Origin of the sequence: Caballeronia sp. DA-9, from assembly GCF_051615025.1 — a bacterium.
Lineage (GTDB): Bacteria > Pseudomonadota > Gammaproteobacteria > Burkholderiales > Burkholderiaceae > Caballeronia > Caballeronia sordidicola.
Genome location: NZ_CP195132.1, coordinates 57,672 through 115,342 on the forward strand (window position 1 = coordinate 57,672; position 57,671 = coordinate 115,342).

At 59.2% G+C, this 57,671-nt stretch carries 48 protein-coding genes and 2 pseudogenes (2 of these 50 cut by a window edge); 26 read left to right on the forward strand and 24 right to left on the reverse strand.

Translation table 11 applies throughout. The annotated features are described in order from the left end of the window. The 6 genes from mhpA to ACRWA7_RS06555 all read left to right on the forward strand — a co-directional run. Window positions 1-141, forward strand: partial view of a bifunctional 3-(3-hydroxy-phenyl)propionate/3-hydroxycinnamic acid hydroxylase MhpA gene (gene mhpA / locus ACRWA7_RS06530; protein WP_438391959.1) — the 3' end only. It extends 1,470 nt beyond the left edge of the window; only the last 141 of its 1,611 coding nucleotides appear in the window; its start codon lies off the left edge, out of view; its stop codon occupies window positions 139-141. A 15-nt stretch (window positions 142-156) separates the two neighbouring features. After that, window positions 157-1,215, forward strand: a complete 1,059-nt coding sequence (locus tag ACRWA7_RS06535; RefSeq protein WP_438391961.1) for a maleylacetate reductase — start codon at window positions 157-159, stop codon at window positions 1,213-1,215. Window positions 1,216-1,263: 48 nt separating this feature from the next. Then, window positions 1,264-2,127, forward strand: coding sequence for an intradiol ring-cleavage dioxygenase (locus tag ACRWA7_RS06540; RefSeq protein WP_438391962.1), 864 nt, complete (start codon window positions 1,264-1,266; stop codon window positions 2,125-2,127). A 145-nt stretch (window positions 2,128-2,272) separates the two neighbouring features. Further along, complete coding sequence (locus tag ACRWA7_RS06545) at window positions 2,273-2,521, forward strand: YciI family protein (protein ID WP_438391963.1); 249 nt, start codon at window positions 2,273-2,275, stop codon at window positions 2,519-2,521. Between the two features lie 122 nt (window positions 2,522-2,643). Then, complete coding sequence (locus ACRWA7_RS06550) at window positions 2,644-3,906, forward strand: MFS transporter (RefSeq protein WP_438391964.1); 1,263 nt, start codon at window positions 2,644-2,646, stop codon at window positions 3,904-3,906. Window positions 3,907-4,019: 113 nt separating this feature from the next. Continuing rightward, window positions 4,020-5,087, forward strand: a complete 1,068-nt coding sequence (locus tag ACRWA7_RS06555) for a porin (RefSeq protein ID WP_438391965.1) — start codon at window positions 4,020-4,022, stop codon at window positions 5,085-5,087. Window positions 5,088-5,179: 92 nt separating this feature from the next. Here the strand turns inward: ACRWA7_RS06555 and tnpC are convergent, their stop codons facing one another. The 9 genes from tnpC to ACRWA7_RS06600 all read right to left on the reverse strand — a co-directional run bounded on the left by tnpC (window position 5,180) and on the right by ACRWA7_RS06600 (window position 14,822). Next, complete coding sequence (gene tnpC, locus ACRWA7_RS06560; protein ID WP_438391966.1) at window positions 5,180-6,763, reverse strand: IS66 family transposase; 1,584 nt, start codon at window positions 6,761-6,763, stop codon at window positions 5,180-5,182. Window positions 6,764-6,798: 35 nt separating this feature from the next. After that, window positions 6,799-7,176, reverse strand: a complete 378-nt coding sequence (gene tnpB, locus ACRWA7_RS06565) for an IS66 family insertion sequence element accessory protein TnpB (RefSeq protein WP_438391967.1) — start codon at window positions 7,174-7,176, stop codon at window positions 6,799-6,801. Continuing rightward, complete coding sequence (tnpA, locus tag ACRWA7_RS06570; protein WP_438391968.1) at window positions 7,176-7,532, reverse strand: IS66 family insertion sequence element accessory protein TnpA; 357 nt, start codon at window positions 7,530-7,532, stop codon at window positions 7,176-7,178. Before tnpA ends, tnpB begins: the two co-directional genes overlap by 1 nt. A gap of 218 nt (window positions 7,533-7,750) precedes the next feature. After that, window positions 7,751-8,146, reverse strand: coding sequence for a hypothetical protein (locus ACRWA7_RS06575; protein ID WP_438391969.1), 396 nt, complete (start codon window positions 8,144-8,146; stop codon window positions 7,751-7,753). A gap of 774 nt (window positions 8,147-8,920) precedes the next feature. Beyond that, window positions 8,921-9,847: an AEC family transporter gene (locus ACRWA7_RS06580; RefSeq protein ID WP_438391970.1), complete on the reverse strand. Its 927-nt coding sequence runs from the start codon at window positions 9,845-9,847 to the stop codon at window positions 8,921-8,923. A 138-nt stretch (window positions 9,848-9,985) separates the two neighbouring features. Continuing rightward, window positions 9,986-11,605 carry a benzoylformate decarboxylase gene (mdlC, locus tag ACRWA7_RS06585; protein WP_438391971.1) on the reverse strand — a complete coding sequence of 540 codons (1,620 nt, stop codon included), beginning with the start codon at window positions 11,603-11,605 and terminating at the stop codon, window positions 9,986-9,988. Window positions 11,606-12,787: 1,182 nt separating this feature from the next. Then, window positions 12,788-13,423 (reverse strand): FMN-binding negative transcriptional regulator, encoded by a 636-nt coding sequence (locus tag ACRWA7_RS06590; RefSeq protein WP_438391972.1) that lies wholly within the window; start codon window positions 13,421-13,423, stop codon window positions 12,788-12,790. A gap of 67 nt (window positions 13,424-13,490) precedes the next feature. After that, the gene (locus ACRWA7_RS06595; protein WP_438391973.1) at window positions 13,491-14,111 is read right to left on the reverse strand and encodes a LysE family translocator; all 621 of its coding nucleotides are present in this window, start codon (window positions 14,109-14,111) and stop codon (window positions 13,491-13,493) included. A gap of 15 nt (window positions 14,112-14,126) precedes the next feature. Next, a complete protein-coding gene (locus ACRWA7_RS06600; RefSeq protein WP_438391974.1) occupies window positions 14,127-14,822 on the reverse strand; it encodes a B3/B4 domain-containing protein in 696 nt (231 codons plus the stop codon). 42 nt (window positions 14,823-14,864) lie between these two features. Here ACRWA7_RS06600 and ACRWA7_RS06605 point away from each other — a divergent pair, with 42 nt between their 5' ends. Continuing rightward, window positions 14,865-15,464: an XRE family transcriptional regulator gene (locus ACRWA7_RS06605; protein WP_438391975.1), complete on the forward strand. Its 600-nt coding sequence runs from the start codon at window positions 14,865-14,867 to the stop codon at window positions 15,462-15,464. 277 nt (window positions 15,465-15,741) lie between these two features. On the opposite strand, the pseudogene ACRWA7_RS06610 reads toward ACRWA7_RS06605, so the two are convergent. Both ACRWA7_RS06610 and ACRWA7_RS06615 read right to left on the reverse strand, forming a co-directional pair. Then, window positions 15,742-16,131 (reverse strand): annotated as a pseudogene (locus ACRWA7_RS06610) (dihydroxy-acid dehydratase domain-containing protein); the annotation flags it as partial. A gap of 271 nt (window positions 16,132-16,402) precedes the next feature. Next, window positions 16,403-16,891 (reverse strand): MarR family winged helix-turn-helix transcriptional regulator, encoded by a 489-nt coding sequence (locus ACRWA7_RS06615; protein WP_438391976.1) that lies wholly within the window; start codon window positions 16,889-16,891, stop codon window positions 16,403-16,405. Between the two features lie 46 nt (window positions 16,892-16,937). On the opposite strand from ACRWA7_RS06615, the gene ACRWA7_RS06620 reads away from it, so the two are divergent. Beyond that, the gene (locus ACRWA7_RS06620) at window positions 16,938-18,452 is read left to right on the forward strand and encodes an FAD-dependent oxidoreductase (RefSeq protein ID WP_438391977.1); all 1,515 of its coding nucleotides are present in this window, start codon (window positions 16,938-16,940) and stop codon (window positions 18,450-18,452) included. A 673-nt stretch (window positions 18,453-19,125) separates the two neighbouring features. On the opposite strand, the gene ACRWA7_RS06625 is transcribed toward ACRWA7_RS06620, so the two are convergent. Continuing rightward, window positions 19,126-19,647 (reverse strand): hypothetical protein, encoded by a 522-nt coding sequence (locus ACRWA7_RS06625; RefSeq protein ID WP_438391978.1) that lies wholly within the window; start codon window positions 19,645-19,647, stop codon window positions 19,126-19,128. Window positions 19,648-20,716: 1,069 nt separating this feature from the next. Between ACRWA7_RS06625 and ACRWA7_RS06630 the strand changes: the two genes are divergently transcribed. The 3 genes from ACRWA7_RS06630 to ACRWA7_RS06640 all read left to right on the forward strand — a co-directional run bounded on the left by ACRWA7_RS06630 (window position 20,717) and on the right by ACRWA7_RS06640 (window position 24,046). Continuing rightward, window positions 20,717-20,860 (forward strand): hypothetical protein, encoded by a 144-nt coding sequence (locus ACRWA7_RS06630; protein WP_438391979.1) that lies wholly within the window; start codon window positions 20,717-20,719, stop codon window positions 20,858-20,860. A gap of 267 nt (window positions 20,861-21,127) precedes the next feature. Continuing rightward, window positions 21,128-23,038 (forward strand): EAL domain-containing protein, encoded by a 1,911-nt coding sequence (locus tag ACRWA7_RS06635; RefSeq protein ID WP_438391980.1) that lies wholly within the window; start codon window positions 21,128-21,130, stop codon window positions 23,036-23,038. A gap of 471 nt (window positions 23,039-23,509) precedes the next feature. Beyond that, on the forward strand, window positions 23,510-24,046 hold the full coding sequence (locus tag ACRWA7_RS06640; RefSeq protein ID WP_438391981.1) for a hypothetical protein: 537 nt from the start codon (window positions 23,510-23,512) through the stop codon (window positions 24,044-24,046). Between the two features lie 54 nt (window positions 24,047-24,100). Here the strand turns inward: ACRWA7_RS06640 and ACRWA7_RS06645 are convergent, their stop codons facing one another. From ACRWA7_RS06645 to ACRWA7_RS06685, 9 genes are all read right to left on the reverse strand, one after another. Beyond that, window positions 24,101-24,517 (reverse strand): ribonucleotide reductase subunit alpha, encoded by a 417-nt coding sequence (locus ACRWA7_RS06645; protein ID WP_438391982.1) that lies wholly within the window; start codon window positions 24,515-24,517, stop codon window positions 24,101-24,103. A 56-nt stretch (window positions 24,518-24,573) separates the two neighbouring features. After that, a complete protein-coding gene (locus tag ACRWA7_RS06650; protein WP_438391983.1) occupies window positions 24,574-25,812 on the reverse strand; it encodes an MFS transporter in 1,239 nt (412 codons plus the stop codon). A gap of 99 nt (window positions 25,813-25,911) precedes the next feature. Further along, the gene (locus tag ACRWA7_RS06655) at window positions 25,912-26,709 is read right to left on the reverse strand and encodes a peptidylprolyl isomerase (protein WP_438391984.1); all 798 of its coding nucleotides are present in this window, start codon (window positions 26,707-26,709) and stop codon (window positions 25,912-25,914) included. A 15-nt stretch (window positions 26,710-26,724) separates the two neighbouring features. Next, on the reverse strand, window positions 26,725-27,408 hold the full coding sequence (gene narI / locus ACRWA7_RS06660) for a respiratory nitrate reductase subunit gamma (RefSeq protein ID WP_438391986.1): 684 nt from the start codon (window positions 27,406-27,408) through the stop codon (window positions 26,725-26,727). A 52-nt stretch (window positions 27,409-27,460) separates the two neighbouring features. Further along, window positions 27,461-28,141, reverse strand: a complete 681-nt coding sequence (gene narJ / locus ACRWA7_RS06665; RefSeq protein WP_438391987.1) for a nitrate reductase molybdenum cofactor assembly chaperone — start codon at window positions 28,139-28,141, stop codon at window positions 27,461-27,463. Beyond that, window positions 28,141-29,682: a nitrate reductase subunit beta gene (gene narH, locus ACRWA7_RS06670; RefSeq protein ID WP_438391988.1), complete on the reverse strand. Its 1,542-nt coding sequence runs from the start codon at window positions 29,680-29,682 to the stop codon at window positions 28,141-28,143. Before narH ends, narJ begins: the two co-directional genes overlap by 1 nt. Then, window positions 29,679-33,515, reverse strand: coding sequence for a nitrate reductase subunit alpha (locus ACRWA7_RS06675; RefSeq protein ID WP_438391989.1), 3,837 nt, complete (start codon window positions 33,513-33,515; stop codon window positions 29,679-29,681). Before ACRWA7_RS06675 ends, narH begins: the two co-directional genes overlap by 4 nt. Window positions 33,516-33,702: 187 nt before the next feature. Further along, window positions 33,703-34,206: a pyridoxamine 5'-phosphate oxidase family protein gene (locus ACRWA7_RS06680; RefSeq protein WP_438391990.1), complete on the reverse strand. Its 504-nt coding sequence runs from the start codon at window positions 34,204-34,206 to the stop codon at window positions 33,703-33,705. A 573-nt stretch (window positions 34,207-34,779) separates the two neighbouring features. Then, window positions 34,780-35,979 carry an NnrS family protein gene (locus tag ACRWA7_RS06685; protein ID WP_438391991.1) on the reverse strand — a complete coding sequence of 400 codons (1,200 nt, stop codon included), beginning with the start codon at window positions 35,977-35,979 and terminating at the stop codon, window positions 34,780-34,782. A gap of 1,022 nt (window positions 35,980-37,001) precedes the next feature. Between ACRWA7_RS06685 and ACRWA7_RS06690 the strand changes: the two genes are divergently transcribed. The 3 genes from ACRWA7_RS06690 to ACRWA7_RS06700 all read left to right on the forward strand — a co-directional run bounded on the left by ACRWA7_RS06690 (window position 37,002) and on the right by ACRWA7_RS06700 (window position 39,684). Then, window positions 37,002-37,286 carry an HU family DNA-binding protein gene (locus ACRWA7_RS06690; RefSeq protein WP_438391992.1) on the forward strand — a complete coding sequence of 95 codons (285 nt, stop codon included), beginning with the start codon at window positions 37,002-37,004 and terminating at the stop codon, window positions 37,284-37,286. A 1,038-nt stretch (window positions 37,287-38,324) separates the two neighbouring features. Continuing rightward, window positions 38,325-39,146, forward strand: coding sequence for a class I SAM-dependent methyltransferase (locus tag ACRWA7_RS06695; protein ID WP_438391993.1), 822 nt, complete (start codon window positions 38,325-38,327; stop codon window positions 39,144-39,146). 127 nt (window positions 39,147-39,273) lie between these two features. Further along, the gene (locus ACRWA7_RS06700) at window positions 39,274-39,684 is read left to right on the forward strand and encodes an ExbD/TolR family protein (RefSeq protein ID WP_438391994.1); all 411 of its coding nucleotides are present in this window, start codon (window positions 39,274-39,276) and stop codon (window positions 39,682-39,684) included. Between the two features lie 281 nt (window positions 39,685-39,965). Here ACRWA7_RS06700 and ACRWA7_RS06705 read toward each other — a convergent pair whose 3' ends face one another. The 3 genes from ACRWA7_RS06705 to ACRWA7_RS06715 form a co-directional block, all read right to left on the reverse strand. After that, a complete protein-coding gene (locus ACRWA7_RS06705) occupies window positions 39,966-41,081 on the reverse strand; it encodes a sigma-54 interaction domain-containing protein (protein ID WP_438391995.1) in 1,116 nt (371 codons plus the stop codon). A gap of 266 nt (window positions 41,082-41,347) precedes the next feature. Beyond that, entirely contained in the window at window positions 41,348-42,067 is a 720-nt protein-coding gene (locus ACRWA7_RS06710; RefSeq protein ID WP_438391996.1) for a MotA/TolQ/ExbB proton channel family protein, read from the reverse strand. A 16-nt stretch (window positions 42,068-42,083) separates the two neighbouring features. After that, the gene (locus tag ACRWA7_RS06715; protein WP_438391997.1) at window positions 42,084-42,920 is read right to left on the reverse strand and encodes an energy transducer TonB; all 837 of its coding nucleotides are present in this window, start codon (window positions 42,918-42,920) and stop codon (window positions 42,084-42,086) included. Window positions 42,921-43,249: 329 nt separating this feature from the next. Between ACRWA7_RS06715 and ACRWA7_RS06720 the strand changes: the two genes are divergently transcribed. From ACRWA7_RS06720 to ACRWA7_RS06775, 12 genes and pseudogenes are all read left to right on the forward strand, one after another. Beyond that, entirely contained in the window at window positions 43,250-44,266 is a 1,017-nt protein-coding gene (locus ACRWA7_RS06720) for an ABC transporter substrate-binding protein (RefSeq protein ID WP_414970034.1), read from the forward strand. Between the two features lie 62 nt (window positions 44,267-44,328). Beyond that, window positions 44,329-46,239: an ABC transporter ATP-binding protein gene (locus tag ACRWA7_RS06725; protein ID WP_438391998.1), complete on the forward strand. Its 1,911-nt coding sequence runs from the start codon at window positions 44,329-44,331 to the stop codon at window positions 46,237-46,239. Next, the gene (locus ACRWA7_RS06730) at window positions 46,236-48,074 is read left to right on the forward strand and encodes an ABC transporter ATP-binding protein (RefSeq protein ID WP_438391999.1); all 1,839 of its coding nucleotides are present in this window, start codon (window positions 46,236-46,238) and stop codon (window positions 48,072-48,074) included. Before ACRWA7_RS06725 ends, ACRWA7_RS06730 begins: the two co-directional genes overlap by 4 nt. Window positions 48,075-48,121: 47 nt before the next feature. Beyond that, window positions 48,122-48,715 carry a nitroreductase family protein gene (locus ACRWA7_RS06735; RefSeq protein ID WP_438392000.1) on the forward strand — a complete coding sequence of 198 codons (594 nt, stop codon included), beginning with the start codon at window positions 48,122-48,124 and terminating at the stop codon, window positions 48,713-48,715. Window positions 48,716-49,022: 307 nt separating this feature from the next. Beyond that, window positions 49,023-51,779, forward strand: a complete 2,757-nt coding sequence (locus tag ACRWA7_RS06740; protein WP_438392001.1) for a TonB-dependent receptor — start codon at window positions 49,023-49,025, stop codon at window positions 51,777-51,779. Window positions 51,780-51,800: 21 nt separating this feature from the next. Beyond that, on the forward strand, window positions 51,801-52,610 hold the full coding sequence (gene folE2, locus ACRWA7_RS06745; protein ID WP_438392002.1) for a GTP cyclohydrolase FolE2: 810 nt from the start codon (window positions 51,801-51,803) through the stop codon (window positions 52,608-52,610). A gap of 38 nt (window positions 52,611-52,648) precedes the next feature. Further along, window positions 52,649-54,325 (forward strand): FAD-binding protein, encoded by a 1,677-nt coding sequence (locus ACRWA7_RS06750; RefSeq protein WP_438392003.1) that lies wholly within the window; start codon window positions 52,649-52,651, stop codon window positions 54,323-54,325. A 239-nt stretch (window positions 54,326-54,564) separates the two neighbouring features. Next, complete coding sequence (locus tag ACRWA7_RS06755) at window positions 54,565-56,220, forward strand: FAD-binding protein (protein WP_438392004.1); 1,656 nt, start codon at window positions 54,565-54,567, stop codon at window positions 56,218-56,220. Then, window positions 56,217-56,267 (forward strand): annotated as a pseudogene (locus tag ACRWA7_RS06760) (hypothetical protein); the annotation flags it as partial. The gene ACRWA7_RS06755 and the pseudogene ACRWA7_RS06760, both read left to right, overlap by 4 nt. Window positions 56,268-56,285: 18 nt before the next feature. Further along, complete coding sequence (locus tag ACRWA7_RS06765) at window positions 56,286-56,618, forward strand: hypothetical protein (protein WP_438392826.1); 333 nt, start codon at window positions 56,286-56,288, stop codon at window positions 56,616-56,618. A gap of 134 nt (window positions 56,619-56,752) precedes the next feature. Next, a complete protein-coding gene (locus tag ACRWA7_RS06770) occupies window positions 56,753-57,628 on the forward strand; it encodes an ABC transporter ATP-binding protein (protein WP_438392005.1) in 876 nt (291 codons plus the stop codon). Continuing rightward, on the forward strand, window positions 57,618-57,671 hold the start of the coding sequence (locus ACRWA7_RS06775) for an ABC transporter permease (protein ID WP_438392006.1). It continues 747 nt past the right edge of the window; 54 of the gene's 801 nt are visible here — the first part of the coding sequence; the start codon lies at window positions 57,618-57,620; the stop codon falls past the right edge of the window. Before ACRWA7_RS06770 ends, ACRWA7_RS06775 begins: the two co-directional genes overlap by 11 nt.

Genomic DNA, 57,671 nt, shown 5'->3' on the forward strand with positions numbered 1-57,671 from the left:
CTGACTGGCATTGATGCGAAGTACGTCATCCTGCGGCCAGATTTCTATGTTGCAGCCACCGCGAACAACCCGCAAACACTGCGGCGCTGTTTTGACGAGGTCATGTCGAAGCTTCATCTCCATGTCCGTGAAATCGCCTGAGTCTGGAGTGCATCGATGATCCCGAGTTTTGCTTTCGATATCAACCCTGGCCGCATCCTGTTTGGGTCGGGGACGATCGACGCCGTCGCGGACGAGATCGGGCGACTGGGCGCGAAGCGCGCGCTGATCTTGTCCACGCCGTTCCAGCGCGCCGATGCGCAGAAACTGGCCGAGCGAATCGGCCCGCTGGCGGGCGGCATCTTCAGTGAAGCGGCCATGCACACACCGGTCGCCGTCACGCTCAAGGCCATGGCAGCCTTCGAAGCGCTGGGTGCGGACTGCGTGGTCGCGCTCGGTGGCGGCTCGACCATCGGGCTGGGCAAGGCCATCGCATGGCGCAACGATGCACCGCAGATCGTGGTAGCGACGACCTACGCGGGCTCGGAGGTCACCCCGATCCTCGGGCAAACCGAGAACGGCATCAAGACCACCGTCCGGGATGCGAAGATTCTTCCCAAGGTCGTGATCTACGACCCGACGCTGACCATCGAACTGCCGGTGGCGATGAGCGTGACCAGCGGTCTGAACGCGATGGCGCATGCAGTCGAAGGGGTCTACGCACGCGATCGCAATCCGGTTTCGTCGCTGATGGCAGTGGAGGGTGTGCGTGCGTTGCGTGATGCGTTGCGTGTCATCGTCAAGCAGCCGGAGGACCTTCCCGCCCGAACCAACGCGCTCTACGGTTCGTGGTTGTGTGGCTGCGTGCTTGGGACCGTCGGCATGTCGCTGCATCACAAGCTTTGTCACACGCTGGGTGGAAGCTTCGACCTGCCCCACGCGGAAACACACGCAATCGTGTTGCCGCATTCGGCGGCATACAACGCGCAGGCCGCTGCCGCGGCACTGCAACCGCTGGCCGACCTGTTTGGCGGCTCGATCGGAGGCGGACTTTATGATTTTGCGAAGTCGCTCGGTGCGCCGCTCGCACTGCGGGAGCTCGGCCTCAAGGAATCGCAACTTGACGTTGCCGCCGATCTCGCGGTGAAGAACCCGTACTGGAATCCTCGTCCGATTGAGCGAGAGGCGGTCCGTTCGCTGTTGCAACGCGCCTGGGAAGGCGTGCGGCCAGAATGATGATCGGCAGCACGCTTACGTCAATAAATTCACAAAGGAATATAGAGCATGTCCCAGTTCTTTACCGAAGAGGATTCCGTCGAGACCGTCAATGCCCGTATGGGAGTGGAAATCAATCCACGGCTGGAGAAAGTGATGGCTTCGCTCGTCCGACATCTTCACGCCTTCGTCAAGGATATCCACCTAACCCAGTCGGAGTGGGAAATTATGATCGATTTCCTGACACGGACGGGCCAGATCTGCACCGGGGAGCGGCAGGAGTTCATCCTGCTGAGCGATACGCTAGGGGTATCAATGCTAGTCGATGCGATCAATCATCACCGCCCGGTCGGGGCGACGGAGAATACCGTGCTCGGCCCGTTCCATGTTGCTGGCGCGCCGGAACGGGAAATGGGCACGACCATCTCATCCGACGGAAAAGGCGAGAGTTGTCTTTTTGAGGGGAGGGTAATTGATCTGCACGGCAATCCCGTCGCTGGCGCGCGCCTCGATGTGTGGTCCGACAACGCGGACGGTTTCTATGACGTCCAGCAGCCAGACATTCAGCCCAAATGGAACAATCGCGGCGTCTTTACGACCGGTGCGGATGGACGATACAGCTTCGTCGGCATCAAGCCTGTGTCTTACCCCATTCCACACGATGGCCCCGTCGGCACGATGCTAGGCGCACTCGGTCGGCATCCGTACCGGCCGGCGCACATGCACTTCATCGTGACGGCTCCCGAGTTCGAGAAGGTCGTGACGCACACGTTCGTTGGCGACGATTCGTACATCACGTCCGACGCCGTGTTTGGTGTTAAGGGAACGTTGCTGGCGCCATTCGAACGGGTCAACGACGGCAGAACGGTTTGGCGTTCGCCGTTCGATTTCGTGCTGACGCGGGCGATTGCTGGTCAGCATTCCGCCGAGTAAGAATGCTGTTCGCTTTCGTGATAATGGACAAGCCTGACTGTGGCACCGTGCGCCAGCGTTTGAGACCGGATCACATGACCTACGTCGGTGCAGTGGTCGAGCGGATCGCCTTCAGCCCACTGACGAAAGATGGCGGCAAGGAGAGATGTTCGGTAGCTTGCTGGTAATTGATTTCCGTTCACGAGAAGCCGCACTTGATTGGATCACGAACGTGCCATTCAGCAAGACAGGAGTCTACGCGATCAACGCGGTACATGCCTTTGTCACCCGCTGGGCGCAAAAGGCGGGATTTCAGTCACGGCCTGATGTGCTGCTCCAGACGATAACGCGCCAACGTCAGTCGGGAGGGAAGCACCTCTACCGTGATGCACGGAACGAGTCGCAGCCGGCGTAGTTCTATGGAGGTGGCCTCGAAGTACTGACGTTCAGGAACATGAAAATTAGTAAGGAATACTAATCATTAAATCTAGCAAGAGAAATTAATCCAGCACAGCAGATATATTCAGGAGACAAGCCATGAAGCAGCGCAATGAGGTCTGGGATAGGACCTATGAATGGAAGGCTGTATCACTTTTATCAATTGGTTTCGGTCTGGTCGGAATCGATCGGTTCATGATCATGCCGCTCTTTCCCATCATGATGAGCGAGCGCCATTTCGATTACCAGGACCTCGGCTACATCGCAGGTGCGCTGGCGGTGGCTTGGGGTTTGTCATCGATCTTCATGGGCAATCTATCGGATCGCATCGGTCACCGTAAGGTGATCATTCCGGCGATGCTGGTGTTCTCCCTGCTGTGTGGCGCCAGCGGCTTTGCTTCGGGCCTCGGCTCCCTGATTCTGATCCGCGTGTTGATGGGATTGTCCGAGGGCGCCTATACGCCGGTCAGCATCATCGCCACGATCGACGCATCGAAGCCGTCCCGGCATGGATTCAATGTCGGCCTTCAGCAGACCATGATGCCGCTACTCGGTCTTGGCCTCTCTCCCATTCTTGTCACGCAATTGCTGAAAATCGTGCCATGGCACTGGATCTTCGCGCTCGCCTCCCTGCCGGGATTCATTGTCGCGTTTCTGCTGTATCGGTGCCTGCGCGACAGCGATGTAAAGTCCGCCGCAAAGCATACGGAGACGCACGACGCGTCGCAGCACAAATGGTCCGATGTGTTCCGATACCGGAACATTCCGCTGAACATCGTCGGCATGTTTTGCTGGGTCACTAACCTCGTTATCCTGCCGGCATTTCTTCCGAGCTACTTCACCGAATCCCTGCATCTGAGCCTGGAACAGATGGGGTTCGTGCTCTCGGCCATTGGCTTTGGCGGGGCATCCGGCGCACTCATCATGCCGTCCATTTCAGACCGTCTTGGCCGAAAGCCCGTGATGATTCTGTCGGTGCTCGGCGCCTTCGTGTTCCTCGCGCTATTAACACAATGCGATGCCAATGCGCCGAAGCTGTTCGCCTGGCTCTTCATGACGCTCTTCTTCATCTTTGCACTGATCACCCTGACCGTCGGGCCGATCAGTGCGGAGTCAGTACCGGCGGCGCTGATGACGACGGCCTCCGGTCTCGTGATCGGCGTCGGAGAAATCTTCGGCGGTGGGATCGCACCGGCGTTGGCGGGCTATGTTGCCAAGCACTACGGCATCGACCACGCCATGTACTTTGCCCTGGGGGCGCTGGTCGTTGGATTGATGGTGGCGATATCTCTGAAGGAAACCGCGCCAAGTCGTACGCTCGGGTTGGCGAGCGCACGACTTGGTTCCGACGTCGGTGAATAACACACTCATCTTAAAAAAACGGAATGATAAAGCCGCAGTCGCGAAATCCCTGCCTGAGTCTATGTGCTATGGACTCAGGCGGCTGCGGCTGTCGCGCGTCGGGGACAAACAAAATGAAACACACGCAAATTTCGCTGTTGGTTGGCACCATCGTCTTGTCGGCATCAACCGCTGCGTTGGCGCAAAGCAGCGTAACGCTCTCGGGGATGATCGATGCGGGCGTGACCTATGTGAACAACCAGCACGGTGGCGCCACGATGCTGTTCGACAGCGGCATTTTTGCACCGAACCTGCTAACGTTCAAGGGCACTGAAGACCTCGGTGGCGGCGACAGGGCGCTGTTCGAGCTGACGTCGCAGTTCGACCTCGGAAGCGGCGCGGCGATTCCCGGGGCGGCCCAAATATTCAACCGGACTGCACTCGTTGGCTTCTCGAACGACCACTTCGGCACCGTGACGGTGGGCAACCAGTATGACTTCATGTTCGAATCGCTGACCCTCGGCCTGTTTGACGGGGCGTTCCTGGCGGGCGGCATCTATGATTTCCGGCAGGGGCCGTTTGCAGCGCTTGGCGTCCCGAACAATCCAAGTGGCTCGTTCGATTTCGATCGGATGGGTGGGGCGACCCGGGTGTCGAATTCGGTCAAGTACCGTAGCCCGGAAATCTCCGGGCTGCAGTTCGGCGCGCTGTATGGATTCGGCGGCGTGGCAGGCAGCATCTCGGCAGACTCGACAATGAGCTTCGGCCTGAACTATGCCAATGGAGCGCTCGCCTTGGGGGCAGCCTATATCGAAGAGAAGTATCCGCAACTCGACAACGGCAACGCCGGCATCCGCAGCTTCGGACTCGGCGCCCACTACCAGTTCGGCAACGTGCTCGCGATGCTGCTGTACACGAACACGAGGAACACGGCGAACGGCGCCAGGATCAACGTGTACAAGACCGGGGCCCAATGGGACATCGCGGGGCCGTGGTCGGCCGGTCTTGACTACACATTCATGCAGGGCAACGAGGCGCTGGACAACAATCGTGCGCATCAGGTCAGTGGTGCACTCCAGTTTCACCTGTCAAAGCGTACGTTCCTCTACGTGGAGCTCATCTATCAGCGGGCGAGTGGCGATGGGGCGGTGACGCAGGCCTGGATCAATGGTAACCGCTCAATTACGCACACGTTGACATGACGAAGACGGCCGCACCGCGACGACCGAGGTCGGCGATGTCCAAAGCGAAGGATGGGGGTGAGCGTCGGCGTGGGGCCGACGCATCGGAAGCGTTAGTCGGCGGTTGGTTTGCGTCGAGCGAGCCGCTCGCCGATGTTGAATGGCAGCAAGTCGCTCACGTCGGCACCGGCCGCACGCTGCGGCAACTCGGTGAGCACTTCGCACAAGTACTCGAACGGCTCAACGTTGCACGCCCGACAGGTGAGCATCAAGCTGTAGATCGTTGCACTGGCTTTCGCCCCGGCCACCGTATCATTGAACAACCACGATTTTCTGCTGGTCGCAAACGGTCGAACTTCTCTTTCCATGACGTTATTGTCTATCGGGGCACGAGCGTCTTCAACGTAGCGTGACATGTAGACCCACTGGTTACGCGTGTAGCTGATGGCCTTGCCAATCAGGCTCTGGGGCAAGACTTGGTCGGCCTGCTCGTCCAGCCATTTCTTGAATGCTTCAAGCAACGGCACGCTGTGCTCTTGACGTAGCCGGTACGTGTAGTCGATGCGCGTCTCGCCTTCGGGCAAATCGCCCCGCGCGAGCCGCTCGACTTCATAGAGCGCCTTAAAGAATTCGAGTCCTTGTTTCGCACGCCCGTCGGGCTTCTTCTGTGCCTTGAATGCTTCGTCGAATTTACGTCTTGCATGAGCGACACAACCATAATGCGTCACGCCCTTCACCGTGCGCCACGCGCTGTATCCATCGCTCATCAGCATGCCTTGGTAGCCGGCGAGAAACAGTTGGGGATGCGCCTGCTCGCGCCCCGGCTGGTATTCAAACAGCACCACCGGCTGCTCGCAGTCCTGAGCGCTTCGATAAGTCCACATGTACGACTTGCTTTGCGCGCTCTTGCCTGGTTCCTTGAGCACCTGCACCGTGGTCTCGTCGCCGTGAATCAGCGGCTGTGATAACAGGATGACGCGCATCGCATCGTACAGCCGTGTCAGATGGAGTTCGGTGGGTTTGATGACCCAGCTTCCCATCGTGCCACGCCCCACGTCGATGCCCGAGCGCGCCAGCACGTCCTCCATTCGGTACAGCGGGGTGCCGTCGACGAATTTACCCGTCATGACTGTCGCAATCACGTTCGCACTCGCGTTGCTGCCCGGCAGCGGCTGGGCCGGCATCTTGGCAGTCACGATGGTCGTGCTCTCAGCGTGGCGCTGGCAGTGGCGGCAACCATATTTGAAGCGTGCGTGCTGCAGCACCCGGACCTTCGCGGCGATCAGGTCCATCTGCTCGCTTAGCTCTTCGCCGATCTTGTGCAACGCACCCTGGCAGCACGGGCAGACCTTCTCGTGTTCGCCCAAGTCATATTCGATACGTTTGCGTCGCAGGTGCGCGGGAAGTGGCCGGCGACCGGGCTTCTTGCCTACGGGCGCCGGCGTTTGCGGCAAGCCCGTGTCGGGCAGCGTCAGGACATCGTCGTAGTCGGATTCACTCAGCGCGAGTTGTTCGGCTTCGTCGAACACGCGGTCCTTGAGCTTCTCGCTGCTGGGCGCGAAACGCTTGAGTTGCGCCAGACGGAAGAGCTCCTCAAGAACCTCAATACGTTCTGCCAGTTGGCGGTTCTGCGCTTCGAGTGCGCGGATATAGGCCTGAACTTCAGGCGTTAAGTGGTTGAGATCGTTGGCTTCCATTGCCGTACGATATCCAAGTGTGCCGCCTCGTGGGTTTACGTATTTTTATAATTCACTTCAGCGAACCTCACGCGCCGGCATCGCCGATGCGCAATCGTCGTCTGCCAGTTCAGCCCATCGAGTAGCCAGCGCAGCTCACGCGCCGTGATTTCCAGTGCCGCCGTATCTCCAGCGTCGCGCGGCCAGCGAAATCGACCTTCCTCAAGGCGACGATAATGAAGCCAAAAACCGTTCGTCTGCCAGTGAAGAATTTTAAGTTTGTCGCCGCCGCGACTGCAAAAGACAAACCAGTGAGGACTCACCGGATCGAGCCCGAGCGTCTCGGCCACCATCAGCGACAGGCCGTTAATCGAGCGGCGCATGTCAGTGGCGCCCGGCGCCAGATAGACCTTGCCTAGCGGGCTATCCCACATCACAACACCGCCAGAAGACGCGGCAACCAGTCGAGATGCGTGCGCGAGCTCAACCGAAGCACAAAGCCGGCGGGCGTTTGGATTTCCAGCGGCGCGTGCCGTGCACCAGATGTATCAGTGAAAGTCTCATCGTCCAACCGCATCTCGCGATCAATGCTCGGATTCATCGGCACGGCAACCAAGGTCGGCTCGGCCTGCGACCCGCTCACTTCGAGCATGCGACGGCGGCTCCTGTAAAAACCAGACTGATTCACCCCTTCGGCTTTGCACCATGCCAGCACGCTCAGACCAGAGTTCTTCTGGTCCTCAAATCGCTTGGCCCACACCTGCCTGCGCTCATCGTATCCATTCGTCATTGCCCGACTCCTTCATTAACGGAGCCGTCATTGTTCAACTCGAAAACTTCAACTTCAACGTGTGCTTAAACTAGCGCTTACGATCAATGCGCTGAACCAACCTGACTCCGCAGCGAGCAACCGCTCGCAGACGCTCGCACGCATTGGTGTGTCGACACGCTTCTAGCGCATCGCTCCTGGGGCCGGCGTATAGAGGCGCTGAATTGCAACGAATTGGGTCAAAGGTTGTGACGCACCTCGCAATCACAGTCGTATTTGCCATTCCGACGAACACAGGCACGTATCTGCATCGATTCGCCAGGTTCGTCATTTTTAGCGATCGCGTTGAAACCCAGGGGCGCGCAATCAAAGGCGAAATAGTGATAAAGCACATTGTGATATGGAACGTTCGTGGCGAATCGGCTGAGCAGAAAACCGAGGCGGCGAATCTTGTCAAGCGCGCGTTCGAATTGAATGGGAAAATCGCCGGGATGCGCAAGCTCGAGATCGGAATCGACATCAGGTGGACTATATTTGAAAGACGTCGGACTTGACGGTCTGTTCTCATGCGAGCGGCCTTCCTGCCAATCGCGTACGGATGCATCCACGATGGCGTTGGCCGTGCTGAAGAGCATAGGGAGTGCTTCTGAATCAAAGCGTCGCTCGTTGAGCAGCCGAAGCTGGTCGTGGACAGTACGACAATCGCGATGCCCTGGTCTAACAACGACATTGCCAGTGTCGCAGTGCCGCCCGTGACACTAGGCTCGTGCATGGGAACCCGCCGCCCGCACATGGTCAGGATCGGTTCTGAGCGGGTTGATCGGTGAAGATCCATGCGCTCATGACAGGTCATGCAATGAAGCATAAACCGACACGCGGACGGCTTCCGCGCAGAAGGCCAGATAGGCGCGGTCGGTCGGACCGAGGTAGGGGCCGAGTCTGGTCGGTGATCGGAATGTATGGCCTGGAGACTTAGCGCACGCAAATCGCATGATAAACAGTCCTAGCACCAGCGGCCACTTGATGCGTCTCACAGCCTTCAGTGCATTGGCGCCGCCAATGTCGACCAGACAATTTTTTTCCGAAGATGTCGACTCAAGCTCGCGTGCTCGGGCGATGAGGCGATAGGTTCCCGAGCGGGGGTTTGGCGCGCTCGTAGCCCCTGTTGGACCAACATGTTGAGCTGGCGGGAGCGTGAACTTATGCAGGTTTGAAGCCAACTGTGACTCATGCCGATCTCACAATGCGGATATTCAATAGACGCAGGACATCAAGCATCCGTATCACTGAACGATAGCATCATGCCGGTACGCGCTGGCGTCGACCGGGATCTTGTCGTTTGTCATTGCTTTTGTTCATTACCAATTGGGACTCGCTCATACTGGGCCAGATCTACGCGGAACTCGTCATCAGGCTGTGTACCATATTAACGCTCCCATGGTAACGACCGAAAAGAGGACGCTGAGCGCCATGCTACTCGCCATTTCCTGCTCGCCGGTCTTGAACTTCATGGCGAGAATGATAACGATCGGACCTGTGGGGATTGCCATGGTCAATACGGCTTGGCGGATGTTTCCGGCGCTCATGCCGACTCCGCTCAGTATCAGCAGCAAGGCGATCGGAACGATGATGTTGCGGGTGAAGACGGTTGCGATCGCCATCCAGGAGAGCTTGATATGGCGCGAAAATATTACGATGCCAGCGGCGAATAGCGAGAGCCCGCCTGTTGCTTGGCCGAGAAGGTTCAGTGACTTGGTGACTGACGCAGGTAGCCCCAGCCCGGAGAAGACAAACAACAGCGCCAAAACCGGAGCCCAGACGATCGGCTGCTTGATGGCTGACCCGAGTTGTTTCCAGAACAGACCGGGTTCGTGCGAACCTTCCGCAATTGCCATAAGCACATAGGTCAGTGGCATCTGAATCAAGTTTTGGGTAAAGCCGGACGCTGTGATAAGTGAGGCGCTCATATTGCCGAAAAGTGGTGGTAGAACAGAGCTGCCGATGAACGGAATTGCGGGAGCCCCGATCGCCAGTGCCTGAAGTGTTGCATTTGCCAGCGATCGCCGGAAAACGTAGTGGATGACCAACAACGGCACGAAGAAGCTCACTACGAGCGCGATTGTGAGAACCAGCGCGACCGGGCCCATGTCGAGCACGGTTGATTTGGACGTTTGAATCATGCCGACGAAGAGGTTCAGGGGCAGAGCATAGGTCATGACGAGTTTCGTCAGAATGCCGGCATCGGCCCATGAAAAATCATTGACGGATGCCGAGAAATATCCCAAGCCGAGGGTCACGAGAACTGGAAGCAATGCGGCGAGAATAGTTGTGATCATCAGAGAGCTTTCGCAGTGACGGCGGCACAGGGAATATAGTTGGCGCAAAGAACGTTTCTCTGAACGTTTTTTCTGCGGACGATGTGCGACCACGGGACGGCGAACGGATTGTGTCGCCCGCAGTGGTGCCCTTCATCATCAAGTCGCGGATGTCGGCTTGTCGTCATTGAAGAGCGATGTGACAGCCTGGTCTACCGAGATATCCACCAGAGCGGGACCGGGTTTTGCGAACGCCGTAGTCAGTGCGCGGTCGATATCTATGGGCAGTGTGACGCGCTCAGCTGCGCAACCGAATCCATGCGCAAGGGAAACAAAATCGATGCCGGGCAAGTCGATTCCGGGAGCATGATCCGCTTTCAGGATGCGGCTGAAGGAGCGCATGGCTCCATAGCCGGCGTTGTTCAGGATCACGAAGGTAATGGGGAGATTGCGTTGCACTGCCGTCCAGATCGCCTGGAAGGAGTACATCGAAGAACCATCTCCGATCAGACACACGATATGCCGTCCAGGTCTCGCCAAGGCGACGCCGATCGAGGCTGGGAGGCTATAACCGAGACCGCCGCTTGCCATTGTGTAGAAGCTATCGGCGCCGGGAGAAGGCAGATAGGTCTGAATAGCGGGGCGATGGGACGGGGCTTCCTCGACGACGATGGCATTCGCAGGGAGCAGCGCCGAGAGCCTGCTGAGCGCAAAACTCGGCGGAATCGGCGTCGCGGGGACCGGAACTGGCGGGGTCGGGCGCGGGGAGGGTTGATGCCGAACAAGCGTTTCAGGAAGCGCTGAGATGAGTGCGACGAGCGATTGCGGCATGGTCCCTATGATGCTTTCGCCCACCGGCGATGATGCGGCCTCTATTGGATCGCTTGTGATCTGCCAGATTGGCGTGCCGTTCGTCAAAACGTCGCAATGCCCTTCGATATGGAAGGTAAAGACCGGGGCGCCAAAGACAACAATGAGATCGGCACTGCGAAGCGAGTCAGCCAACCTGATAGGAGAAGCTTCCAGAAAACCGGCGAAAAGTGGGTGTCCCTCGGGAAAACTGCATCGACTCGACATTGGGCTTGCCCATACGGACGCCTTCGCCCGCTCTGCAAGGATGACCATTTTCTCGACCGAATTACTGCGATCGATCTCTGCCCCCACCACGAAGGCAGGGCGTGCCGCCTTGCCAATCGCCACCGCGAGGCTGGCTATTGCCGCTGCATCCGGTGCGAATTCAGTCGCAACGCGACGAATGGCGGGCATCACGGTTGAGCGCTCCCAATCGTCCGATGGCACCGACACGAAGGTCGGACCACGTGGATGCTGCATGGCTGTAAGAAAAGCCCGAACAATCGCGGCTGGCACATCCTCTGCGCGGGCTGGCTCGACGCTCCACTTGACATAGGGTCGGGGAAACAAGATAGCCTCGTCCGAGAAGAGGTAGGGGCGAAGCGGAAGAATACTCCGCGCTTGCTGCCCCGCGGTGACGACGATCGGGCTCGTATTGCGAAACGCCGTAAAGAGATTACCAAGCGCGTGTCCGACACCCACGGCCGAATGCAGATTGACGAAGGCGGGCCGGCCAGTTGCTTGGGCATATCCGTCTGCCATGCCCACAACGCTGGCTTCCTGGAGTCCGAGAACGTAATCGATGTCAGCAGGCCAATCTTGCAAAAAGGCGAGTTCAGTCGATCCAGGATTGCCGAATACGCGATCTACTCTGAACCTCCGAAGTACTTCGAGAGTTGCTTCCCGAACAGTAAGAGTGTGAGACATTTGCAGAGCACCTCCAAGATGTCAGTAATGGATTTCGCCAAAATGCGAGTCGTGTGCAGTTTCCGTCTTGCTCATGTTGCAATTTGCCCGATGCGGAACCGAGCCGGTCTGATGTTGTGATTTACAGCAGTCGTTGACCATGACTTAAATCAATAAACGCCCATCTGACTCGACTGGCTATCGATGAGCTCGAAAAAATGGCCGTCTCCTGCTCATCGGTTCCCACGTGTCTTTGCCATGCCGTCGCCTTCGCCGACTGCGGATGCTCAGCAAACTGCGCCCTCGCTAGCCTGCCGGTTCACCGTAATCGGCCGATGTTCGTCACGGGCGAATTGTCACGGACACCTGTGTGAGTTCCAACCCCTTAGATGCCGGTTCAACCGTGTCACAAGGCCAATTTTTGCACTGACTGTCGCGCAACCGGGCATAGTCCCAAACGTTCGATCGTTCGATCAGTCGGTAGCAGCGCCAAAGCCAATTTTGGTATGAGTGATTGGCACCGTCGGGCGAGCCTGCGGTTGCTGAGCCGGCTGATGCCGATCCCATACGCCATTCTTGAGGGAGGCCGGAGCAAGCCGACGGCGGATGTGATAAATGGGGGCGACCTCTACCGATCAGCGTGTTCGCCAATGCCTCCACGGCGCGTCTATAAGGTGCTGTCTGTAATAGCCGCCGCAGAGTCTCAGGAGGAAGGGCCCGTTCAAATGCCCCTCGAGGAGATTGCGGAACTCATGGGAAGGAGCGTTGGGATGACGCGATCGGGAACGAATGGATACTTTGAAAAAGCATCGACTCATCTCGATGAAGCTTCAGGGCCGAAATAACGGCTATCAGGTCGTGTCGCGATCGGATCGGACGAGTTTGCGCTATCTAAGGTTCGGCATGGTACTGGACGACCGAAACCAGGGAGATCCTCACCACATGTTCGCGACGCTTGGGGATCAGCGATGTTCGCGTCCAGTTCGGTCTTGTCATGGACCGCGGGTGGCGATGTCCGAACCGTGCTGCGCATCAGCTCTCGCGCAAGGCGTTTGCCTTCATGCCGGTGGTTGTTAGGCCAGGTATTCGCTCTCTCCAGTCTAGGTTCGAACGTCGAACGTTGTTGCCCGCAGAGGGCGGCTGGTTGCTAGCACGCAGGCCGAAGATCAACCGACAATCGATGTGCATGATTGGAATGCTCCGCTAGGCATTCTTCGCGGCACAGGCAAGCATTGCATCTCCAATCTTAGGTTGGTTGCGCGCAATGAGCGCGTCACCCGCACCTTGGATGTCGCGTGCTTCCTTGTTTTGGCTCAGCTTTCGCTTGCCCACTAGCCGCGCGATCTCAATTTCAATGCCAACAATGGCACCCACCAGGTCTTCGATGTAATCGGGAGGCGCGTCCCCCATCTTCCACGGTTTTTCCTCTTGCGCCTCATTCGTTCGCGTGAGCTTCGCGATCACGCTACGCACGAATTTTTTATCGTCGCGAATGCGGATCCGACCATGGGCATGAACCACGACGTAGTTCCACGTTGGCACCTGTTTGTGGTGTGCATGTTTGCTCGGATACCAGCTTGGAGAGATATACGCATTGCCCGCGCTGAACACGACTAGGACTTTATCGTCGTCTGCAACTTCTTGCCAGACCGGATTGGCGCGCGCTACGTGCGCCTGGAGTACGCCAAATCCGCCTTGATCAACGACCAATTCGAACGGGATGTGATTAGCGTCGAGCCCACCTTTGCCGTGCGTGATAAGGGCACCGAAGGGATGGTGCGAGATCAACTCGTGCAAGACGTTGGGTTCAGCGACAGCGAATTGGGAAGGTATGTACATATCGATCTCAGGGAGCGGGTGCAGGGGTGCACTTGGCGCCGGCGGTGACGGCGGATCAGCCTAAAAACTAGCCTTCGCGGGTCGTGATGGCGACGAGAAGTCCAAGTGTGAGCATTGTTGCGCCTGACAGCCGGCCCATTAAACGCTGCTTGGTGGCTTTGCCAGCGCTGGACCCGACAATACGATGTGCGATCGCAATTGCGATCAGGTCAACGGTACTATTGAGCAGGACACACGTCGCGCCAAGCACGATGAACTGGGGTGCAAGCGCACGTTCTGCCGAAACGAAGTGCGGGATGAACGCGAGAAAGAACATCGCCGTTTTAACATTCAGTGCTTCGACGACAATCCCGTCCCGAAACACTTTCCAGCTTCCGCGGCTAGATAGGACTATTTGATCAGGCGCAGAGGCGTCCGATACAAGCATGCGGATACCAAGATAAATCAGATAGGCCGCACCGATATATTTTACGGTGCCGTAAGCCAGTGCCGATTCGGCGACGATGACTGATAGGCCGAGCGCTGCAGCGAAAACATGAAACATTCCGCCGACTGAAGCGCCCAGCGTTGACGCAATGCCTTCGGTCTTTCCGCCGGCAACGGTACGTGCGACGACATAGGCGATTCCCGGACCGGGAATGACAGCGAGTAATGTGGCTGCAATAAGAAAGGTAACGGATGGAAGCATTTCAGTTCATTTTCTCTACGGGATATGGATGCCAATCTGTCTAGACTCAATGACTGCGTCGGGCATCATGACGCCAAGCTCTTGTATCAGCTCCTCACCGGCCGCACGGAGCGCAGTCAGGGGCATCTCAGGTAAGCTTTCCAAGACAAACCACATCTGCGTGGCGTTTGCGTCCAATCTTGTCCTCAGTCCTTGCCGCCAGTTCCACCGCCGGCAGGTCACGCCAACGTCATCACGCCACACCACCTCGCCGGGCTCGGGTGACTCGGTTACGGGCGTTCCGTCTTTTAAAGTGTCGAAGTCTTCGGTTCCATCTGCGATGACCAATCTAGGCATTCCGGCGTAAGCCTCGAAACTTTCGCCGCCAACGGGAAGGGCGTACTTTAGGCTGATCGCGTTGTACAGGTCGACGATCGGATCGATGCTTGGCAAGGTACCCGTCTTTAAGACCCGTTTGCGCAATGCCCCGGCCGAACATGGCGTTCGCTGGGGTTTTGCGCCGAACTTCCTGAAGAGGTCGTCCCACGCGCTAAGGTGGGCATCTCCCCAAACCGGACCGCCCGCGGTCAGGCTTTTACACGCTTCATTCAGCGATTCGCGAGCAATATTCAGATCGATGATCGGCGAGCCAAGAACGCTGATGCTCAGCGCACGAAAGCCTGGAGCGAGCGCAGCGACATCGGGCGCGATTGACGGAAGGACAAAGACCATGGAAGATGCGCGAGTGACTAATTCAGACCATGATAACGACCAATGACCAAGAAAGTCAATATATCGACTTTGTCCGGCTCCGGCACCGAGGCTGTTACCGAAGCTGTCGCAACGCGGCTGAGAGAGTTCCGAAAAAAGCAAAAGCTAACCCTGGATGCGCTGTCTCTTCGTTCAGGTGTCAGCAAAGGGATGCTAGTCGAAATTGAGAAGGGCACGGCTAATCCAAGTATCGCGATCCTCTGCAAAATATCGGCAGCGCTTGGAGTGTCGGTCGCGGACATTGTGAACGTCGCCAGTTCGCCTTCAGTACACCTTGTTGCGAAAAAAGACATTCCGACCTTATGGACTGGACCGATGGGCGGCTCAGCGAGACTGCTTGCAGGCACGAGCGGGCCGAACATGATCGAGTTGTGGCGCTGGGAAATGCAACCAGGCGAGCATTTTGAATCAGCAGGTCATCCCTCAGGAACCTTTGAGCTGCTTCATGTCGAAAAAGGAGAGCTCCAACTTGTCGTTGCAGACACCGAATGGCTGATCTCTTCGGGGTGTTCAGCAATAGCCAAGACAGACGTGCCACATCAGTATGCGAACACAGGCAACGCGAAGTTGATCTTTACGATGACCGTTGCTGAGTTACATTGATTAACATAGACAGTGGTCCGATCTTTGGTGCTAGGAGGCTTGAAGGGTAAGGCGGAAGGAGACATTGAGGAGATGTTGCAAATAACTTCAACGCTATCGAATTCAACAAACGGAAGGCGCGACCCTCAGCATCGGGCGGGTGGGGCTAAGGTATGCTAAGCCGCCGGGACCGCTTGCTGCTCGACTGGTGCGAAGGCAAAAACGCATCGTTGGCTATCGGGCCGCAACGGTGATGGCCTCGGCATCCGATGCATCTTTCATACCTCTAAACCTGAATAGCTTGACGAAACTGCGCCGGCTCGGTCTTGTCGCGGCCGCCGATCAGCACGACCGTATCCATCAGCTGAGGGCGGATCATCTCCGCGGTATCCATCGATATCAGCTTGCGCAGGTACATGCTGGTCGGCTGCTAAAAACTCTCATGGATGGAAATGGTCGGGTAATTCATCGGCAAGCTGCCAGCAGCATCACGTCGTGCTCGACCGCGTCAATCAATTGCGGCGCGTCGCCGTGGCACGGGCTGTAGGCATCGCCGTTGTTGGAGATGCCGATTACTGGGCGATCCACTGCTTCGTCGGTGTAGCCCGCCCCTTTGTTAAAAGGCTTCGCGCAAGGACAGGGAGAAACGGCCGTCACCATAATTGGCGAGACCTTTACGGGCTCCGGTGACCGGTGCGGCGAGCTAATCTTCTGGTTTGGACATGGAGAAATCCGGCGTAATCATGAGTGAAAAGGAGACGGCATCTGCGCAAAACAGTACTGCGCACACGCATTATTGGGAGAACGTGCTGGGTCATTATGGAAAAGGCCGGACAGTAAAAAAGCTGCTTTGAATATCTTCAAACAACAAAAATTTTTCTGTTTAACCAAAACCTGATTGTGCGCCAACGCCAACTGACTCGGATTACAACAGGACCGTGGGACTCTTCACAAGGCGCTTAGCGATTGCCGGCGGCTTCACCCTCGATGTCTGCCGCAAACTTCTGCAACAGCCGCACCAACTCCTCGAAATCCTGTTCCTCCCACCTCGCGAATATTACCCGCCCGAGGCGTTCCCGTGCGACATCCACGGCATCGGTCATGGTCTTGCCTTTCGGCGTCACGATCGCTTCCCGCACGCGACGGTCTTTGGCGCCTTCCTGGCGCTGGACCAGGCCCAGGCTTTCCAGCTTCGCAACCTGCCGGCTGACGGTCGTGTAGTCGCGTCCGACACGGTCGGCAAGATCCACCACCCCGATCGGCCCGAGCCGCTCGATGCCCACCAGCAGCGGAAATAAGGCGCGGTCGAGCGATATACCGGCTTCCCGCACCATCGCCTCGTCGCGCTGCGGACGGTTCATGACACTGACGATGCTAAGCAGCGCACCGTGCAACGCCCGCAGTTCCGCCGATATATGTGTATCTTGCACATTTTTCTTTGATGACATAGTATTCACTCCAGTTACGTGCATATTACACATATTGGAGCCGTCAATGACACAGCACTTTTCCTGCGACGTACTGATCTGCGGGGCCGGCGCGGCCGGCCTTACGCTCGCGATCGACCTGGCGCGGCGGGGAGTTTCGTTCCGCCTTGTCGAGAAGATGGAAGGCCCTTTCCGCGGTTCCCGCGGCAAGGGCATCCAGCCACGAACGCAGGAAGTCTTCGAGGATCTGGGCATCCTTGACCGTGTCGTCGCGGCCGGCGGCCTGTATCCACCCCAGCGGGAATATTGCGCCGACGGCAGCTACGCCGAGTCGCTCGTCATGGTGAATGAAGCCCCGACGCCCGCGGAGCCCTATCACCTCCCGCTGCTGGTGCCGCAGTTCCTGACCGAGGGCGTGATGCGCGAGCGCCTGGTCGAACTCGGGCATCGGCCAGTGTTCGGGTACGAGTTGGTCGGCTTCGAGCAGGATGAGGGCGGCGTGACGGCTCGGCTCGCGAGCCCGGCGGGCGGGGAGGTTGTTCGTGTGCGCTATCTGGTCGGCGCCGACGGTGGCCGCAGCCTCGTGCGCCACGCGCTGGGCATCGGCTTTCCCGGCAAGACGCTGGGCGTGCGCGCGGTGGTGGCCGATGTTGTCCTGAGCGGGCTGGGGCGCGAGGCCTGGCACCGTTTCAACGAGGGGTCGATGGATGCACAGATGTCGCTGTGCCCGCTCGCCGGAACCGATCTGTTTCAGTTACAAGCGCCGATTCCACTGGAAGGCGACGTTGACCTCTCCGCTGAGGGACTCACCGCTATGGTGGCCGGGCGCACCGGTCGTGACAACATTCACATTCACTCGGTCTCGTGGGCGTCAGCGTTTAGCATGAACGCGCGGTTGGCCGATCGCTATCGCATCGGGCGCGTGCTGCTAGTCGGCGACGCTGCACATGTTCATCCGCCGACGGGTGGCCAAGGCCTCAATACCAGTATCCAGGACGCCTACAACCTCGGTTGGAAGCTTGCCGCGGTTGTTGAGGGTGCATCCGGGACGATGCTCGATAGCTACGAGCAGGAACGGCGACCGGTTGCGGCGGACATGCTCGGTCTTGCGACGAAGCTGCTCGATGCTGCGAAGCGGGGCGAGATGCGGCGCGGGCGCGAGGTCCATCAACTCGACATCGGATACCCCGAATCGCCGCTCGCGTTCGAGAAGCCTGAACGCGCCAACGTCCTGTTCGCAGGCGACCGAGCGCCGGACGCGCCGATCATTGGCGCCGCGGGCCAGCCGACGCGCCTGTTCGAGCTCTTCAAGGGGCCGCACTGGACGCTGTTGGGCTACGAGGTTCAGCGTCATCTCGTGCCACCGCGGCCAGGACTGCACATCCATACCGTCGGTGCGCACGGCGATCTCCTTGATGATGGCGGCCACTTCCACGAAGCGTACGCACTGGCGTCCGGAGATTGGGCGCTGGTGCGCCCAGATGGCTATGTGGGAGCCATTGTCGCGTCCGACGATATCGAAGCGCTAGAGCGTTATCTGTGTGCCGTTGGCCTGGTCGGGGAGGGTCGAAGCAATGCCTAACACTTCCTTGCGCGCATGGGCCACCCCCTAACCATGGGCGCCTTCGTCCTCATGGCGGGAACGAGTGCCGTAATGTTCTTCGAATCTGACAGGACAATGATGGGACAGTGAGACGGCGCGACCATCATAGCTTGTACTCGTTTTGTATTGCTGATTTGCTTCAGCTATTTAGCGCTCTCGCCTGCAATGGTGTCCCCAAAAATGCAGTGGTAGCGTTGCATATTGACAGCACCTCAGCGAGCCGCCGTCTTGTGCGTTGGAACGAACATTTGAGTGTTCGGATGGTTCAAAAAAGCTTGCGGAATCCGCTCGCCGTCGCAGGCAGGAGGTTCGTGATGTAAGTCGATCACAAGATTGAGTTTGCGCCAGGTCCAGGGAGCCCAACGTCATGCGTCTCCCAAAGCGATTCGTCTTACCGTGGACACTCGGTTGGAGCACCTGTGTCAGGACGTGATGGGGGCAGTGAAATGTTGCATTTGGAAATGCGGCCTAAGTCGGGAACACTGATGGGGGACTTCATGAAGAGGCAACGCATTCATAGAGCCTTCGGCGTGGCTGTCGGTAGATGGCAAACCTGACTGATAAACAAAGCGGTTTCTATCGAGAAATCGGGAAATTTCTGCAGCCTGACACGGATATGGGTCTCGGGAGGGTGCCGTTGGGACGCGCCTCTTCACGGAACCAGATCGTGATATCGTGAGGAGCCGGATGGCGCCTTGCGCAGCCTCGCGGGGTACGCCCGTCGGTATATCGCCAGTAGTGACGGCGACCTCCGCTTCCAGATCGACGCCCCACGTCTTTTCTGCAACCTCGATGTCGTCGAGAAGCCCGAGGCAGATATCTGTCCCCGCTGATACATCAGCGGATTGTGATAGAGGAATGCGCGCATTTCGGCTTTGCAAGCCTTGCGTACCAGCTCAGCATGGGAAAGGTAGGCGAGCCCGTCGCACCATTGATAGGCCCTGGGCAAAGGCCTCATCGCGACTTCGAGCGAGAACCGTTGTGTTCCCGCTGTGTCTCCGTATTCCAGTTTCTCGTATCGCTGCGTCAGTTCTGCCGCCAGCATGTCCCAGCTGTCCAACAATTGCTGCATGGTCGTTGTGACTTCCGGTAGGGGAAGCGCAAGCGTCAGTGTGCTGTCGACGATCACCAATTGTCCGTCTTGCGTGCCATCTTTTAACGATGCCAGTTTCATGAAAATACCTGTTCGGAATGAGATAAAAGTAGGTGTTGGCTCTTGCCGAACCAGTGTTCGAGTGCGTCGGCCGTAGCAGCGATCTCCAACGCGCAATGGCAGACATCGAACACGTAACGGTTGGGGCGCAGAACGAGGGCAACGATTTCCTCCCGCTTGAGCTATTGAGTGAGCGGTTCATCGAGGTCCGGGACAAGTACTACGTTCAACAATGAAAGCCGTCGCAGTATGCTCGGGTCGAGCCGATGTATAACGTCGGACGGCGCAAGCAGGCAGAATCGTCCGGCGACACGATCGTCAAGCCGCACCCCGTCCATCAGCAGCGATTGACTGAACACTTTGCCTACGTGGTTCCCTTTCCGGAATGCACGCCCAGTCCGAGTGCGGGGGTCGGGAAAGCGAAACGGTAACCTTCGGATCGAAGGCGTGCACCGCGTTCGGCTGCGGCTGATAGTGCGGTTTCCGAAATGACTCTTACCAAGTCGACTGCGAGCCGGATGAACTCGCGGGCATGGGGTTTGTGTTCACTGCCGCAGGTCGCGAGAAAAGCCTCAGCTTTATCGGGCAGACGTAACGCGAGTGCAATTCCATGCCTGGTTGAAAGCATCCCTGATTCCTGCGTCGCTATCGAGGCTAGAAGATATGGGGTGCCCATGTCATTGAAGGCTTGACAGCCGCGTTTTTTGGAACCGGGGCAGTGCTGTCATGGGAGTCGTTGTCATCTCAACGGGCCTCGCAACCGGCACCGTCACCGTAGTCACGGCGGTGACCTCCGTTCAGTGCGCAATCACCGTTGGTATGGCTCGTGTCTTTCCGATCGAGAAGTTGGCACGGCACCAATGGTTTGGTGGTGTCGACGGCAACATTAAGATCTTGGATAACCGCTGCGTTACGCGATTCCCCGAAAGCACAAGGAATCGAAGCTGACAGCTGGGCCAACCAGCGGCTTCGCGCGGCGATTGAACTCCGGTTTGGCACTCGATATGCTCGCACCCATGTCTGGAAGATCGCGACTGATCTCGAAGTATCGCATTTGATTCGTAAAGCGCGTCGTTAAAGGAGAGCGCGATTGAACATTGCTGGGCGACGGATGCAAACGCATGCGTGGGCGGCGGAGACCGGCAAGGGGCAAAAGTCGACCATGAACAGCCACTCGCGGGCCGTTTCGGTGCAGCATTCGGATGTCGGCTCGACCCTGCCTCCGGTCATGTGATTGAGAGAGACATGAATTCCATCATCAGCGACGCCGTCGTTCAAGTACTTCAATTTGACATCTCGGTCATGTCTCGATTAGGGTCTTTCCCTATCGGGGAGGCCGGTAATCTGCCGTTAAAGGCACTAGGAGCGTCTCTCGCGCGCACATTTCAACAAGCCGGCTTCGGGGCGTCGTACGAGGATCGCTTATTCGTCGTCAGCCCGGCGTGCAATCTACCTAGCGTCGTGGTCAATCGTCGATTTGAGCGTGGCATGTGGGGTCTAGATGACTACGCCTTCTCAGCAATTTCCCAGCGCCAAACCGTTGGTTGGCGATACGACGGACATGTCCTCTAACCCCTTCGAACACACACTGCTGCGTACGCTTGCCGATAACGTACCGCATCGCATCTACGCGAAGGATGTGCAGGGCCGGTTCATCTTCGCCAACTGGGCAGTGGCTCGGGGCATGGGTGTGTCCCACCCCGCCGATCTGCTCGGAAAGACCGATTTCGACTTCTATCCACTCGAACTGGCGAGCGAGTACAACCGACAGGAACAGGAAATCTTAAAGCACGGGCGCTCGCTCCTGAATCAGGAAGAGCGTGCCAGATACCTGCTGCTTAAAAAGGAAGCTTGGCTGATCACGACAAAGGTAGCGGTGCGCGACGACGCCGGCCGGATCGTCGGGCTGGTGGGCCTCAACTACGAGGTCACTGTGCAAAAGGCGGCCGAACTGGCGCTGCAGGCTGCTCACGCGCAGGCAGCGGAGGCAGCAGTTCGGCTGCAAGCCACTGTCGCACGGCTTGACCTAGAAGTGAAAGAGCGCCAACGCTTCGAACAGGAGCTGCGCCATCAGGCGATGCACGACACCCTCACCGGTCTGCCCAACCGGGCGCTGTTGATGGACCGGATTGAACAAGCGATTGAGCTCGCGCGACGCAGCGATCAGTCTCTCACGCTGCTGTTCCTGGATCTCGATCGATTCAAGCTCGTCAACGACAGCCTCGGCCACGCGGCCGGCGACGAACTGCTCCGTGTCGTGACGCGGCGGATCGGCCGCTTGATGCGCGCGGGCGAGACGGTCGCCCGCCTCGGGGGCGACGAGTTCGTCTTGTTGCTGCCCAATCCCATGTCTGCGGAGATGCTCGCAAACTTGACCAACCGCCTGTCCCGAGTCGTGGCCAAGCCGGTGCTCGTCGCCAATCGCGAAGTGTCCGTCACGTGCAGCGTGGGCTACAGCGTCTATCCCCAGGACGGCGGGAACGCGACCACGTTGCTTAAGCATGCCGACGCCGCGATGTACGGTGCTAAAGAAGACGGTGGAAACCGGGTGCGGCGCTACACACCCGACTTGAGCTCGCACGCCGGCGAACGACTGGAGGTCGAGACCCAGTTGAGGCTTGCACTGCAACGCGGCGAGTTCCTGTTGCACTACCAGCCGCAGATCGAGATCGCCAGCGGGCGTATCGTCGGCGTAGAGGCGCTGGTGCGCTGGCAGCATCCGGTACGCGGATTGGTGCCTCCGATGCAATTCATCCCGCTCGCCGAAGAGTCGGGGCTGATCGAGCCGATTGGCGAATGGGTGCTGCGCACTGCTTGCGCCCAGGCTGCAGCGTGGCAGCATAGCGGATTGCCGGCTCTGCGGGTGGGTATCAACGTCTCGGCGCGCCAGTTCCGCAATCCCGCGCTGGAATCGGTGGTTGCGCAGGTGCTCGCCGAGCACGGGCTTGCCCCCGAGCAGTTGGAACTAGAAATCACTGAGAGCCTGTCGATGAAGGATCCGGAAGAAAGCATGCGCATCCTGGCTAGCTTTGCGGCACTTGGCATCAGCATTGCGATCGACGACTTCGGCACCGGCTACTCGAACCTTGCCTATCTGCGCCGATTCCCCGTGCGTCGCATCAAGCTGGATCGCTCGTTCGTCAGCGAACTCGGTTTGAAATCGAGTAGCCACGCCATCGTCGAGGCGATCGTCGCGATGGCTCATAAACTCGATCTGCAGGTCGTCGCCGAGGGAGTTGAGACTACCGAGCAGCGCGACCAATTGCTGCGCTATGGCTGCGACGAGCTGCAGGGCTACTGGTTTTCGCGGCCAGTCGATGCCGCCACGTGCGAGGCTCTGCTGCAAAAGCAATGCGAATTTGAGCGTGGTTCGTACACGGATGCAGCCGTTTGCCGGGCGCTCACTGGGTGACGATTCGAAGGTGTCGATTGCAGTCATACGTCCGGACTCAGTGTCAGGCGCAAGCCTTGTCTGTCGTGGAATCTGCTGGGCGGGGCGGTAAGCTTGTTGCATATGTCGAAATCATTGATCGTCCATTTCGGATGACTATCTATAACGTCGTCAGAGCGAGTGGTTGGCTGGGAAAGGGGCCGCTTGATGCGGATTGCTTCGGCACATTAACCACGATTCCAGTGGTCCACGACTGGTTTGACGAACCGGAGACTGGAACAATCGTGGTACCCCATTAGCGCCAATTGCTGGCGTGCACTATTCAATCCTTCTAGCTCGTATCATCGGGATGGCATTTGCGAGGTAAAATAACGCATTCGTCATTTACATCCTTTGGGAAGTAGCGTTTTCATGACCCAGTCGCCGCCCGCATCTCCATCAGGCAAGCATGCCCCCATTTAATCCGGAGACTGCGCGCGTCTGATTGGCGACTTGGCCGATGATGACGCCGTGCATGCAAGTGGGCATCGGACCGTGCCCCGGCGACCGGACAAGGTTGAACTGGCGGTCCTCACGGCGCTAGCCGACACCTACGGCTCCGAAATTTTGCACAACGCATCGCTTGGCTACTCGCTGCGCGTGTTCGCCCGGTATGGTGGCGTGGCATTCGTCCAGCGCGTCTTGTGGGGCGAGTCCGCGTCCGATGTGCAGCTCGCCACAACGCTCGGCGTTCACGCAGGTCACGCTCGTCTTCAGCGACGACCTTATGGCCGAAGCGAACGACATCCTCGCCGGGTTCAGGCTGCGGCCGCCGGGCGAACCGACGTCAAAGCAGGCCGAGCGTGGCTGAAAACACTACCCCCTACCGGCTACACCACGAAAGATCTCGCGGCCGTGCGCGCGTATGTGCAGCGCGCGGCACCCGCAATGGCCGGGTGGCCCTATTACGACCTACAGTTTTGCGGCGACGCCGTCGGTAATGGAGCGACACCTTCGCACATGCGGAAACGTCAGACGCACACTGATTGATTCACGCCTATCGACTCGGCCAAACAGGAAGGCCTTGAGCGGGAACTCTGCTGCTCAAGAGGCACTCAATAGGACCGGCAGCCCATCGACGTCGAATGAAACGAACATGCCCACGGTTCCCGCTTTGATCGATTCCACCATTTTGTTCAAAGGCGCTTCCGCGTTTTCGGAACTGGGTGCGTGCCCGTTTTTGCCCGAGAGCGCTGCTACGAAGACGATCGTCCAGTCCTGAAGGACCTGCCGGGATTCCTCGAGCAATTCGTCAAATCCGCCTAGTTCCTCTGGCGTTTTGTCGAGGCATGCCAACGGCGTCAGGGCCCCGCCAACACCTGATTCAAAACGGGTTCGCTGCTCCGGCGTGCAGTCCTCGGGCAACTCCACTCGGGTGAAAACGAATAACAACCGCTGAGGCTGCGCTTGCTGCCGCGCGGCAGTGACCAGGTCCTCAAAACTCGAAATACTCGTACTCATGTTTGTACCTCCTTATGGCAGGACGCCGGTATGGGCGCCGCGCGGTGGTCAACCGCTCAACCGCGGTTGACTTGTCCGTCCAAGCGAGTCCGCCGCACGCCCGATTGGTAGAGCAGGATAAGGGATACCCAGACAATTCCATAGAGCAACATGAAGCAACTCGAGCGCAGGCCGAACCAGTCGAGGATGACGCCGAAGAGGACCGGTAGCAGAAAGCCGCCCAATCCACCCGCCAAACCAACAATGCCGGTGACCACACCCATTTGCTCCGGAAAATCGTCAGCGACATATTTGAAGGTGGACGCCATGCCGAACGCAAAAACCGCACCGAGGATAAACAACAATCCAATAAACACAGGCAGCCCCAGGTGAATATGGAAGCTGCGCGGGCCATTGATCGTGCTCACGATAAAGGCCGTATCCGGGTACGACAAGAGGAACAGGCATACCCATGCTACCCACAATCCCCACCACGTCACCTTGTGCGCGCCGAACCGGTCAGAGAGGCTGCCGCCGAGCGCCCGTAATACCGACCCGGGAAGCGAGAAGCCTGCTGCCAATGCTGCAGCGGCAACAACTGACAGACCGAACTCACCCTTCAGGTACTGGGGAATCCATAGCGACAAGGCAGTGAAGCCACCAAAACAAATCGAGTAGTACTGGCAGTACTTCCAGACCTTCGGGTCTTTCAACACGAGGAACTGCTTGTACAAAGAGCCCGACGTCTTGTCGGCGCCCGGATCGGGTGCGGACCCCAGCCAGAAAATAACCGCGGTGACCAGCAGCGCCAACGCGTAGATCTTCGGGACGGCTCTCCAGCCGTAGGCTGCCTGCAGCGATGGCGTGATGAACAGATTCACCGCAGCGCCGACCGTGCCAGCACCGAAAAATCCCATCGCGAAGCCGCGTTTTTCAGGGGGAAAGAAGCGGGCGACGTAGGGCGTTCCCACCGCAAACGATGCGCCGACGGCGCCGAGAAACAGTCCGATCGCAACGAACTGCCAGAACGCCGTCGCAAAGGAAATCAGGAACACCGGGATGGCACAGAGAACCAGCAATACCGTCATGACCAGGCGACCCCCGAAACGGTCGGTCCAGATGCCGAGCGGCAAACGCAACAACGCGCCAGTCAGAACCGGTGTTGCTGTCAGCAGCCCGAACTCGGTGCTGTTCAGGTTGAGATCGGTTCGTAGCTGGATGCCGATTACGCCGAACATCATCCAGACCACGAAGCAGACCATGAAGGCCAGCGTGGTGACACATAACACCAGCATCGGACTTTTTCGTGAGGCCATAGCTGCTCCAGATCAGGATGCCCAGAGTGCCGGCTGGCACTCGGGCGCGATCAATTGGCACGGAGTTGAAGGAAACTTTCAGAGGCAACGCCCGGAGCGCTACTGCAATAGCAGGCCGGGGCGTACATCCAGAGTGATGCCGCGCAGATCGGCGCTTGCCGCCAGCAGCGTCAGATATTGCTGAATCGACTTATGCCTGACATGCTCAAGAAGATAACGTCCGATGGTTTCCCGTACTGCTTCGAACGGCAGCGCGAGCCCCTCGATCCGGCGCTCCACGAACACGATATGAAAGCCATACCGCGTGTTGACAAGCCCCGTCAGCAAGCCAATCTGCCTGCTGTCGAAAATTGCCTTCTCGAATTCAGGTACGCTCTCGCCGCGGGTCAACTGACCGAGATTTCCGCCGACCTGAGCGGACGGGCAGTTTGACAAGGTCGTGGCAAGCGTCTCAAACCGATCAGGGTGCTGCACGAGTTCTCGATGCGCCTCTTCCGCGCGGGCGCGAACCTGGGTCATGGCGGCCTTGTCTGTCAGCGCAAAGAGGATGTGGCGCACAAAGACCAGGTCCGGACTGCGAAACTTCTGCGAATTTGCCGCGTAGTAGCGCTGACATTCCTCATCAGATGGCACGGGAGTCGCACATTCCAGTTCCAGCAGGCGGTCGGTGACCTGATCATCGAGTTCGGCGTGCGCCACAAGCAAACCCATCGTCGCGGCTCGCTGTGTGAGCAACTCACGCACCACCAATGCCAGACGCGCGGCCCTGTCTGGATCGGATTCGTTCAGGTGGGACGCAGATTCGGTATCAATTGCAGCTGCATCGATCAGGACGCCGTTGACACTGAGTTCGACCAGGTCTGATACCGCCGATGCGTCAATCGTGTTTGAAGACATGTGATGTTCCTCGCGTTAGCGCTTACGCACGATCTGGTGCGGCCGAAACAAATAGGCTACGGTTGCCATGCCACTCCAGATATGAACAAGACGCGTGAAGGGAGAAATGAGGAAGATCGTGAAGCCCAGCACAATATGAATTTTGTAGACGAGCGGCACGGGCACAATGAGATCGGCGACGGATTGAAACGTGACGATTCCTTTGACATAGGTGCTCAGCGTTTCGAACATGACCCCGTCCATGTGGGCTAATGAAAGTGGGACGGTGGAAAGTCCGAGCGCAAGCTGCAACCACAATATGAGCAGGACCAGAATATCCGCGTGCGCGCTGTTGATGCGAATTCGCGGGTCCGATAGCCGTCGATACAGCAAAATGGATAAGCCGATGATTGCAACGATGCCAGCACTCCCGCCCGCAGCCATTGCAATGAATTGATGCTGCGAGGCGTTCAGGAACGGCGAAACCATCCAGTGCGGCGCCAGAAAGCCGGCAAAATGACCGCCAATGACGATCAGTACACCGATGTGAAACAGATTGCTTCCAAGACGTAGTTGTCGGCGTCTGAGCAGTTGCGAGGAATCGCTCTTCCAGGTGTACTGTTCCCGATCGAAACGGATCAGGCTGCCAAGCAGCCAGATCGCGAGACAGATATAGGGATAAATGCCAAACAAAAATGAATTGATGAAGTGCTGATTCATGAGGCATCTCCAACGAGAATCTTGCTTGAATACGGTAACCAGTTTTGCCGGGCTACCGCGACGGTCTCTTGTCGTAAAACTGGATAGACTGAGGCTGTGCCGAAACCGGGGCTGGCGCACCCAGGAAGCTGACGGGTTTGTCCTGCCACTCGCGATCGAGCGCCTCGCCATCGATCGCCGGGTCTGGAACGTGCACGGGTGGTGTGACGTCCAGCGGCGGCTCGCCGGCGAGCGGCAACAAAGCGGCTACCACCGCGAAGTAGACGCTGCCGCGCTCGGCGAGCTTCGTCGCAATTTGCCGGTTGATGTCGGCAATTTCAGCGAGCAGCGAGCGGGCCTTCGACGGTGTTTCCTTCGCGAGGAATTCCAGGAAGACGGGGAGATAATCAGGCAGCTCGCCTCTGCCTAGAAACAGCCCTTTTGCTTCGTACATCGCCAGCAAATCGACCATGGCTTGACCCCGCTCGCGTGACTCGCCATGCACATGTTCGAACAGGTAAAGCGACATTGCCCGCCCACGATCAAACGTTTCAACGTAGTCTTCCTGCAAGTCCAGCAGCGGCCGCGACGCCAACTGGTTGACCAGCGCGATCAACGCGTCACGTGTGGCAGGGGCGAAGGCCCGATGACGTGTCACTGAAGTACGAATCTCCGCCAGCCCCTCAATGAGAGACTCGTCTGGATAGTCGAGCAGCGCGCTCAACATGCTGAAGATCAGTCCGTTGTTGTCCATTACTCACCCGCCGCGCGAATTGGAATTGTCTTGCGATCCTTGCCGATGCCCTTGCGGCCGCCGAACAAACTGGTTTCGGTCGTGCCATCGGAACACCCATTGCCAAACGAGAAGCCACACGATGCGCGCAGGTCGAATGCATCTTCGGCATATTCTCGATGCGCCGTCGGGATGACAAAGCGGTCCTCGTAATTGGCGATCGCAAGGTAGCGGTACATCTCGTCAACTTGTGCGCTGGTCAGATCGACTTCGGCGAGCAGTTCGGGACTTTCGCGACGCTCGACGTGGCGCTCGCGCATGAACGCGCGCATGGCGAGCATTCGTTTGAGAGCGAGGCGCACGGGCGCTTCGCGTCCCGCCGTCAGCAGGTTGGCCAGATAGCGGAGCGGGATGCGCAGCGAATCGACGTCGGGGAGCAGTCCTTTCATGCCGAGGCGGCCATCGTTGGTCGCCGAGTTGATCGGCGACAGGGGAGGGACGTACCAGACCATCGGTAAGGTCCGGTATTCGGGGTGCAACGGGAAGGCGATCTTCCATTCCATCGCCATCTTGTACACCGGCGAATGACGCGCCGCTTCAAGCCAGTTGTCCGGCACGCCATCGCGAGCGGCCTGCTCACGCACAGCCGGATCGTTCGGATCGAGGAAGATAGAAAGCTGTGCCTCGTACAAATCTTGTGGATCCGCAACCGATGCCGCTTCCTGGATCCGGTCGGCGTCGTACAGCAGGACGCCGAGGTAACGAATTCGCCCGACGCAGGTTTCAGAGCACACCGTCGGCTGGCCAGCCTCAATGCGCGGATAGCAGAAGATGCACTTCTCTGACTTGCCGCTTTGCCAGTTGTAGTAGATTTTCTTGTAGGGGCATCCCGACACGCACATGCGCCAGCCTCGGCACTTGTCCTGATCGATCAGGACGATGCCGTCTTCCTCGCGCTTGTAGATCGCGCCGGAAGGACACGAGGCGACGCACGCAGGGTTCAGGCAGTGCTCGCAGAGTCGCGGCAAATACATCATGAAGGTGTTCTCGAACTCCCCGTAGATGTCCGTTTGCACCTGGTCAAAGTTGTAGTCCTGCTTACGCTTTTCGAATTCGCCGCCGAGAATTTCTTCCCAGTTCGGGCCCCATTCGATTTTCTCCATCCGCGCGCCGGTGATCAGCGATCGCGGCCGGGCAACCGGTCCAACCTTGACGTCCGGTGCGTCGTGCAAATGCGCGTAGTCGAAAGTGAACGGTTCATAGTAGTCGTCAATTTCCGGCAGGTTGGGGTTGCCGAAAATAGTCGCGAGCACACGCCACTTGCTACCGGCGCGAAGCTCGATCTTGCCGTTTGCCTTGCGTTTCCATCCACCGTTCCAATGGTCCTGGTTTTCCCAGTCCCTGGGGTAACCGATGCCGGGTTTGGTCTCGACATTATTGAACCACGCGTATTCCATCCCCTCGCGGGAGGTCCAGACGTTTTTGCAAGTGACCGAACACGTGTGGCAGCCAATGCATTTGTCCAGATTCATGACCATGCCGATCTGAGCGCGGATTTTCATTTTTTATCTCTCGACTTATCTCTTGACTCATCGTTGGCCATCGCAAGCGTCGGGGCGCCATGGGCGAGGGTGTGTTGATGACGCGCCGCTTCTGCCGGCGAGAGCACCGACGACGGGGTTGACTCATCTTTCCAGTCGACCGTGTTCATTTTGCGCAGGATCACAAATTCATCGCGATTGGAGCCGACCGTGCCGTAGTAGTTGAAGCCGTAGGAGAGCTGCGCGTAGCCGCCGATCATATGAGTCGGTTTAAGCATGACGCGTGTGACCGAATTGTGGATCCCGCGTACGCCGGTGACTTCGGAACCCGGCGTGTTGATGATCTTTTCCTGCGCGTGATACATCATTACTGCACCCACGGGAATGCGCTGGCTGACCACCGCCCGAGCGGTCAATGCTCCGTTCACATTGAAGGCTTCGATCCAGTCGTTATCGACCACACCAATCTTTCTGGCATCGATCTCGGAGATCCAGACAATGGGGCCGCCGCGCGAGAGCGTCAGCATCAACAGATTGTCGGTGTAGGTGCTATGAATGCCCCATTTCTGATGAGGCGTCAGAAAATTCAATGCTATTTCGAGGTTGCCATTCGAGCGGCTACCTTCCATGCCCACCGTACTGCGTGTATCGATCGGCGGCTTGTAGACGCACAGAGACTCGCCAAAATCGCGCATCCACGCGTGATCCTGATACAGCTGTTGACGTCCCGAAAGGGTGCGCCATGGAATCAGCTCATGCACGTTCGTATAGCTTGCGCTATATGAGACATGCTCGGATTCAATCCCACTCCATGTTGGCGACGAAATAATCTTGCGCGGCTGCGCCTGGATATCGCGAAAGCGGATTTTTTCGTCCTCGCGTGCGCGCGAGAGATGGGTGTGGTCAGTGCCGGTGAGTGCTGACAGCGCCTGCCAGGCTTTGAGCGCGACCGCCCCGTTGGTTTCGGGAGCCAGCGACAGGATCACCTCGGCCGCATTGATTGCCGAAAGAATTTGGGGCCGTCCGTGTGACACACCTTCTTCAGTGACGGCATAATTCAGTGCGCGAAGTTGATCAATTTCTTCGCCGGTTTGCCATGTGATGCCCTTGCCGCCGTTGCCGAGTGAATCGAGAAGAGGGCCGAGCGACGTGAACTTGCGATAGGTGTTCGGATAGTCCCGCTCCACGCTCACGACGCTCGCCATGGTCTTGCCTGGAACCGGATCGCATTCGTTGTGTCCCCAGTCGGCGATCCCATCGGTCTGTGCGATTTCCCCCGGGCTGTCATGCTGGAGCGGCGAGAGCACCACATCGTGCTCTAAGCCCAGATGACCTGCGGTCAATTCAGAGAACTTCTGCGCGATGCCCTTGTAGATTTCCCAATCGCTCTTGGATTGCCATGCGGGATCGACAGCAGCGGAGAGCGGATGGATGAACGGATGCATGTCGGACGTGTTCATGTCGTCCTTTTCGTACCAGGTCGCAGTCGGCAGAACGATGTCCGAATAGAGGCACGTGGTCGACATTCTGAAGTCGAGTGTCACGACCAGGTCGAGCTTGCCCTGCGGTGCTTTGTCGTGCCACTTCACTTCTTTGGGCAAGATCCCGGCGGTGGCTCCCAGGTCTTTTCCCTGCACGCCGTGCTCGGCACCGAGCAGATGCTTGAGGAAATACTCATGTCCTTTGCCCGACGAGCCGAGCAGGTTCGAGCGCCAGATAAACAGGTTCCTCGGGAAGTTTTCCGGTGCGTCGGGGTCCGCGCATGACATTTCAAGCGAGCCGTCCTTGAGTCCCTTCGCGACGTAGGCGGCGGCATCCGATCCGGCTGCTGCCCGGCCGACCTCAAGCGGATTGGTCTTGAACTGCGGTGCCGAGGGCAACCAGCCCATGCGCTCCGCCCGGACGTTGTAATCGATCGGGCTTTCGGCAAACTGACTGCTATCGACCAGCGGCGACAGCAGCTCGGTCACCTTCATGGTTTCATAGCGCCACTGGTCCGTATGCGCATAGAAAAACGACGTCCCGTTCATGAAGCGCGGCGGCCGGTGCCAGTCGGTTGCGAACGCAAGCGGCAACCATCCTGTTTGCGGACGAAGCTTTTCCTGGCCGACATAGTGAGACCAGCCGCCGCCCGATTTCCCTATGCACCCGCACATGACGAGCAGGTTGATGATCGAGCGATAGCTCATGTCCATGTTGAACCAGTGGTTCAGACCGGCGCCGAGGATCACCATCGATTTGCCCTCGGTCTTGTGGGCGTTGTCGGCGAATTCGCGCGCAACGGCGATGACCTCGTTGCGCTTGACGCCCGTGATTTTCTCCTGCCAGGCCGGGGTATAGGGCACGTCGTCGTCGAAGCTGGCTGCGACATTGGCGCCGCCCAGGCCCTGGTCTACGCCATAGTTGGCGATGAACAGGTCGTACACCGTGGCGACGAGCACATCGCCGTCGCGTGTTGCAACTTGACGGACACCGATGCGGCGCGGCAATACGCTGGCATGGCCTGTATGAGTAAAGTGCGTGTGTTCTACATTGCCGAAATACGGGAAGGCGACCTCGATCACCTCATGATGATCCTCCACAAACGACATCACCGGCCGAATCGGCGTGCCTTGTGCATCCTCTTCTTTTAGGTTCCATTTGCCGGCATCGCCGCCTTCCTTTTGGCCCCACCGAAACCCGATCGATCCAACCGGCGTCACGAGCTTTCCACTCAATTCGTCGATGGCCACCGTTTTCCATGCGGCGTTGTTATCTTGACCCAACGCGTCTTCGAATTCGTCCGATCTCAGCAGCCGCTCCGGCACGAAGTGCTCGCCTTGTTTAACGATACGAACGAGGAGCGGCATGTCGGTATAGCGTCGGCAGTAGTCCGCGAAATATGCGCTCTTGCCCGCAACGTGGAATTCCGTGAGCACGACATGGCCCATGGCAAGACCGAGCGCGGCATCGGTGCCTTGCTTCGGGTGCAACCAGATATCGCCGAACTTGGCGCCTTCAGCATAGTCCGGGAAGATCGATACGACCTTGGTGCCGCGATACCGCACTTCGGTCATGAAGTGTGCGTCGGGGGTACGCGTTTGCGGTACGTTGGACCCCCACATCATGATGAAGGTCGAGTTGTACCAGTCGGCCGATTCGGGAACGTCGGTCTGCTCGCCCCAGGTTTGGGGCGAAGCGGGCGGCAAGTCGCAGTACCAATCGTAGAAGCTCAGGTTGACTCCCCCAATCAGTGAGAGATAGCGACTGCCTGCTGCGTAGGACACCATCGACATGGCGGGTATCGGCGAAAAACCAACTATCCGATCCGGACCATGCCGCTTGATCGTGTGGATATTCGCCGCCGCGATGATCTCGTTGACCTCGTCCCAGCTTGAACGAACGAAGCCACCGAGACCACGGCGACGCGTATACGAGGCACGTGCTTGCTGGTCATCGACGATAGCGCTCCATGCTTGCACGGGCTCCAGCGTCAGTCGTTTTTCGCGCCACAACCTGAGCAGCGTGCTACGGATCAGGGGATATTTCAGACGGTTTGCACTGTAGAGGTACCAGGAATACGATGCGCCGCGCGCACAGCCTCGCGGTTCGTGATTCGGCATATCTGGACGGGTGCGCGGGTAATCGGTTTGTTGCGTTTCCCACGTGACGATCCCGCTTTTGACGTAGATCTTCCACGAGCACGAGCCAGTGCAATTGACGCCATGGGTGGAGCGCACGATCTTGTCATGCTGCCACCGTTGCCGGTACGCGTCTTCCCACCCGCGATCCTCCTGCGTGGTCATTCCATGGCCGTCCGAGAAGGTCGGTCTCGACGTGGAAAAGTATTTCAGGCGATCAACAAAATGGCTCATCTGATCTACTCCTCACGTTCGATTTGCGTGCAGTCTATGTGGAATTTATGCATTTCTCGTGAATCTTTTATGGTGCTATTAGCCCCCTCTTTGAAGAGACTACGGGGGAAATATGGCTAAGAAGGAGGGGATGCCTTGTTATTTTTCAGTAATCTATTTTGATTCGTATTGCGAAATGGATCCTGCTTCAGTTTCCGCACGCTCCAGATTCGGTCGTTTTGCCAGGCAGGTCACCTGCGCCTATTTCAACCAGTTCGCTGTGACCGAAACCTCGCGTGTAATCGATCACGTTGACGACGACCGGAACGAGCTTGACGAAGACAACCTGGCCTGGCTCGGCGGGAGGTGACATGTCCCATGCTGTCGGGAAACGCGCGAGGAGCCGGTCCATCGCATGCGCACTTTCTGGAGAATCATCTGCCAGTATGTGCGCGGTCGCAGCCATAGAGAGACCTCTGATCTGGTTCCAAACGTTGTATGCCATGGTTATCGTCATCGATACCTTTTCGCATCGCTGAATATTTTTGATTTTTTGACTGGTGCGCGCCGTGCCGAAGAAGAGGGTCAGGCCGTCGTTGGCGTAGCCAATCACGTTAGCCTGAGGATAGCCATCCTCACGTAGCGTTGCCAGAGACAGATCACGGCCTGATTCGATGATTTCCAATATGAGTTGCCTCTGCTTCGCATCCATGGATGTCTCTCCTTGCCTCGCGAAGCGGGTTGTGTCTCATCGATGGTCGTAGCTTCGCGCCACACCGGGCATGTTCGTTTGACCTAAGTCAAGTCGGTGCTGATCCGTTGTCAAAGGTGTGTTCGACGACAATTATTGATTGGAAACTCGGGCCGTATTATCTGCAGTCCCGGTTCAGACAGCGCTGCTCTGAGCATCAGCGCCGTAACGCCCTTGAAAAGGAAACTGGTGATGCGACCAACATGTGCAGCGTGCCGATGTCCCTGTGATTGGTCGCAAGCAGTCAGTGACGCCAGCCGTGTGGCCGAGCATGCACGTGGTCATACGGCATCGGGATGGATACGCTCATGGTGCTGACATTCCGGTCGATGATGAGGATGCCTCCCTTGGCTGGTGGTTTTAAGCAAACGTCACCGAAACCCGTTAGCGTTTAGCCGACACGCTGTCGTCAATCGTCCCGGGTGAGCAGGACTGGCTCGTCTATGCGCCGAAAACACCGGAAATCTACTATAAATTAGAATATGTCACAACGTGATTCAACGTAAAATAGTTCTTTCTGGGTAGTGGTTTTTGCTAACCAGGCTTGCCGTCTGCCCTTGGCGCAGTTAGATAGGGTGCATATTTCAGCAAATAAATAACCAGTGCCGCGAACCAGCATAGCGCCGCAGCGTCGATCCAGACTTGCGCCGTGCCGCCTCCTAGCCATGGTCCGAAGACGCGAAGAAGGCCTGCCGCGATGATTAATCCGTAGCTCACGATCTCTACCCAGCCCGCAACGAGCGGACGGCCAGTATGTCCGAGCGTCGTGCGGGTGATCATCGCAATGATGGCGCAGCCGATTGCGCCGACGCTGAACGCGTGGAGCGCAAGCGTTTGCGGCACGGCGCCAAGGGCCGCCAGCGCGAGCATGACGAACCCTGCCGGGATCCACGCATAGGCGACATGCAGAATTAAGAGAATGGGCCGCATTCCGGCTCGCCACGAGCGCCATCCCGCAACCCTGACGCCATGCACCACCGCCGCAGCGCAAGCGCATGCCGCGATCAGCAAGGGTGGCGTCTGGAGCGCATCCGCAAGAAAGGTGGCTATGACAACCGGTGCGGACAGGGTCTCGATAAGTTTCCAGCGATTTATTGAAAATCCGGGGATGGCGTTCGTCGTGAACATCGGTACGACGCGCCCCGCGATTACAGTCACGAATATAACCACGAGTCCGACCGCGGCGTATGCGTCGCGCAATGCGAGGTCGCCACGGCCTTGCCACGCCCACCAATGGAAAAGTGCGTTTAATACCCCGAAGAGCGCCAACGCAACAGGCAGGAATAAGTTGCGACGATTATTTGCGGCGATCAACACCCGCAACAACATAACGGCAACGATCGGCAGGAAGGCGGAATCCACGACTGCTGCGACGGGCTCCGGGCCGGTCCAGACCAGGACACGCCCAGCCGCCCAAAGGAGCCAGAGCCACGCGAGCGATGAGCCTCGTGGAGTGTCCAGCGAAGTCCACGCGCGCACGGCTGTAAGCAGAAAGCCCACCACGATTGCGGCAGCAAAGCCGAAGATCATTTCGTGAGCATGCCAGAGGAGACCACTCAAGGCTGCAGAACGACCTGCGACGGGATAGCCGTGAAGGGCGAAAATCCAGAACGCGATAGCAAGCGAGCTGAAGAAGGCCCCGCCAAGGTAGAACGGTCGAAATCCGAGTCGAAGCACTGGCAAGTCAGATGCTTCTTCGCGTGGTGGATCGGGGACCGGTTCGGTGACTCTCATTCCAGCTCCTACAAAACATGCATTCCATGTGAATTTTAATGTGTATTTGACTGAGAGCGGGAAAGTTCTTCGCGCTTCAATTTCGATTGCTGGCGGATGGAGTCGGCAAAACTTGATGACGACCGTCAATGGCGCTCGCTTGTCGAGCGACAAAGCAAGCGGTAACCGAGGACAATATATTGAGGGCTGTTCATTCGTTCGCCGTTCCACCGGATGAGGCATTTCAGCAGTCTGGGATGGGAATACACCGGTGACGATCGAACTCGACGATTGGTTTGCATAGCAAGCGAAGTATTTTGTTGGGCCGCGCGATTCGCTCGTCGAAAAATGCGAGGTAGTTGTTCAACGAGGTCCAGCGAGGAGGAAACCGGTTGGGTGCGTTGGCAGCACGACAAACGTTTCGGAGTGTATGTGTGTGGGTTTGCACGAATGTCGCGACATCGCGCCGATGTCGCCCTGGAGTTGCGGGAAGTGCGACTCAAAGATGGCAATGGTTTTTCGATCTTTCGCTCTGCTGCCCAACCGCTCCGTGATCGAAAACGTGTCGTATGACCTTGAAGCCGCGGGTCGTTCGGGTTGGGAGTGAGGGCACACCGGTTGGCCAGAAGGCGCTGTGGTCGGTCCTGGCGATCCATACCAATAACTCGGGACGATGCCTGCATATGTGTATGAGGCAGCCTGGGAGCGGCTTCAGCGCTCTGTATGCGAAAGTGTTCTGACGTGACAACGCCCTTCGCGACGAGAATCCAAGGGGCGTTTTTCATTCCTCCCGATAGCCCATGACGTCGGCGCAGCTATCGCAAAGCGGGTGCTTCGCCCGTGAGCCGAGCGGGGCATTCTTCGGCCTGTTCGACAGAATTGCGGGTTGGTGCGCGACCGTCGCAATCGTACCTGCTTGCACCACAGGCGTCCGATCGGGTACCGTATGCGTCGACACATCGCTGTTGAGAGGTCCGGGGCGCTAAAGAACTCGTTTCTTCCGGCACTCTGACATTTTGTAACGATTGTCCGGGAGGGATATCATGAACAAACAGGAGTTGGTTGATGCCGTCGCGTCGTCAACCGGAACGAGCAAGTCCGCAACGGGAGAAGCAATCGACGCGCTTATCGGAACGATCATCACGGCGCTCGTGAAGGGCGACACTGTCCAACTGATTGGATTTGGCTCGTTCGGCGTAGGCGCGCGGGCCGCGCGCAACGGGCGCAATCCGGCCACCGGCGCAGAGTTGAAAATTCCAGCTTCGAAGACTGTGAAATTTATCGCGGGCAAGGCGTTCAAGGATGCGGTGAATGGCCACAGGAAATAAGCCGGTCGTGTATCCGCATGAGATCATCCACTGAGCGACGTGCACGTCAAGTCGAGTACGTGACGAGCGACGGGTCAAAGCTTCGACTGAGTTCGCACGTTTGGAAACGATGCGAAGTCAAATTGCGGTGCCTGATTGCGGTATCGCATCAGGAGCAGACCAACACTACGAATATTCGAACGGAGACAAGGTGTGAAATGTCACCGTCGTATTTGTTGATCGATAGGCACGTGACTCGTCTCCAATATCAGAGAGCACAGAGAGTCGTTGAATCAATTTGGGCGTGGACGATTTGTGTTTTTAGTCTCCCTACTGAGCTTATGCTAAAAACATTTCAGACGCCTATGCACGACGCGATTACGCCAAGGCGAACGATTTCTCTCAGCAAACTGAAAACTCCGTTTAGGGTTACCTTTGAAGCATTCGCTGTGCGCAAAAGCTTCTGATTGGCGGCTACCGGTCACAGACCGACTTATCGTGACCTCAATCCATAGTTGTCTTGCTAGCGGTTGAGACTCGGTTCGACTTCTGTCGCGCGATGCAGTCCGGCCGCCATGCAGCACGTCGGTCCGCTTCTGTCGATTGTGTCTTGGTTATAAGCGTAACTGTCCGATCTGCGCTGTTAAGACTTTGAGCAGCAACCGGTCCCGGCTTTCGCGGAGCACAAATGTCCCTGTGTCCATAAAAGAGCCGGACGCTCCCGGCTTGCGGCTGCTTCCTGGCCTGCGGCCGCGCGCTCGCATTACATGGTTTGCTGAGATTGCAACAGTATGGCAACAGCAGGTTGCGCCGATTGCAGCAAGCAGGCGGAGGTTGCGCTCACAACGCATGATAGGCATTCCGACTATGGGTAAGGCTGCGTCGGCGCGAACGACACATCGGCGCTCGTTCGCGCCGGCGGTATGCCTTGGGTCGCGATGGCACAGGGATTGCATAATGCTTCTTGATACCTCCGTCAGCCTTCGCGGGTCGTAAGCACGACGCGTTTCCGCCACGTACCACGCGCCTCTCCGCCACACCATTCAAGCGTTCATCGACATGTCTGAACAGAAAGCTTTTTATCCGGACCGCTTCAACAATGCGGCCCGATACTACACGACTGGCCGGTCCAGCTATCCGGCGCTGCTTAGCCGACGGGTGGCCGGCCTGATTCGTCTTGACCGCACTGCCGACGTTCTCGATCTCGGCACAGGTCCAGGCTTCCTCGCGATCGATTTGGCCCCGTATGCGCGCGCGGTGACCGCTCTCGACCCGTCTACGGACATGCTCCAGGTCGCCACCGAAAACGCCGCGCGCGCCGGCGCTATCATTCAATTCGTTCGAGGCAGTTCCTACGACCTGGATCGTCGCCTTGGCCGTTTCAGGCTCGCCACGTTCGGCCGTTCGTTCCACTGGACCGATCGTGTCGAGACGCTCCGCGTACTTGATGGGTTGCTCGAGAGCGGGGGTGCGGTGGCCCTTTACCACACCAGTGTTCCGGCAGTACCTCAGAACGTTTGGTACCCCGTTTTCGAGCGCATTCTTGACCGCTATGGCAAGGATGACCCTGCGCGAGTTGAACGAAAGTCGAGCGCTTCCGACGAAACGGTTTTACTGGATTCGGCGTTCGATCACTTGGAGCGCATTGCGGTGATAGAGCGGCGAATCACGCCACTGGAGCATTTCGTCGATCGAGCACTTTCGTTTGGGAAAGCCTGGCACGGCGAGACGCAGCCGCAGGAAGGACTGGCGGCGGAGATTCGCGCGGGGCTGGCTAGGTATGCGGGCGTGAACGGCGCGATAGAGGAAATCGTCGAAGGACATGCCTTGATCGCGCGGCGCTCACGGGAGGTATTGGGTCGGTCGGAAAGTTCGGCGTGAACGTTGCCACGCGTGGCGAACCTGAGCCGAGGTCGTGTTGTCGATTTCGATGAAGGATCGACCATATGGAACGCCGACTTGAATGCAGTCGGCGCATGATCAAATGTTTTTAAAGGAGAATCACACAATGGCTTTTTCGACGACCAGTGACGACAGCGACGTGCTCAGCGAAATCAATATCACGCCGTTGGTCGACGTGATGCTCGTGCTGCTGGTGACGTTCATCATCACGGCGCCGCTGCTCAAGAATGCGGTGCACGTCAATCTTCCCAAGACCGCGGCCACCGCGCCACCCGAGCAGAAGCGAGCAGTAACGGTCAGCATCGACGCCAAGGGAGCAATATTTTTCGACAAACGGGCTGTCGCGCTGCCTCTGGTCGAACCCCAGTTGAAGGCGCTCAGGCGAGCCGATCCGGATGTCGCACTGTCGCTTCAGGCCGACCAGAGCGTGCCATACGGATCCGTTGCCAAGGTAATGGCCTCGATTGAACGGGCCGGCATTTCGAAAATGTCGGTGCTCACGCAGCCCGGGGAATAATCGAAGCGAGCGGGTCACGACAGCGCGCACGACGGGAGTGAGGGTGGCGTTGGTGAAGGTTGACCAGCCGCCGCATCCCCGATTCCTGCGGGCTGACGGCGACAGATGTCTAGACCGCTCTCCGCGCAAAGACCGGTAGGAAGTCCGATATCATGGGGTATGAATGCGAGCGGTGGAATCAATCGGCCGGCTTGCCGAGGCAATCACGACTGACCCTCCCAACCCGGATGATCGTGATCCCCAAGCGTTCCTCAAAGCGCGACTAACCGTGCTCCAGCCGATTATCCAGCATCCACTTTCGAGCTAAGCAGCCCAAGCTGGATCAGGCGCGTACGCACGATGTTCCGGCTCAATGTAAGCAGCCTGGATGTCTGCAACTGATTCCTGTCGCAATAGTCGTATGCCATCGTGAACACCGTGGATTCGATCTCTTGCCATAAGTCCGGTACGTTGCGGTCGAACAGCTCTTGAAGCACGATTCGCAAATCGCTCATATGCTCGCTCTTCCCATCACTCCGCAGACCCGGATCGACCAACTTGCGTGCATTGGTGCTGGAAGCGAAGCTTGGCTGCACGGCCGCAGTCTCTCGTACCCCGAGACTTGAGAAATGCAGGTCGGAAGCCTCGATCTGTGGTCCGCGCCGGATCAGCAGCGTGTGATGGATCACGTTCTCGAGTTCGCGGATATTTCCCGGCCACGGATGGGCTTTCAGTCGCAGCAGCGCGATGTCGCTGATGCCGCCGGGGGGCACGCTCAGACGGCGTGAATAGAGATCGATAAAGTGACGAGTCAACGGTTCGATGTCCGCGGGACGTTCTCGCAGTGGAGGCAACGCGATCTTGGCGACATCGAGCCGATAATAGAGGTCTTCACGGAAATTACCCGCGCGTACCGCCTCTTCCAACCGCACGTTGGTCGCAGCCACCAGTCGCACGTCGATGGGCAATGCCTTGCGCGAGCCGAGGCGAGTCACTTCGCGCTCCTGCAAAACGCGCAGCAGCTTGACCTGTGCCGAGAGTGGCAGATCGCCGACTTCATCCAGAAAGAGCGTGCCACCGCTTGCCGCTTCGAACCAACCTGGTCGACTGTCGATCGCGCCGGTGAACGAGCCCCTCTCATGGCCGAACAATTCACTCTCGAGCAGTGTTTCCGAGAACGCGCCGCAATTGACAGCCACGAATGGGCGATCGGCCCGCGTGCTGCTCGTGTGTACCAGCCGTGCGATCAGCTCCTTGCCGGTGCCGCTCTCGCCGGTCACCAATACCGTCGCATCACTTGGGGCGATGAGCTGAATCCGCTCGAACAGGTGTCTCGACTTTTCATCGTTGAAGGCAAGCGCCTTCGCACGGATCGAGATCGCATGCTCCGCCAGGTTGGGGAGGCTCAAAATCTGCATGGGGATGTAGGTAGTCGCTGAGCTTTTCGAACATCAACGGTAATTCCGATTACCTATCAATGGAAACAACGGTTTCTCATTTGCGTTACTCAAATCCGCTGCAGTAGTAAGTCCTGCAGATGGATTAAACGGTGTGAGCGGATGCGCCAAAGCGATACGCGCCGCATATCGCGATGCATACTCTGATCGATAGGTATCGGCAGCAATTAGTTCTCCGGCGCGCAAGCTGCTCCACTAAAGACAACATCAGCGCGCCGCCGCCCGTATCACGCAAAGACTTCCTTGCGGCTAGAGCGAGTGGGTTCGGGAACCAGCCCGATCGCGGGCGCGTCGTCGATGATCCTGAAGCCGTTCTTCTGGGCGAGATTGACGAGATCTGTTGCGTAGCTTTCGAGATCCGCCGAGCGCGTCTTCACACGTCGTATGAGGAAATTGTAGGCGAGCACCGCGGGTATCGCCACCGCGATGCCGACGCCGGTAGCGATCAGTGCTTCGCCGATCGGTCCCGCCACCACGTCGATGCTTGCCGACGCACTCTTGCTGATCGCCGAGAGCGCATGAATGATGCCGAATACGGTGCCGAAGAGGCCGACGAACGGCGCGGTGCTGCCAACCGATGCAAGAATGGCCAGGCCGCTCTCCCGATATTGGCGCTCAATCTGCAGTTGACGACGTAACTGACGCTCGAGCAGTTCTTGGCGGTCCCAGCTATGTTCGAGGTCGTGAGCGGCATTGTGCGCGTCACCGCGCAGCGAGCTGACGGTCACGCCGAGCAAGCGTGACTTCGGGCCTCGGCCGTCGGTTAGTGCGCCCGCCGCGGCGATGCTGGGTGATCGCCAGAAGTGGCGGGCAAAATGCTCGTCCTGCCGCCATAGCCGCCAGTTCTGCACGCCTTTGCCGAGTATGAGCGCCCAAGTGAGCACCGAGAAGAGAGCCAGGATACCGAGGGCGCCCTGGACGATGAAGGTAGTTGAAAAATGAGTCATGGCGTTTCTCTGTGGTTCACAATTTAAAATCGATAGGAACGTTGGCCCACCCGTCGATCGGGGTGTCCCCGCGCCTCGCGGGTGCGAAGAGCCAGTGGTTGACGGCTTTGAGCGCGGCGTCGTCGAGGATCTGATGGCCGCTCGACTGCGCGACGATGACCGAATCCGGATGACCATCTGCGAGCACATGTACTTTCAGCAGCACGCGTCCTTGCCAGTTGCGCTCCTGCGCGGCATCGGGATATTGAGGCGCCGGATTGTGCAGATAGCCCGCACTCCCGTGCGCTTCCGTTATCCGCTCGACCGGCGCTAGCGCTGCCGGAGCGGGCGGCGCGGCGGGTGGGGCCGGTGGCGCGGCGGCAGGAGTCGGCGTTTGCGCGATGACCGGCGCAGCGGGCTGCGGCGGTGCGGGCGGCATAGGCGTAGTCGTAGGCTTTGGCGCCGCCACGACATGCCTGGGCGGCACGCGCAGCGGCCTGGGGGTCTGTGGCAACGGCTTCGGTCGCTGGATCTCCTGCACAGGAGGCGGCGGCGGGGGCGGTGGCCGCGTTATCTCGATGTTGATAGGTGGCAACGGCGTCGGCGCGTGCACATCGCTCGCGCGGGTCTCCGTCCATATCCAAAGCGCAGCCATATGAAGCGCGAGCGCAGCGCAAACCAGTGCGGCAAGCGCGCGCTTGTCGTGGACCGGCGGTGCACGACAAGCGGCGGCTGCTTCGGCCTCCGCAGGCGCGGCCATCCGTGTGCCCTGCACACGCGGGACGCGCTGCGATTCGACTAAGAGCCGGTACTTGCGCCGTGCGGCTGTGTAGCCCGGTGAGCCGCCCATAAAAGAGATTGTCGATGCCTGCATGTCTATCACCTTGATGTTGGCATCGACTAAGCATGATGCATGCCATTGGGGATCTTGATTCAACACGAGCGGCGGCCAGCCGGGCCTGCCTTGGATGCACGCAGCCGCCGCTGATTTGATCGATGGATAGCAGAAGGATCGATGCTGGCGCGCTGTTTGTTTTGCAGCACTGATTGCTGATCGACTGTCGTGTGTGAAGTAACGCCCACGGGGACCCCTGCTTCGAAGGCTTATCCGGCATAGCGCACATCTTGGCGCGATATTTGCCTAACAGTGCCGCGGTTAGCCGTCGGCTGACCGTGCTCGATCAACAAGCAGCGAACAGGCACATGAACAAAATTTCCATATTGAGCGCGCATTCGAACGCGTTCTCTTATAGTCATTCTCCGGCACCTACTGCGCTCGGGCTTGCGGTACATCTTGGATGGCTGAGCGGGGATCGCGGCAGCGAATCCACCGCGATCCGCTCGTTGCGGGAAGGCCGACTGCTTTCCGATGCCGAGCGCCACGGCGAATATGCACTCGCAAATGCATTCCGTCAGGGCAGCATCATGCCGCCCGCGTGGGCGCATGCGCGGGGCGCGGCGACCCGCGTGATCGGTCTCTCGTGGACTGACGAGTCACAGCAGTTGCTGGCGCTGCCGGGCAACGGAATCGCCGCGACCCGGCATCTGCGCGGAAGGCGCTTCGGGTTGCCCGTGCATCGCGGCGAGCTGGTCGACCATTTCAGAGCGTCGGCGTTGCGCACGCTGCTGACGGTCCTGGCGTTGGATGGTCTCACCCACAAGGACGTCGAGATCGTACCGATCGAAGCGAACCCGAAGAAATTGTTCGAAGCCGAAGCCGACGCGTTGTTGCGCAATGAAGTGGATGTCATCTACGTGAGGGGACTGGCGGGCGCGCGCGTAGCGAAGGCGCTGGCGCTCAAGTCCGTCATCGACTTACGTCTGCACCCGGAGAGCCGCGTGCGCAACAACGGCTGCACGCTGCGCGTGTTCACCGCGAGCGCTCAGATCCTCGAAAGGTTTCCTGACCTCGGCAACAGTTTCCTGCGCTTGGCGATCGATGCAGCCGATTGGGCGAGCGCGCATCCGCGTGAGGCCTTTGCCTATGCGGCCCAGGAAGGCGACGTCGATGAAACGTTGGTGCACGCCGCGTATGGGGACCAGTTTCCGGATCACCTGCAGTTGAACCTGTGCGACGAGTGGATTGCGGCGCTCAAGGATTTCACGACGTTCTTGACCGACTGGGGCTTCATCGAGCGGGCGATAGATGTCGATCAATGGATCGACTACACCGCTTTTGATGCGGTCATGACCGCGCGCAACGGCCGTTTGAGCGCCTAGCGCGGGGCCGCCCCACCATGTCTGTACTCCCTGAACCCGTGATCACCTTCCCTGAGCATTGCATGAATTCGAGCGCTACTGGAGAGGACGACCTGTCCCGAACGCGGCCGAGTCTCGCCCGGATAGACGGCCGCGCCATTCCTTCTACGCTGCGCCGCCTGCTGGGTCTTGCATGGCGCTATCCGTGGCGCTGCATACTTGCGCTCGGCTGCACGCTGGGCGCAGCGCTGCTCAATCTTGCGGTGCCCTGGCTGCTCGGGCGCGCGGTCGACGCCGCGCACCACCTGCTGCAAGGCGGTGGCGAAGGCGTGGCGCGCACGCTTGCCCACCGCGCTTCACTTGCGAGCGGTGCGCTGCTGATTCTCGCCAGCGCCGCACGCGGCGGCCTGACGGGGCTGCAAGGCTATCTTGGCGAGAACGTGGCGCAACGCGTCGGGTACGATTTGCGGCTGGCATTTTTCGAGCAGTTGCAACGGCTAGATCACTCGTATCATGACGCGGCACATTCGGGCGACCTGATCGCTCGCGGCATGCTCGATCTGGAAGGCGTACGGGCCTTCATCGAATCGGGCCTGTTGCGCGTGGTGACGCTCGTATTGCTGCTCGGAGTTGGGGCATGGCGCCTCTTCGGCAGCGACGCGACGCTGGCCGCGCTCGCCTTTGCGTTCGTGCCGGTCGTGGTCTGGCGCGCTACGCGCATGGGTCTATTCCTGCGCCAGAGCTGGCTGCGCCTGCAGCAGTTGATGTCGGCTCTGACACTTTGCATGGAGGAAAACCTTCAGGGCATGCATGTAGTCCGCGCATTTGCCTCGATGCCACGTGAAATGCACCGATTCGATGCCATAGCCAACGAGGCGCTTAGGATGTCGAATCATCGCATCACGGTACGCATGAGCGCGACGAGCACAATGCATCTTGCCTACTACGTGTCGATGGGATTGGTTCTGGCTGTCGGCGGCCATCGAGTTGAACAAGGTTTAATGACGGTCGGGCGGCTGACGGAATTCCTCGCCTTCATCACTATCCTGCAGCAACCCGTGCGGCAATTGGGAATGGTCGTGAACTCCGGGGCGCGCGCGGCTTCATCGGGCGCACGTCTGTTCGCGGTCCTCGACGCACGGCCTGCGCTGCGCGAAGCACAGAACGCCCACGTCCCCGAGCGTTACCAAGGCGTCCTGCGCTTCGAGTCGGTCGGTTTTGCGTACGGCGATACAGCGTCCAGTCGGCCGGTGCTGTCCGATATCAGCTTCGAGGTAGGGCCCGGACGCACGCTCGGTATCGTCGGGCCGCCCGGCAGCGGCAAGTCCACGATCGCCAATCTGATTCCGCGTTTTTACGACGTGACCGCTGGCCGGATCACGCTAGACGGCATCGATATCCGCGACATCGGCCTCGCGTCACTGCGTGCTACGGTCAGCTCAGTGCAGCAAGATGTATTTCTGTTCGATACGACGGTGCACGAGAATATCGCCTATTCGGAGCCAGACGCGAAGCCCGCACGTGTTGTCGCAGCGGCGTCGATTGCGCAGATCCACGAGCATGTGGCGCGTTTGCCGCTGGGGTACGCCACCCGGGTGGGCGAGCGCGGCGCGGCGTTATCGGGCGGTCAACGGCAGCGTGCATCGATCGCCCGCGGGCTGCTCGGCACACCGGCGGTCATCGTCCTCGACGACTCAACCGCGGCGCTCGATGCGCGCACCGAACGCCAGGTGCGCCATGCGCTGCGTGAAACCGTGCGTCATTGCGCGACGCTGATCATCTCGCACCGGCTCGGCTCGGTGCAGCACTCGGACGAAATCATCGTGCTTGACGCCGGGCGCATTGTGGAGCGTGGCACGCATGCCGAGTTGCTCCGGGCAGCCGGCACGTACGCCGAATTATGGGCTTTGCAGCGCGACCAGCATCACAACGAGGTCATTGCCAGCCGGCCAAGCGCCGAAGAACTCGGCGCCACGCTGGAGGAACAGCCATGAACGCGCCGGCTGATTCAAGCAAGATCATAGAAGAGGCTGGCGTCGAACCGGGCGAGGAGATTTTCGCGCGCTTTGATCCGCGGATCTTTGGCCGTATCGCGGGATTCGTCAGGCCCTATCGCTGGCGCTGCGTGGCCGCATTCGCATCGGTGACTGTGTTCACCGCCGCACAGTTGGGCATTCCGTATGTTGTCCGATACGCGATCGACAGCGTGGTCGGCCGATCGTCAGTGGGTCTGGCGTTCGCGTTGTCGGTGTTCGGCGCGCTCGTCGCGGCGTATGCCGCTTCACAGTTCCTCAACGAGTGGCTTTCCGCGCGCATTGCGCAATGCGTGATTTTCGATCTGCGCCGCGCCATGTTCGCGCATCTGCAACAGGTCTCCCTGGGGTTGCTGGGACAGACCCAGAGCGGACGGCTGATGTCGCGGCTGCAGGGCGATGTAAACGCGTTACAGGAATTCATGGAGAACTCGGTCTCGTCATTCGGGGATCTGTTCCATCTGGCAGGCATTGTCGTCGTATTGCTGGCGATGGACTATCGGCTCGGCTTGTTCACGCTTGCGGTACTGCCGCCCCTGGTTGTGCTGCGAGCCATCTGGATTCGGCGCGCGAGAGCAGCATTCAGCCGCGCGCGCGAGGCATCGTCCAGCGTCAACGCGGCGCTCGCGGAAAACATCAACGGTATTCGCACGGTCCAGGAGCATCGGCGTGAAGCGGTGAACCTCGAGCGCTACACTGAACGGGCGCGTGAAAATCTCGAGGCTCAGATCGCCTCGTCGCGGCTGGGTCAGATGATCGTGCCGGCAGTCGATATATTGACGGGCGTCGCACTGGCAATTGTGGTGGTAGCGGGGGGTGCCGCAGTGGTCTCGGGCGCGCTCGACGTGGGTGTGATGGTCGCATTCATCTTCTACGTGCAGCGCTTCTTCGATCCAATCCGGACGTTGTCGATGCAGTACACGGTGATGCAACGCGCGGTTGCCGCGGGCTACCGCATCTTTGAAGTGCTCGATTTGCCGGTCACCATTAGCGACGCGCCGCAGGCAATCGATATAGATGGTTTGCCGCCGTCCATCGAGCTCGAGCATGTCAGCTTCGGCTATCGTCCGGGGCTTGCCGTGTTACACGATATCAATCTACGTATCGCGCCCTACCAGACGGTCGCGCTGGTGGGCCCGACCGGGTCGGGCAAGACCAGCATCGCGGCGCTGGTCCATCGCTTTCATGACGTCTGGCTGGGCGCCGTGCGGGTGGGGGGGCATGACGTGCGGCATGTTGCACTCACCTCCCTTGGCCGCACGGTCGGCATCGTGTTGCAGGAACCGTTTCTGTTCTCGGGCAGCATTCTTGACAATATCCGCTACGGCCGCGGCGATGCAACCCGCCAGCAGGTCATTGCGGCCGCGCAGGCGGTGCGCGCGCATGACTTCATTATCGCGTTACCGGAAGGCTACGATACGCAGCTCGGCCAGCGTGGACGCAACCTCTCGCTGGGCCAGCGACAGTTGCTGAGCTTCGCGCGTGCCTTGCTGGCGGAGCCAGCGATTCTGATCCTCGACGAAGCGACTGCCAATATCGACAGTTTCACCGAGCGCGAGATCCAGCAAGCCATGCGCGTGTTGATGCGGGGCCGTACCTGCCTGATCATCGCGCACCGCCTGGCAACCATCAGGCAGGCCGATACAATCGTCGTGATGCACGACGGCCGAATCGCTGAGCAGGGCACGCATGCGCAACTGGTGGAGCGGGGCGGTCTCTACGCACAACTCGAAGCCAGCAGCAGCGCATCGTTCGATGACTTGTCCGAGCCCGGTATCACGCCGGCAATGACGTAACTCGAACCAGCATTTTCCGTCTTTTCCAACCATCCATGGAGAGCGCCATGAGCACAGAGCAATTTCGCACCACGCATCACCCGACCGAACCGGTCTTCGTATCTCGCTGGTCGACGCGTTCGCTGAGTGGCGAACGGATTCCCGATTCCGTTCTGTTCAGTTGCTTCGAAGCGGCTCGCTGGGCGCCTTCCGGCGGCAATGCGCAGCCCTGGCGTTTTATCTACGCGAAGAGGGAGTCGCCGCACTGGGACCGGCTTTATCCGCTGCTCAACGAGAAGAACCAGGAATGGGCCGCGCTTGCATCGACCCTGGTGCTCGTACTGTCGCGCAAGACGCGCGATAGTCCGGAGGGCAAGCGGCCATTGCGATCGCATTCATTCGATGCAGGCGCCGCCTGGTCGAACTTCGCGCATCAGGCCAGCCTGCTTGGCTGGACCACGCGTGCGATCGGCGGCTTCCAGTATGAACGGACACGGGCCGCGCTGAAGATTCCGGATGACTATGAGATCGAGATATTCATCGCGCTTGGCAAGGCAAGTAACCGGGCCGCGTTGAGTCCCGATCTGCAGGCCTCCGACCGTCCGAGTAGTCGGCTTCCCGTGACCGAACTGGTATGCGATGGCCATTTTGGATTCCCCTGAGCTTGCTGCATCGCGTAGTGCAGTGAGTGTTCGCATTGCTAACCCCTTCCAGCAATAAGGTTTGTACCGCATCACTCCGAAACCGCGAGCAGGGCAAAAATCCGTGGAGTTGTAGCCGCGATTAGGATCGATCGGCACGTCCGCCAAGAACACGACTCAATTTTTATCAATATTTCAGTAGTACGAAAAATTGGCATGGAAGTTGCGAATATCTCGTCGAGCGATTCGGGCCAACGCGTGTCCAACGATGGAAACCATCGGATTGCCATGTGACCTCCGTTTTTAACGATGACATAGGAAAATTGCGATGGGCGGTATGCAAGGTAGTCGATGCGGTGAAATCAGGATTGTTTCGAAGCGGGCCTTTCCGCCGGCATTGCTCGAGCGGCAAGGCGGCATGCGCCGGGCGATGTTCGCCAGCGGCGTGTTGATGGTGGCAGGCTGTTCGTTGACCATGCCGGGTCTTGCGCTAGCCCAGAGCGCGCCGCCGGCCTCCGGCAGTGATTTGAGCGCCGAAAACGCGCGGCTGCGCGACGAGTTGCTCCAGGTGGAGCAGGAGCGCGACCGTCTGAAGGCGCAAGTGCAGGGCCAGCAGCCTCCGAAAGGCGAAGGTGCGCCACCGGGCGCTGCCACTGCCGCGCCGGTCACCAACGCGGCGGCTTCGGCGAACGCCGCTTCACAGGCTAACGCCGCACAGGATAGTGCCGATACCCTGGGTGCCGTCGTGGTGACGGCGCGCAACCGCGCGGAGAAACTCCAGGATGTGCCGATTCCGGTGTCGGCGGTGAGTGGCAAGACACTCGATCAGGACGGCGCAGTGACGTTTGCCGACTTCGCCAAGCATGCTGCCGGGATCATCGTCAGCCCCCAGAATGCGCGGCAGTCGAGTATCTCGATGCGTGGCCTCGGTAAGCAAGGGGCGACCGACGCGATGGAATCGAGCGTGGGCATCATCGTCGACGACGTATTCCTCGCGTATGGCGCATACTCGTGGGCGAACTATGTCGACCTAGACCAGGTGGAAGTGCTGCGCGGACCGCAAGGCACTTTGCTCGGCAAGAACACGACGCTCGGGGTGGTGAACGTGTCGACCAAGCTGCCGAGCTTCATGCCGGAATACACGTTCGAGTCGACCATCGGGACACGGCACACGTTCATTGAACAGGCGAGCGCAACGGGACCGCTGATCGACGGCGTGCTGGCCTACCGTGCGTCGGTGTCGGCCGAGAACGCGAATGGCGCCGTGACCAACGCTTATCCGGACGATTCGACCTACACCAACTCGAATCGCATTGGCGGCCGGCTGCAATTGTTGTTCACGCCGACCTCGGCGTTCTCTGCCCGAATCATCCTGAACCATCAGTATTCGAACGAATACGACAACGGCGGCAGCATTCTCGTGACGGACCCGACGACCCTCGCCAACGGTACGTCACGCACAGCGGGTGGCGCGCAAACCTTCACCTCCCGCCTGGGACGGAGCTGGTTCGGTGGGTATCAGCCGACTTACGGCGGCAACCAGGTCAACCTCAACGCGCAGCAGCCGGTAAAGAACCAGCAGGACGGGCTGTCGGCGGAACTCAAGTGGAATCTGGGCGAGTACACGTTGACCTCGATTACAGCGTACGACCGTTATAACTTCATCGCGCGCAACGACAACGACGACACCCCATTCAACATTGCGTACAACTACAACACCGATGCGACGCAGTGGCAGGCCTCACAGGAATTGCGATTGAATTCCCCGGTCGGCGGTCCGATCGACTACCAGGTCGGGCTATATGCATTGCGAGAGAGCATTCAGACCAACTCCAAGGCCGAATTTGGCACGGACGCCGGAGCGTTCTACGCGTCGAATTCTCAGTACGCGAGTCTGAACGCCACCGCGGCGGGGCGGCAGTTGATGTCCGATTCTCTCAACAATGTCTATACCCGCCAGACACAATGGCCGACCACCACCAGTCTTGCGGCCTATGGCCAGGCGAACTGGCACTTGACCGACAAGGCAACGATCACGGCGGGAGTGCGTGAAACGGACGAAGAGCGTAACAACAACCTGGAGAAGGTCCTGGTCAATGGCGGATCGGCACTTGCCGCTAACGACGCAACCGCGCAGAAGTATTTCGGCGTCTCGACCTACTCCGCGCTGACCGCCGCGCAGCAGTCGCAAATTGCCAATGCGGTCGCAATACGCAATGGACAGATCGGTCAGTTGTATGGCTTTTCGCAAGGGCAGGGCATTCACCAGCTCTCGACCTCCTGGCTGCTCAGTCCGAGTTACAAGCTGACCGACGACATCCTGCTCTATGCCTCGGCCAGCTATGGGCAGAAGTCAGGGGTGGTGCTGTTCAATACATCCAACGGTGCGCCCCAGAACGCGAATCCTGAAAAGGCGCTCGATTTCGAATTGGGATTCAAGAGCGCGCTGCTTAATCACTCGTTGATTTTCAACGCGAACCTGTATCAGACCAACATCCACGGCTATCAGCAGTTGTTGCAGGTGCTGGACCCGACGCAGGCAAGTGGCTACCGCAACGTTACCGGCAATGCCGACGAGGTCCAGTTGCGCGGCCTCGAAATTGATTCAGCCTACACGGGACTGAAGCACTTTGTGTTCACGCTTGCTGGCGCCTATGGCAGCGCGATCTACAAGTCATTCGACAACGCAACCTGCCCGGCGGAAATCTCGGCGCCGGTCTGCAATTTCTCAGGCAAGCAACTTCCCGGCGCATCGAAGCTCACGCTGAACTTTGGTGCCGAATTTACGCACCCGGTGTTCGACGGCTATCTGTTCCATTCCAATGTCAACGTGTCGTATCGCTCAGGGACGAACCTGGATACGACGTTGTCAGAGTACGGCTGGCAGAAGGCATACACCCTGACTGACATCGGTTTCGGCATCGGTCCGACCAATGGTCGCTACGACGTGAGTGTCATCGTCAAGAACCTGTTCAACGTGCGCTACGCGCTGGCCAAGACCACGTTCACCTCCACCGCGCCGGTAACGGAACTGCTGGGTGATCCACGGTTCGTGGGGGTCGTGTTGCGAGCCAAATTCGATTAACGAAGTCCCAAGGAAAATCCAATGAATCAACGCGATGTCTTTTTTTCGATGCCAGATGTCCAGAGCAGCACCGATACCCGGCAGGTTTCGATTCAGAGAGTCGGTGTACGCGCCGTGCGCTATCCGTTTGCGTATCGCGCAGCGGGAGGCGAGTTGCAGCACACGGTCGGCGTGTGGAACCTGGATGTGCACTTGCCAGCCGAGCAGAAGGGCACTCACATGTCGCGCTTCATTGCACTGCTCGACGACCACGCCGGCCCGCTGGACGTCGACGGACTCGACGCGCTGCTGCAGCGGATGCTCCCGGCGCTGGATGCCGAAGCCGGCCGCATAGAAGTGTCGTTTCCCTATTTCGTGCGCAAGGCCGCGCCGGTTTCTGGCGTGATGAGCCTGCTGGACTATGAGGCCACGTTGATTGGCGAGCGGAGCGTCGCAGGCACGCGCATCGTGCTGCAGGTGAAGGTGCCGCTCACGAGCCTTTGTCCCTGCTCGAAGGAGATCTCGTCCTATGGTGCTCACAACCAGCGCTCGCATGTGACGATCCGGGCCGAGATGGTGGGCGCGCTGTCGCTCGAAGAACTGATACGGGTGGCCGAGGACGAAGCGTCGTGCGAGCTTTGGGGTTTGCTCAAGCGGCCCGACGAGAAGTACGTCACCGAACGCGCGTACGACAACCCCAAGTTCGTCGAAGACCTGGTGCGCGATATCGCGGTGCGCCTGGATCGCGAACCGCGGATAGCGGCCTATGTGCTGGAAGCAGAGAACTTCGAGTCGATTCATAACCACAGCGCTTACGCGCTGGTCGAACGCGACAAGCTTGCCGCGCCGTGATGAATGCAAGGACAACGACACTTAACGGAAGGTGATAAATGACGAATGGACTGAGGCATGGACTGAGTACTGGCGAACGGCTTGCCGGGCGCGTATATAACGTCGAGTTGGCGACCGACGTGCTGGTGATCGGAGGCAGCCTGTCGGGCAGTTGGGCGGCACTCGCGGCGGTGGAAGAGGGCGCAAGCGTGATTGTCGCGGAGAAAGGTTATGCGGGCGCGGCGGGCCCGATCGCGGCGGGCAGTGTCGGCGCCTACTTCATCAAGCCAGACGATCCGATCCAGCGCGATGCGATGGTCAACGCCCGCATGGCGCTGGCATTCGGCCTGGCCGATTCGCGCTGGGGCGAGCGAATCCTCGACCAGAGCTATCGCAACCTCGAGAAGATGGCGCAATGGGGTTATAAATGGCCGCGCATCAAGGACGGCCGCGAGAAGCGCGGTGGCATCACGCCCAACGTCCTGGCCTTCCTGCGCCAGCGGCTGGAGAGCGTCGGCGTGCAGATTCTCGATCATAGTCCGGCGCTGGAATTGTTGGTCGATGAGGACGGCGTGGCGGTGGGCGCAGCGGGCGTGAACCGTCATACGGGTGAGACTTGGCGGGTGCGCGCGGGGGCCGTGGTGGTGGCGACCGGTGGCACGTCGTTCCTGTCGAACATTGCGGGTACGCGCGGCAATACGGGAGATGGTTATCTGCTGGCAGCCGAAGCGGGCGCGGAGTTCTCGGGCATGGAGTTCACCGGGCAATTCCATATCAAGCCGTATCACGGCACGCTCAGCAAAGGGTCCTACCGGCTGAGCGCCGGCACGCTCTCGGACAATAACGGCAAGGAAGTTTTGCTGGGCCGGGGTGTAGTGAACGCGATCCTCGAAACCGGTTCGGCCTGGGATACGTTCGCCAAGGTTGAAGATCCGGAAATCCAGCGGCTGCTCCTCAAATCGAATTATGTCGCGACCCAATATTTCGAGGATGCCGGCATCAATCCGTTCAAGGAGAAATACCGCGTCGACTTCGTTTGCGAAGGTAGCATCCGGGCGACGGGTGGCCTCGCGATCGATGACGAATTGTCGACCACGGTACCGGGCCTTTTCGCCTCGGGGGACGTCACCAGTCGCGAAAAGACCAATGGCGCGGGGCCTCCGGGCGGTGGTCCGGCAGCGGGCTGGGCGATCGGCGCGGGCACGTATGCGGGCCAGGCTGTGGTGCGCTTTGCGCGCAAAGTGGGACCGGCCGCGCATTCGCGTAGCGCACGGCCGGTGGGTGGCGCGGGCTTGCGGCCGCAGAAGCCGCGCAGGTCACCGGCCGAAGAAATCGAGCTCAAGGATGTGGTGGCCCAGGTGCAGGAGGAGATGCTGGCGCTGGACCGCAACTTCTATCGTCATGGCGACCATCTGAGCGCGTCATTGCGTAAGTTCGACGGTTTGTGGCAGACGCTGCGCGATGAACTGGCGCCGGTCCGAGGCGCCGATGATCGCAGTTCGGCACGCAATGCACTGCGTGCGCGTGAGACCGTTGCGCTGCTGGCCGCGGCGCGCTGGATGAATGCGAGCGCCCTGGAGCGTACCGAGACCCGCGGCTTGCATCGGCGCAGCGATTTTCCCAATCTTGACCCCACGCAACGGCACCATTTGATTTCGGGTGGCCTGGACAAGGTCTGGGTGCGTCGTCGGGCGGTGGACCCCACCGCGGTGTATCCGGAAGGTCTGGCCGCGTAAGGAGCCACTGGGTTGTTGTGCAAGTGTCTGGAACGCAGCAGCACATCAGCACTGGCGGGATGGCCAAGCGGGGCTGACTGGAGATGTCCTGCGCCCAAGCCTTGCCAGACAAGCCTGGACATCCCGGTCCACCGTTCGTGATGCTTGGCACGGACCATGCATAGAGTAGTACGAAATGAATGAACGCTCGAAGCAAATCAATGCGAGCGTCGTGTCGAAACTTAGAAAGGAGAATCAACATGACCCAAGGGTCGAATGTCGGTGAACGGCTTGCCGGAAGTGTGTATGACATCGAGTTGAAAACCGACGTGCTGGTGATCGGAGGCAGCCTGTCGGGCAGTTGGGCGGCACTCGCGGCGGTGGAAGAAGGCGCAAGCGTGATTGTCGCGGAGAAAGGTTATGCGGGCGCGGCGGGCCCGATCGCTGCAGGCAGTGTCGGCGCTTACTTCATCAAGCCAGACGATCCGATCCAGCGCGATGCGATGGTCAACGCCCGCATGGCGCTGGCGTTCGGCCTGGCCGATTCGCGCTGGGGCGAGCGGATCCTCGACCAGAGCTACCGCAACCTCGAGAAGATGGCGCAATGGGGTTACAAGTGGCCGCGCATCAAGGACGGTCGCGAGAAGCGCGGCGGCATCACGCCGAACGTCCTGGCCTTCCTGCGCCAGCGGCTTGAGAGCGTCGGCGTGCAGATTCTCGATCACAGCCCGGCGCTGGAGTTGCTAGTCGATGAGGACGGCGTGGCGGTGGGCGCTGCGGGCGTGAACCGTCATACGGGTGAGACCTGGCGAGTGCGGGCAGGGGCCGTGGTGGTGGCGACGGGTGGCACGTCATTCCTGTCGAATATCGCCGGCACGCGCGGCAACACGGGTGATGGTTATCTGCTGGCTGCCGAAGCGGGCGCCGAGTTCTCCGGCATGGAGTTCACCGGGCAGTACCACATCAAGCCGTATGACGGCACGCTCAGCAAGGGCGCCTATCGCGAAGGGTCCGGCACGCTCTTCGACAACAACGGCAAGGAAGTTTTGTTGGGCCGGGGCGTAGTGAACGCGATCCTCGATACGGGCGCGGCCTGGGACACGTTCGCCAAGGTCGAGAACCCCGAGGTTCAGGAGCTCGTGCTCAAGAGCCACTACGTCAGCACCCAGTTCTTCGAGGATGCCGGCATCAATCCGTTCAAGGAGAAGTACCGCGTCGACTTCGTTTGCGAGGGCAGCATTCGTGCAACCGGCGGCCTTGCGATCGATGATGAATTGTCGACCACGGTACCAGGACTATTCGCCTCGGGGGACGTCACCAGTCGCGAAAAGACCAATGGCGCGGGGCCTCCGGGCGGTGGTCCGGCAGCGGGCTGGGCGATCGGCGCGGGCACGTATGCGGGCCAGGCGGCGGTGCGTTTTGCACGCAAGGTGGGTCCGGCCGCGCATTCGCGTAGCGCACGGCCGGTGGGTGGCGCGGGCTTGCGGCCGAAAGGCGCGCCACGCCACGACATCGCGCTGAAGGACGTCGTGACACAGGTGCAAGGGGAGATGCTGCCGCTGGATCGCAACTTCTACCGTCATGGCGACCATCTGAGCGCGTCATTGCGCAAGTTCGATGGCCTTTGGCACACCCTGCGCGAAGGGCTCGCTGCGGCATCCGGCAGCGACAGCCGCGCTGCCGCACGCAACGCGTTGCGCGCGCGTGAGACCGTTGCATTGCTGGCCGCGGCGCGCTGGATGAATGCCAGCGCACTGGAGCGGACCGAGACCCGCGGGCTGCATCGGCGCAGCGATTTTCCGAAACTCGACTCGGCGCAGCGGCATCACCTGATTTCGGGCGGCCTCGATAAGGTTTGGGTTAGGCGCAAAGCGGTCGACCCGACAGCAGTGTTCCCGGAGGGACTCGCAGCATGATCGAATTTATCGCTGATGACATATGCAATGGTTGCGGCAAATGCGTCGAAGTCTGCCCAACCGACGTGTTCGAGCTGGTGCCGGGCAAGCCGCCGGTCATCGAACGGCTCGACGATTGCCACAGTTGCCGCCAATGCGCGCTGCATTGCCCCGGATCGGCAATCTACGTCACGCTGCTGAACAAGCCGACGCGGAACCTGGACCGCAAGGCGGTGATCGCGGCAGGAAAGCAGAGAGCCTACGCTGATTGGCTCGGCTGGAAAAACGGTCAGCCGCCGGGAGGCGATTTCAATCCGGCGAGCGAGTTGCTGCGCGAGAAACGCGGCGAGCGCATTCCGGATCCGAGCGACCGGGTGCGCCGACAGCTCTACGAAGCGAAGGACCGGAACTACATCTAAGAGATAAGAAAGGGCGGACTTCCGGGCCTCCCTACCTTCCATCTTCAAAGGCAATACCGATGCAAGAGAGCGAGCTCAGTTTGACAGAGGCGGGTGTCGGACGATTCGACCGACGTGCCATTAGAGGACCATCCATGCGCACGGTGAGCGACGCGGTGCAGTTGCCACTGCCGTCGCTTGGGGGTGCTTCGATGGCTGGCGCGAAACCGCTCGTGCTCGATGTGGATAAGCTTCGCATCAGCTATGAAAATCAGCAGAGCGGAGAGGTGACCGATGCCGTGCGTGACGTTAGCCTTGGGATTCGTCACGGTGAATTCGTTTCCATCGTCGGCTTGAGCGGCTGCGGCAAGTCTTCTTTCCTGGCCGCCGTAGCGGGCCTCATTACGCCTGCGTCGGGACGTATCTCAGTGGAGGGCCGGGACGTGTGGGGCCCGGGTCCCGAGCGCGCGGTCGTGTTCCAGAAGGCCACGCTGCTGCCTTGGCGCACGGTGCTCGACAACATCACCTACGGCCTCGAACTGCGCGGGCTGTCACGCAAGGAGGCGCGCTTGCGCGCTGCTCCGGTGATCGACCTTGTGCAATTGCGCGGCTTCGAGCGCTTTCATCCGGGTGAGTTGTCCGGCGGCATGCAGCAGCGCGTGAATCTCGCTCGCGCGCTCGTGACCGGGCCGCGCCTTCTGCTGCTCGACGAACCGTTCGCGGCGCTCGATGCGATCACTCGCGAGACCATGCAGGACGAGTTGTTGTCGATCTGGAATGCCACGCGCAAGTCCGTGCTGATGGTTACGCACCAGATCGAGGAGGCGGTGCTGTTGTCGGACCGTGTCGTCGTGTTTTCCGATCGGCCTGCCCGAGTCGTCGCCGAAATCCATATCGACTTGCCGCGTCCACGCACGCCCCAGGTCAAGCATTCGCGGCGTTTCGATGCCCTCAGCGAGCAGGTGTGGGAATCCATTCATCGCAGCGCCACGCGTGCAGGCCTCAAGCGGGAGGGACAATATGCCGTCTAACTCCACGCTCTTTCGTCGCCGCAAGCGCCTGCAGGCGTTCGGC

Bases quoted from the DNA above. Each gene is read 5' to 3' on its own strand.
- ACRWA7_RS06695 (WP_438391993.1), top strand. From the start codon at position 38,325: ATGTCTGAACAGAAAGCTTTTTATCCGGACCGCTTCAACAATGCGGCC.
- ACRWA7_RS06735 (WP_438392000.1), top strand. From the start codon at position 48,122: ATGAGCACAGAGCAATTTCGCACCACGCATCACCCGACCGAACCGGTC.
- ACRWA7_RS06650 (WP_438391983.1), bottom strand. From the start codon at position 25,812: ATGGCCTCACGAAAAAGTCCGATGCTGGTGTTATGTGTCACCACGCTG.
- ACRWA7_RS06750 (WP_438392003.1), top strand. From the start codon at position 52,649: ATGACGAATGGACTGAGGCATGGACTGAGTACTGGCGAACGGCTTGCC.
- ACRWA7_RS06730 (WP_438391999.1), top strand. From the start codon at position 46,236: ATGAACGCGCCGGCTGATTCAAGCAAGATCATAGAAGAGGCTGGCGTC.
- ACRWA7_RS06645 (WP_438391982.1), bottom strand. From the start codon at position 24,517: ATGAGTACGAGTATTTCGAGTTTTGAGGACCTGGTCACTGCCGCGCGG.
- ACRWA7_RS06605 (WP_438391975.1), top strand. From the start codon at position 14,865: ATGACCAAGAAAGTCAATATATCGACTTTGTCCGGCTCCGGCACCGAG.
- ACRWA7_RS06555 (WP_438391965.1), top strand. From the start codon at position 4,020: ATGAAACACACGCAAATTTCGCTGTTGGTTGGCACCATCGTCTTGTCG.
- narJ (WP_438391987.1), bottom strand. From the start codon at position 28,141: ATGGACAACAACGGACTGATCTTCAGCATGTTGAGCGCGCTGCTCGAC.
- ACRWA7_RS06710 (WP_438391996.1), bottom strand. From the start codon at position 42,067: ATGACTCATTTTTCAACTACCTTCATCGTCCAGGGCGCCCTCGGTATC.
- ACRWA7_RS06595 (WP_438391973.1), bottom strand. From the start codon at position 14,111: ATGCTTCCATCCGTTACCTTTCTTATTGCAGCCACATTACTCGCTGTC.
- ACRWA7_RS06705 (WP_438391995.1), bottom strand. From the start codon at position 41,081: ATGCAGATTTTGAGCCTCCCCAACCTGGCGGAGCATGCGATCTCGATC.
- narI (WP_438391986.1), bottom strand. From the start codon at position 27,408: ATGAATCAGCACTTCATCAATTCATTTTTGTTTGGCATTTATCCCTAT.
- ACRWA7_RS06690 (WP_438391992.1), top strand. From the start codon at position 37,002: ATGAACAAACAGGAGTTGGTTGATGCCGTCGCGTCGTCAACCGGAACG.
- ACRWA7_RS06700 (WP_438391994.1), top strand. From the start codon at position 39,274: ATGGCTTTTTCGACGACCAGTGACGACAGCGACGTGCTCAGCGAAATC.
- ACRWA7_RS06755 (WP_438392004.1), top strand. From the start codon at position 54,565: ATGACCCAAGGGTCGAATGTCGGTGAACGGCTTGCCGGAAGTGTGTAT.
- narH (WP_438391988.1), bottom strand. From the start codon at position 29,682: ATGAAAATCCGCGCTCAGATCGGCATGGTCATGAATCTGGACAAATGC.
- ACRWA7_RS06615 (WP_438391976.1), bottom strand. From the start codon at position 16,891: ATGTCATCAAAGAAAAATGTGCAAGATACACATATATCGGCGGAACTG.
- ACRWA7_RS06655 (WP_438391984.1), bottom strand. From the start codon at position 26,709: ATGTCTTCAAACACGATTGACGCATCGGCGGTATCAGACCTGGTCGAA.
- ACRWA7_RS06590 (WP_438391972.1), bottom strand. From the start codon at position 13,423: ATGTACATACCTTCCCAATTCGCTGTCGCTGAACCCAACGTCTTGCAC.
- ACRWA7_RS06540 (WP_438391962.1), top strand. From the start codon at position 1,264: ATGTCCCAGTTCTTTACCGAAGAGGATTCCGTCGAGACCGTCAATGCC.
- ACRWA7_RS06620 (WP_438391977.1), top strand. From the start codon at position 16,938: ATGACACAGCACTTTTCCTGCGACGTACTGATCTGCGGGGCCGGCGCG.
- ACRWA7_RS06685 (WP_438391991.1), bottom strand. From the start codon at position 35,979: ATGAGAGTCACCGAACCGGTCCCCGATCCACCACGCGAAGAAGCATCT.
- ACRWA7_RS06740 (WP_438392001.1), top strand. From the start codon at position 49,023: ATGGGCGGTATGCAAGGTAGTCGATGCGGTGAAATCAGGATTGTTTCG.
- ACRWA7_RS06680 (WP_438391990.1), bottom strand. From the start codon at position 34,206: ATGGATGCGAAGCAGAGGCAACTCATATTGGAAATCATCGAATCAGGC.
- ACRWA7_RS06545 (WP_438391963.1), top strand. From the start codon at position 2,273: ATGTTCGGTAGCTTGCTGGTAATTGATTTCCGTTCACGAGAAGCCGCA.
- ACRWA7_RS06550 (WP_438391964.1), top strand. From the start codon at position 2,644: ATGAAGCAGCGCAATGAGGTCTGGGATAGGACCTATGAATGGAAGGCT.
- ACRWA7_RS06715 (WP_438391997.1), bottom strand. From the start codon at position 42,920: ATGCAGGCATCGACAATCTCTTTTATGGGCGGCTCACCGGGCTACACA.
- folE2 (WP_438392002.1), top strand. From the start codon at position 51,801: ATGAATCAACGCGATGTCTTTTTTTCGATGCCAGATGTCCAGAGCAGC.
- tnpA (WP_438391968.1), bottom strand. From the start codon at position 7,532: ATGACGAATGGATACGATGAGCGCAGGCAGGTGTGGGCCAAGCGATTT.
- ACRWA7_RS06725 (WP_438391998.1), top strand. From the start codon at position 44,329: ATGAATTCGAGCGCTACTGGAGAGGACGACCTGTCCCGAACGCGGCCG.
- ACRWA7_RS06580 (WP_438391970.1), bottom strand. From the start codon at position 9,847: ATGATCACAACTATTCTCGCCGCATTGCTTCCAGTTCTCGTGACCCTC.
- ACRWA7_RS06720 (WP_414970034.1), top strand. From the start codon at position 43,250: ATGAACAAAATTTCCATATTGAGCGCGCATTCGAACGCGTTCTCTTAT.
- ACRWA7_RS06625 (WP_438391978.1), bottom strand. From the start codon at position 19,647: ATGAAACTGGCATCGTTAAAAGATGGCACGCAAGACGGACAATTGGTG.
- ACRWA7_RS06635 (WP_438391980.1), top strand. From the start codon at position 21,128: ATGACTACGCCTTCTCAGCAATTTCCCAGCGCCAAACCGTTGGTTGGC.
- ACRWA7_RS06575 (WP_438391969.1), bottom strand. From the start codon at position 8,146: ATGCTCTTCAGCACGGCCAACGCCATCGTGGATGCATCCGTACGCGAT.
- ACRWA7_RS06770 (WP_438392005.1), top strand. From the start codon at position 56,753: ATGCGCACGGTGAGCGACGCGGTGCAGTTGCCACTGCCGTCGCTTGGG.
- mdlC (WP_438391971.1), bottom strand. From the start codon at position 11,605: ATGTCTCACACTCTTACTGTTCGGGAAGCAACTCTCGAAGTACTTCGG.
- ACRWA7_RS06600 (WP_438391974.1), bottom strand. From the start codon at position 14,822: ATGGTCTTTGTCCTTCCGTCAATCGCGCCCGATGTCGCTGCGCTCGCT.
- tnpB (WP_438391967.1), bottom strand. From the start codon at position 7,176: ATGTGGGATAGCCCGCTAGGCAAGGTCTATCTGGCGCCGGGCGCCACT.
- ACRWA7_RS06675 (WP_438391989.1), bottom strand. From the start codon at position 33,515: ATGAGCCATTTTGTTGATCGCCTGAAATACTTTTCCACGTCGAGACCG.
- tnpC (WP_438391966.1), bottom strand. From the start codon at position 6,763: ATGGAAGCCAACGATCTCAACCACTTAACGCCTGAAGTTCAGGCCTAT.
- ACRWA7_RS06535 (WP_438391961.1), top strand. From the start codon at position 157: ATGATCCCGAGTTTTGCTTTCGATATCAACCCTGGCCGCATCCTGTTT.